Origin of the sequence: Trinickia sp. (genome assembly GCF_036503415.1) — a bacterium.
GTDB lineage: Bacteria > Pseudomonadota > Gammaproteobacteria > Burkholderiales > Burkholderiaceae > Trinickia.
In genome coordinates this window covers 1-57,330 of the sequence record NZ_DASXWY010000225.1, presented here as the reverse complement: position 1 = coordinate 57,330, position 57,330 = coordinate 1, and the positions used below count along the sequence as shown (strand labels likewise).

49 protein-coding genes and 2 pseudogenes (1 of these 51 only partly in view) are annotated in these 57,330 nt (G+C 64.8%); 32 read left to right on the top strand and 19 right to left on the bottom strand.

Annotated elements, in window-relative coordinates; all coding sequences use genetic code 11:
• On the bottom strand, positions 1–201 hold the 5' portion of the coding sequence (locus tag VGL01_RS25690) for a pyridoxal phosphate-dependent aminotransferase (RefSeq protein ID WP_331574442.1). Its footprint begins 957 nt before the window's first position; only the first 201 of its 1,158 coding nucleotides appear in the window; its start codon is at positions 199–201; its stop codon lies off the left edge, out of view.
• 32 nt (positions 202–233) lie between these two features.
• On the opposite strand from VGL01_RS25690, the gene VGL01_RS25685 reads away from it, so the two are divergent.
• The 4 genes from VGL01_RS25685 (at position 234) to VGL01_RS25670 (ending at position 4,453) form a co-directional block, all read left to right on the top strand.
• Positions 234–899: a GntR family transcriptional regulator gene (locus VGL01_RS25685; RefSeq protein WP_331574440.1), complete on the top strand. Its 666-nt coding sequence runs from the start codon at positions 234–236 to the stop codon at positions 897–899.
• A 34-nt stretch (positions 900–933) separates the two neighbouring features.
• A complete protein-coding gene (locus VGL01_RS25680; RefSeq protein WP_331574438.1) occupies positions 934–1,848 on the top strand; it encodes a LysR substrate-binding domain-containing protein in 915 nt (304 codons plus the stop codon).
• A gap of 245 nt (positions 1,849–2,093) precedes the next feature.
• On the top strand, positions 2,094–3,578 hold the full coding sequence (locus tag VGL01_RS25675) for a coproporphyrinogen-III oxidase family protein (RefSeq protein WP_331574436.1): 1,485 nt from the start codon (positions 2,094–2,096) through the stop codon (positions 3,576–3,578).
• Positions 3,575–4,453, top strand: a complete 879-nt coding sequence (locus tag VGL01_RS25670; protein WP_331574434.1) for an alpha/beta fold hydrolase — start codon at positions 3,575–3,577, stop codon at positions 4,451–4,453. Before VGL01_RS25675 ends, VGL01_RS25670 begins: the two co-directional genes overlap by 4 nt.
• A gap of 67 nt (positions 4,454–4,520) precedes the next feature.
• On the opposite strand, the gene VGL01_RS25665 is transcribed toward VGL01_RS25670, so the two are convergent.
• Entirely contained in the window at positions 4,521–5,669 is a 1,149-nt protein-coding gene (locus tag VGL01_RS25665) for a branched-chain amino acid ABC transporter substrate-binding protein (RefSeq protein WP_331574432.1), read from the bottom strand.
• Between the two features lie 353 nt (positions 5,670–6,022).
• Positions 6,023–6,874, bottom strand: a complete 852-nt coding sequence (gene pdxY / locus VGL01_RS25660) for a pyridoxal kinase PdxY (RefSeq protein ID WP_331574430.1) — start codon at positions 6,872–6,874, stop codon at positions 6,023–6,025.
• A gap of 488 nt (positions 6,875–7,362) precedes the next feature.
• On the opposite strand from pdxY, the gene hpnI reads away from it, so the two are divergent.
• The 14 genes from hpnI (at position 7,363) to astE (ending at position 23,195) form a co-directional block, all read left to right on the top strand.
• Positions 7,363–8,517, top strand: coding sequence for a bacteriohopanetetrol glucosamine biosynthesis glycosyltransferase HpnI (gene hpnI, locus VGL01_RS25655; protein WP_331574503.1), 1,155 nt, complete (start codon positions 7,363–7,365; stop codon positions 8,515–8,517).
• 39 nt (positions 8,518–8,556) lie between these two features.
• Positions 8,557–9,999, top strand: a complete 1,443-nt coding sequence (hpnJ, locus tag VGL01_RS25650) for a hopanoid biosynthesis associated radical SAM protein HpnJ (protein ID WP_331574428.1) — start codon at positions 8,557–8,559, stop codon at positions 9,997–9,999.
• 27 nt (positions 10,000–10,026) lie between these two features.
• A complete protein-coding gene (hpnK, locus tag VGL01_RS25645) occupies positions 10,027–10,905 on the top strand; it encodes a hopanoid biosynthesis-associated protein HpnK (RefSeq protein WP_331574426.1) in 879 nt (292 codons plus the stop codon).
• Positions 10,902–11,873, top strand: a complete 972-nt coding sequence (locus VGL01_RS25640) for a lysylphosphatidylglycerol synthase domain-containing protein (protein ID WP_331574424.1) — start codon at positions 10,902–10,904, stop codon at positions 11,871–11,873. Before hpnK ends, VGL01_RS25640 begins: the two co-directional genes overlap by 4 nt.
• A 228-nt stretch (positions 11,874–12,101) precedes the next feature.
• The gene (locus tag VGL01_RS25635; protein ID WP_331574501.1) at positions 12,102–12,791 is read left to right on the top strand and encodes a histidine ABC transporter permease HisQ; all 690 of its coding nucleotides are present in this window, start codon (positions 12,102–12,104) and stop codon (positions 12,789–12,791) included.
• Positions 12,788–13,501 carry an ABC transporter permease gene (locus VGL01_RS25630; RefSeq protein WP_331574422.1) on the top strand — a complete coding sequence of 238 codons (714 nt, stop codon included), beginning with the start codon at positions 12,788–12,790 and terminating at the stop codon, positions 13,499–13,501. Before VGL01_RS25635 ends, VGL01_RS25630 begins: the two co-directional genes overlap by 4 nt.
• 19 nt (positions 13,502–13,520) lie before the next feature.
• On the top strand, positions 13,521–14,315 hold the full coding sequence (locus VGL01_RS25625; protein ID WP_331574420.1) for an ABC transporter ATP-binding protein: 795 nt from the start codon (positions 13,521–13,523) through the stop codon (positions 14,313–14,315).
• A gap of 114 nt (positions 14,316–14,429) precedes the next feature.
• On the top strand, positions 14,430–15,524 hold the full coding sequence (locus tag VGL01_RS25620) for a GlxA family transcriptional regulator (protein ID WP_331574418.1): 1,095 nt from the start codon (positions 14,430–14,432) through the stop codon (positions 15,522–15,524).
• Between the two features lie 110 nt (positions 15,525–15,634).
• Positions 15,635–16,870: an aspartate aminotransferase family protein gene (locus tag VGL01_RS25615; RefSeq protein WP_331574416.1), complete on the top strand. Its 1,236-nt coding sequence runs from the start codon at positions 15,635–15,637 to the stop codon at positions 16,868–16,870.
• 79 nt (positions 16,871–16,949) lie between these two features.
• On the top strand, positions 16,950–18,152 hold the full coding sequence (locus VGL01_RS25610; RefSeq protein WP_331574499.1) for an arginine N-succinyltransferase: 1,203 nt from the start codon (positions 16,950–16,952) through the stop codon (positions 18,150–18,152).
• Entirely contained in the window at positions 18,149–19,234 is a 1,086-nt protein-coding gene (astA, locus tag VGL01_RS25605; protein WP_331574414.1) for an arginine N-succinyltransferase, read from the top strand. The genes VGL01_RS25610 and astA overlap by 4 nt, the downstream gene beginning before the upstream one ends.
• Positions 19,231–20,712: a succinylglutamate-semialdehyde dehydrogenase gene (astD, locus tag VGL01_RS25600; protein WP_331574412.1), complete on the top strand. Its 1,482-nt coding sequence runs from the start codon at positions 19,231–19,233 to the stop codon at positions 20,710–20,712. Before astA ends, astD begins: the two co-directional genes overlap by 4 nt.
• An 88-nt stretch (positions 20,713–20,800) precedes the next feature.
• Entirely contained in the window at positions 20,801–22,141 is a 1,341-nt protein-coding gene (astB, locus tag VGL01_RS25595; protein ID WP_331574410.1) for an N-succinylarginine dihydrolase, read from the top strand.
• On the top strand, positions 22,125–23,195 hold the full coding sequence (astE, locus tag VGL01_RS25590; RefSeq protein WP_331574408.1) for a succinylglutamate desuccinylase: 1,071 nt from the start codon (positions 22,125–22,127) through the stop codon (positions 23,193–23,195). The genes astB and astE overlap by 17 nt, the downstream gene beginning before the upstream one ends.
• A gap of 40 nt (positions 23,196–23,235) precedes the next feature.
• Here the strand turns inward: astE and VGL01_RS25585 are convergent, their stop codons facing one another.
• The gene (locus tag VGL01_RS25585; protein WP_331574406.1) at positions 23,236–24,135 is read right to left on the bottom strand and encodes a hypothetical protein; all 900 of its coding nucleotides are present in this window, start codon (positions 24,133–24,135) and stop codon (positions 23,236–23,238) included.
• Between the two features lie 118 nt (positions 24,136–24,253).
• A complete protein-coding gene (locus VGL01_RS25580; RefSeq protein ID WP_331574404.1) occupies positions 24,254–25,093 on the bottom strand; it encodes a LysR substrate-binding domain-containing protein in 840 nt (279 codons plus the stop codon).
• 125 nt (positions 25,094–25,218) lie between these two features.
• Here VGL01_RS25580 and VGL01_RS25575 point away from each other — a divergent pair, with 125 nt between their 5' ends.
• From VGL01_RS25575 to VGL01_RS25560, 4 genes are all read left to right on the top strand, one after another.
• On the top strand, positions 25,219–25,854 hold the full coding sequence (locus VGL01_RS25575) for an FMN-dependent NADH-azoreductase (RefSeq protein WP_331574402.1): 636 nt from the start codon (positions 25,219–25,221) through the stop codon (positions 25,852–25,854).
• Between the two features lie 55 nt (positions 25,855–25,909).
• A complete protein-coding gene (locus VGL01_RS25570; protein ID WP_331574400.1) occupies positions 25,910–26,848 on the top strand; it encodes a helix-turn-helix transcriptional regulator in 939 nt (312 codons plus the stop codon).
• 277 nt (positions 26,849–27,125) lie between these two features.
• Entirely contained in the window at positions 27,126–27,920 is a 795-nt protein-coding gene (locus VGL01_RS25565; RefSeq protein WP_331574398.1) for an ABC transporter substrate-binding protein, read from the top strand.
• Positions 27,921–28,062: 142 nt separating this feature from the next.
• A complete protein-coding gene (locus tag VGL01_RS25560) occupies positions 28,063–29,418 on the top strand; it encodes an EAL and HDOD domain-containing protein (protein ID WP_331574396.1) in 1,356 nt (451 codons plus the stop codon).
• A 14-nt stretch (positions 29,419–29,432) separates the two neighbouring features.
• Here the strand turns inward: VGL01_RS25560 and VGL01_RS25555 are convergent, their stop codons facing one another.
• Both VGL01_RS25555 and VGL01_RS25550 read right to left on the bottom strand, forming a co-directional pair.
• Positions 29,433–30,890 (bottom strand): HDOD domain-containing protein, encoded by a 1,458-nt coding sequence (locus VGL01_RS25555; RefSeq protein WP_331574394.1) that lies wholly within the window; start codon positions 30,888–30,890, stop codon positions 29,433–29,435.
• A gap of 68 nt (positions 30,891–30,958) precedes the next feature.
• Positions 30,959–32,806: a sensor domain-containing phosphodiesterase gene (locus VGL01_RS25550; RefSeq protein ID WP_331574392.1), complete on the bottom strand. Its 1,848-nt coding sequence runs from the start codon at positions 32,804–32,806 to the stop codon at positions 30,959–30,961.
• A gap of 272 nt (positions 32,807–33,078) precedes the next feature.
• Here VGL01_RS25550 and VGL01_RS25545 point away from each other — a divergent pair, with 272 nt between their 5' ends.
• Complete coding sequence (locus VGL01_RS25545) at positions 33,079–33,630, top strand: peroxiredoxin (RefSeq protein ID WP_414720360.1); 552 nt, start codon at positions 33,079–33,081, stop codon at positions 33,628–33,630.
• A 39-nt stretch (positions 33,631–33,669) separates the two neighbouring features.
• On the opposite strand, the gene VGL01_RS25540 is transcribed toward VGL01_RS25545, so the two are convergent.
• The 6 genes from VGL01_RS25540 to VGL01_RS25515 form a co-directional block, all read right to left on the bottom strand.
• Positions 33,670–34,224, bottom strand: a complete 555-nt coding sequence (locus tag VGL01_RS25540) for a YMGG-like glycine zipper-containing protein (protein ID WP_414720356.1) — start codon at positions 34,222–34,224, stop codon at positions 33,670–33,672.
• A gap of 13 nt (positions 34,225–34,237) precedes the next feature.
• Entirely contained in the window at positions 34,238–34,654 is a 417-nt protein-coding gene (locus tag VGL01_RS25535) for a hypothetical protein (RefSeq protein WP_331574388.1), read from the bottom strand.
• Positions 34,655–34,797: 143 nt separating this feature from the next.
• Positions 34,798–38,121, bottom strand: coding sequence for an efflux RND transporter permease subunit (locus VGL01_RS25530; RefSeq protein WP_331574386.1), 3,324 nt, complete (start codon positions 38,119–38,121; stop codon positions 34,798–34,800).
• 12 nt (positions 38,122–38,133) lie between these two features.
• Positions 38,134–41,277 (bottom strand): MdtB/MuxB family multidrug efflux RND transporter permease subunit, encoded by a 3,144-nt coding sequence (locus tag VGL01_RS25525; RefSeq protein ID WP_331574384.1) that lies wholly within the window; start codon positions 41,275–41,277, stop codon positions 38,134–38,136.
• Positions 41,278–41,314: 37 nt separating this feature from the next.
• Entirely contained in the window at positions 41,315–42,688 is a 1,374-nt protein-coding gene (locus tag VGL01_RS25520) for an MdtA/MuxA family multidrug efflux RND transporter periplasmic adaptor subunit (RefSeq protein ID WP_331574382.1), read from the bottom strand.
• 160 nt (positions 42,689–42,848) lie between these two features.
• Positions 42,849–43,655 carry an IclR family transcriptional regulator gene (locus VGL01_RS25515; protein WP_414720359.1) on the bottom strand — a complete coding sequence of 269 codons (807 nt, stop codon included), beginning with the start codon at positions 43,653–43,655 and terminating at the stop codon, positions 42,849–42,851.
• A 401-nt stretch (positions 43,656–44,056) separates the two neighbouring features.
• Between VGL01_RS25515 and VGL01_RS25510 the strand changes: the two genes are divergently transcribed.
• The 5 genes from VGL01_RS25510 to VGL01_RS25490 all read left to right on the top strand — a co-directional run bounded on the left by VGL01_RS25510 (position 44,057) and on the right by VGL01_RS25490 (position 49,596).
• The gene (locus VGL01_RS25510; protein WP_331574495.1) at positions 44,057–44,986 is read left to right on the top strand and encodes an ABC transporter ATP-binding protein; all 930 of its coding nucleotides are present in this window, start codon (positions 44,057–44,059) and stop codon (positions 44,984–44,986) included.
• Positions 44,986–45,747, top strand: a complete 762-nt coding sequence (locus tag VGL01_RS25505) for an ABC transporter permease (protein ID WP_331574378.1) — start codon at positions 44,986–44,988, stop codon at positions 45,745–45,747. Before VGL01_RS25510 ends, VGL01_RS25505 begins: the two co-directional genes overlap by 1 nt.
• A gap of 130 nt (positions 45,748–45,877) precedes the next feature.
• Positions 45,878–47,476, top strand: coding sequence for a sensor histidine kinase (locus VGL01_RS25500; protein WP_331574376.1), 1,599 nt, complete (start codon positions 45,878–45,880; stop codon positions 47,474–47,476).
• 18 nt (positions 47,477–47,494) lie between these two features.
• Entirely contained in the window at positions 47,495–47,953 is a 459-nt protein-coding gene (locus tag VGL01_RS25495) for a response regulator (protein WP_173259556.1), read from the top strand.
• Entirely contained in the window at positions 47,950–49,596 is a 1,647-nt protein-coding gene (locus VGL01_RS25490) for an ATP-binding response regulator (RefSeq protein ID WP_331574374.1), read from the top strand. The genes VGL01_RS25495 and VGL01_RS25490 overlap by 4 nt, the downstream gene beginning before the upstream one ends.
• Before the next feature lie 77 nt (positions 49,597–49,673).
• Here the strand turns inward: VGL01_RS25490 and VGL01_RS25485 are convergent, their stop codons facing one another.
• Both VGL01_RS25485 and VGL01_RS26180 read right to left on the bottom strand, forming a co-directional pair.
• The gene (locus tag VGL01_RS25485; protein WP_331574372.1) at positions 49,674–49,820 is read right to left on the bottom strand and encodes a hypothetical protein; all 147 of its coding nucleotides are present in this window, start codon (positions 49,818–49,820) and stop codon (positions 49,674–49,676) included.
• Positions 49,804–49,926: pseudogene (locus tag VGL01_RS26180) on the bottom strand (Rrf2 family transcriptional regulator); the annotation flags it as partial. The pseudogene VGL01_RS26180 and the gene VGL01_RS25485, both read right to left, overlap by 17 nt.
• 197 nt (positions 49,927–50,123) lie before the next feature.
• On the opposite strand from VGL01_RS26180, the gene hemN reads away from it, so the two are divergent.
• From hemN to VGL01_RS25465, 4 genes are all read left to right on the top strand, one after another.
• Positions 50,124–51,569, top strand: coding sequence for an oxygen-independent coproporphyrinogen III oxidase (gene hemN, locus VGL01_RS25480; RefSeq protein WP_331574370.1), 1,446 nt, complete (start codon positions 50,124–50,126; stop codon positions 51,567–51,569).
• A 17-nt stretch (positions 51,570–51,586) separates the two neighbouring features.
• A complete protein-coding gene (locus VGL01_RS25475; protein WP_331574368.1) occupies positions 51,587–52,288 on the top strand; it encodes a Crp/Fnr family transcriptional regulator in 702 nt (233 codons plus the stop codon).
• A gap of 163 nt (positions 52,289–52,451) precedes the next feature.
• Entirely contained in the window at positions 52,452–53,687 is a 1,236-nt protein-coding gene (locus tag VGL01_RS25470) for a nitronate monooxygenase family protein (protein WP_331574366.1), read from the top strand.
• Positions 53,684–54,109: a putative zinc-binding protein gene (locus VGL01_RS25465; RefSeq protein ID WP_331574364.1), complete on the top strand. Its 426-nt coding sequence runs from the start codon at positions 53,684–53,686 to the stop codon at positions 54,107–54,109. Before VGL01_RS25470 ends, VGL01_RS25465 begins: the two co-directional genes overlap by 4 nt.
• Here the strand turns inward: VGL01_RS25465 and VGL01_RS25460 are convergent.
• From VGL01_RS25460 to VGL01_RS25445, 4 genes and pseudogenes are all read right to left on the bottom strand, one after another.
• Positions 54,083–54,817, bottom strand: a complete 735-nt coding sequence (locus VGL01_RS25460; protein WP_414720358.1) for an anaerobic ribonucleoside-triphosphate reductase activating protein — start codon at positions 54,815–54,817, stop codon at positions 54,083–54,085. The two genes, VGL01_RS25465 and VGL01_RS25460, sit on opposite strands and share 27 nt — an antisense overlap.
• Before the next feature lies 1 nt (position 54,818).
• Positions 54,819–55,001 (bottom strand): anaerobic ribonucleoside-triphosphate reductase, encoded by a 183-nt coding sequence (nrdD, locus tag VGL01_RS25455; RefSeq protein ID WP_331574362.1) that lies wholly within the window; start codon positions 54,999–55,001, stop codon positions 54,819–54,821.
• A gap of 2 nt (positions 55,002–55,003) precedes the next feature.
• A complete protein-coding gene (locus tag VGL01_RS25450; protein ID WP_331574360.1) occupies positions 55,004–56,803 on the bottom strand; it encodes a ribonucleoside triphosphate reductase in 1,800 nt (599 codons plus the stop codon).
• Positions 56,804–57,050: 247 nt separating this feature from the next.
• Positions 57,051–57,293 (bottom strand): annotated as a pseudogene (locus VGL01_RS25445) (DUF2249 domain-containing protein); the annotation flags it as partial.
• Positions 57,294–57,330 lie beyond the last annotated feature (37 nt).

Genomic DNA, 57,330 nt, shown 5'->3' with positions numbered 1-57,330 from the left:
CAGGCCGAGAAACGGCAGGTAGCTGTTGGCCGCGTCGTCGTCGACGGCTTCGCGCGTGACCTTCAAGGCTGCCGCGGGCGGCCGGAGGTCAGTGTCGAGGTTTTCGAGCCGTAGAATGTCCGCGTCGTGCATCGAGTCCGCCGCGTCGCCGACCCGGTCGACACCGATGCCGGGGATATTTCGCAATCTGGATACCGTCATATCGACCTCCCAATGAGTTTTAATATATTAAAATGAAAAAGTCGGCCGATGCAAAAGTTTCTTCGGTGGCGCTTGCCGACCGTATCCGCGAACGCATCGCGAGCGGCGAGTTGCCGCCCGGCACGCAGTTGCGGCAGGACCGCCTCGCGGCCGAATTCGGAACGAGCCACATTCCCGTGCGCGAGGCGTTTGCGCAGTTGCAGGCGAGCGGGTTCGTCACGCTGGTGCCGAATCGCGGTGCGTTCGTTTCGGCGATGAGCGCATCGGAAGCCGAGGAACTCCAGGAAATGCGCGTGGCGCTGGAGCTCATCGCGCTCGACGCGGCGATCGATGCGTTCGGCCCGGACGACGCTCGGGCCGCGCGCGAGATTCTCGAACGCGATCGCAAGGCGCGCGACGTCGAGGCCTGGTCGAAGGACAACTGGGCATTTCACCGCGCCATCTACGCCGCGGGCGGTAAGCCGCATCTGCTCGAGACGCTCGAAGTACTCTGGCGCAAGGCCGACCGCTATTTGCGGCTGGTCTGGCAGATCGAGCCGTACCAGGAGACCTCGTGTGCGGAGCACGCGGCTATTCTCGAGGCCGTGATTGCGCGCGATCGCCGTAGGGCGAAAGGTCTGACGAAGGCGCATATCGCGGCCGCGGGCGCGGTGATGAAAGCGGCGTTGCGTGCGAAAAACCGCGAAGCGGGTGCATGATGCGCGAAACACTCACGCCACGACCTGCCGTACGATGACCGGTTCGCGTCTTCCCCCCATGCAGACGTTGCGCGCGTTCGAAGCTGCCGTGCGGCTCGGCAGCTTCACGCGCGCAGCGGACGAACTCGCGCTGACGCAAGGTGCGATCAGCCAGCACGTGCGCGCGCTCGAACTGCGCCTGGGCACCGCGCTGTTCGTGCGTGAGCGTTTTGGCGCTGTCGCGACGCCGGAGGCTCACGCGCTCGCGCTGCAGGTGCGTCAGGGACTCGAGGTGCTGCAGCGCGCATTCGAGCGCGTACCGCCACGCCAGCGTACCCGCGAAGCGCGCAAGCCTGAACCGACCAAGCTGACGGTGAGCGTGCTGCCGCCGTTCGCCGCGCGATGGCTCGCGCCCCGTCTTCCATCGTTTTTGCGCCGTCACCCCGATATCTCGCTGCAACTGCGTCCCGAGGCGGCGCTCGCGCGTTTCGACCGGCACGATGGCGTGGACGTGGCGTTGCGCTACGGGCCCGGCGCGTGGCCTGACCTCGAGGCCGAGCGGCTGATGGACGAGGAGGTATTCGTCGTGGCGAGCCCCGCTTATCGCGGGGGGCGGCTGCCTCGACGGTTCGCCGATCTCGCGCGCTGCACGTTGCTGCGTCATGCTTCGCAGCCCTGGGAGCCGTGGTTCCAGGCCGTCGGCCTCGATCTGACCGAGCCGCGCGGCGGGCCGCTTTTCACGGACGCCGGTGCGCTCATCGACGCCGCGGCGAACGGGCTCGGCATTGCGCTCGCGCGCGCGACGCTCGTCGAAGCGGAGCTTGCGAAGGGTGCCCTTGTCCGGCTCTGGCGGCGCAGTATCAAGGACATCTACGCGCACTTCATCGTCTGGCGCTCCGACAGCGCGAAACGCGATGCGATCGATGCGCTGCGCCGCTGGCTGCACGAAGAGGCCGCCGCGGCGCGCTAGCGCCACCGTGTTTTCGGTATTTGTCTTCCTCGCACAGTTGAAAACGAACAGCGGTTTTGCATAAGCGTGATATCGAATCCGATAATCGAAAAGAACTACGGATTGTGACGCCTGTGAGCAGTCGATGCCGACTTAAACTCGGTTCCGTCGAATTAATATGAATTCAACAAAGCAAGACGGCGAATCGGGGAAGAAGCTCGACAACGGCGCGCGCCGCCGCGAGCTCGTCGATCACGGAGAACGGCATGTCTACGACGGATATGACGCGTGCTGATGTAGCCGCGTTCATCGAGCGCGAGTTTTCGCGCCCACAGAGCAACAAGGTACTACATACGCATCCCAGTCCGATGTATTGGCGGGCGAACGATGGTAAGACCCGCGAACGCTGGGAGAAGCGGGCGCATTTGGCGAAGCAGCGCCGGTTTAAAGACAACCTTTACCTGGGCATTCCATTTTGTATTCCGACCGATCCGGCTCATTGCGGATTTTGTCTTTTTCCAACACAGGATTATCGAGGAAAGTCTCAAATTTCCGATTACCTCGATTATCTCGAGCGTGAAGCGGAGCTTTTTGGCGATATGCTGTCGGGCGATACGCTGGCATCGCTCTACGTCGGCGGTGGCACGCCGAACCTGTTGCGTGACGGCGAGTATGCGCGCCTCATGGCGATCGTTCGGAAACTCTATGGTGACGTGGCGCCCCGGATCGAGAAGACTCTCGAGGGAATCCCGCAGCTTTTCACGCGTGACAAGGTCGATGCCATTCGCAGCGCCGGCTTCACACGCGTAAGCATGGGCGTGCAGCAACTGAGCGACCGGCTGATCCGCTATAGCGGCCGCAAGCAGACGCGCCAGCAAGTGATGGACGCGCTTGCCTATTTCAACGAGGCCCAGCTCGCCTGCAACGTGGACCTCATTTACGGGTGGCCCGAGCAGACCGTCGACGACATGCTGTTCGACCTCGACGAACTGGTGCGCTCGGGCGTTCGCCATATCACGCACTATCAGCTCAATATCGCGGGGCGCAGCGACTTCAGCAAGGCGCAACGTGCGCAGTTGCCGCCGCTCGAGGAGACCATCGAGATGTATCGTGAATCCGTGCGATTTCTGACTGCCCGGGGGTTTCGTCAAGCGACCGTGTATGACTGGGAGCGGACCGACCCTGACGGTGACGGGCGCTTCGAATTTGCCGGCGCCGAGCGCTACGAATACGAGACGCACTTGCGCTGCCTCTTGAATATGGAGGGTAGCGAGCTCGTCACGCAGCACATGATCGGCATCGGCTATGCGGCGATCAGCATGCCCCCATCGTCGTGGAACCCGGACGACGGGCTCAACTGGTTGCAGATGAATCATCGCTCGCTCGAGGCGTACCATGCCGCGATCGATGCCGGGCAGTTTCCGGTCGACAGGCAGTTCGTGCAGGCCTTGCCGGACATGAAGCTTGCATGGCTCTTCCAGGAGATGCAGACGATGAATATCGATCTATGCGCCTACGAAATGGCGTTCGGGTGCGACGCCATCGGCGAGTTCGAGCCAATCTGGGAGGAGCTCGGCGCGCGCGGGTGGATTGAAATCGAAAACGACGCGATCCGTTTCGTCGATATCGGGGCTTTTCACATCCCCATGCTGCAAGCGCTGATGAGCCAGACGCGGCTACGCCAGTTGCGCGATGGTGTGGACCTCGGGGGCGGCACGCGGCGCGTCGTTCCGATTCACGCCGAGATATGACCACGCTCGCCGAATGCATTTCGACCCGTGACGGTGTGCGGCTCGCCCTCACGCGCGTGGGCAATGGCCGGGGCGCGCCCGTCGTCCTCACGCACGGTACGTTCTCGAACCACCGCTGCTGCATGGCGCTCGCCGAGTACCTGGCCCGCCGTGGGCTTGCATGCTGGGTCTTCGACTGGCGCGGGCACGGCCGCAGTGCAAAGGCGCCGACGCCTTACACATTCGACACGGTCGCGCGCGAAGATGTCGAGGCCGTCGTCGCTGCGCTCGGGACGAAAAGCGGCGGGCAACCGATTTACTGGGTCGGGCACAGTGGCGGCGGGCTCATTGCGGCGATGTGGATGGCCCGCAATCCGGCGCGCGCGGCACGTGAATTCGGCGGACTCGTGTTGTTGGCCAGCCAGGCGACGGCCGCGGCGCTGACTTGGCGCAACCGCGCGCGCGTGCGGGCGATGGCCGCGTGGATCGCCTGCGGTGGGCGCTTGCCGAGTTGGCTCTTGCGCGTCGGTCCGGAGGGCGAAGAGCCGCGGCTCATGCGCCAATGGTGCCGGTGGAGCCTTGCCCGGACGTTCGACGGCGAGGACGGCTTCGACTACCTGGGCGCGCTCGGCGCCGTCGAAGTACCGCTGCTTGCGCTCGCGGGCAGCGGCGACGCGTTCATCGCACCGGAGCAAGGGTGCGCGAGGCTGGCCAACGCCTTCGGCGGCGTGGATCGTACCTACCGGCTGTGCGGCCGCGATCGCGGTTTTAGCGAAGACTATACGCACGAGCGCTTGATCGTCTCGCGCAATGCCGCGCGCGAAACCTGGCCGCTCATCGGGCGCTGGCTCGCGGAGCACGGCGCGCATGGCGCGCACGACGAGCGGTTTGCCTGAGCCAAACGCAACACGGCGCCCGAAGGCGCCGTGTCATGCGGCACGACGGCGATGCCTGGGCGCTGTGTCAGAGCCCCGCTTTCGTGGCAACGGTCACCCACTGGCCGTTCTTGACCTCGTAGACGGTCGACGAGCCTTGCTTGAGCGAACCGTTCGAGTTGAATGCGATATGGCCGGTGATGCCGTCGAAGCTGATCGCCTTGAGCTTCGGACGGTAGTCCTCCGGCTTGATCGAATTCGCGGCCTGCATGGCTTTGATGGCCGTCCATGCGGCGTCGTAGCCGAACGGTGCGTACGACAGCACATCGACGCCGAACTTCGCCTTGAATTTGCTCGCGAACTCCTTACCCACCGGCGTGCTGTCGAGCGGGCGACCGTACTCCCAGGCCATGGCGCCCTCGGCGGAGTCGCCGGCGAGCTTGATGAAGTCGATGTCCTTCACGCCGCCGCCGCCCACGAACTGAGCCTTGATGCCAAGCTGGCGCATCTGCTTCATGATGCCCGCGGCTTGCGGGTTGAGCGCCGCGACGAAAATGAGGTCTGGGTTGACGCCTTTGAGCTTCGTGAGCTGAGTCTTGAAGTCGGTCGCGCTGTTCGTCGTATATTCGCGTCCCACGATATTGCCGCCAGCCTTCTTGACGGCCTTCTCGAACTCGTCGGCTTCGCCCTGACCGAATGCCGTCCGGTCGTCGATGATCGCGATGCGCTTGGCCTTGGTCGTCTGCACGGCATACGTGCCTGCCGTACCCGCGTTTTGCGCATCGCTCGAAATCACCATGAACACGTTCTCGTAGCCGCGCCCCGTGATGATCGGATTCGTGGCGGCCGGATCGATGTCGGGAATGCCCGCTTTCTGGTAGATCTCGGAGGCCGGAATCGTCGTGCCCGAATTGAAGTGGCCGACGATCACGTTCACGCCCTCATCGACGAGTTTCTGTGCCACTTGTGAACCGGTCTTGGGGTCCGCCTGATCGTCCTCTGCGACGAGTTGGAACGATGCGGGCTGTCCGTTGATCTTGATGCCTTGCGCCTTGGCATCGTCGAGCGCCAGCTGCACGCCGTCCTGGAGATCCTTGCCGTAGCTGGCGTTGGGGCCCGTGAGCGGGGCGGCAAAGCCGATCTTGACCGTCACATCGGCGGATGCGGAAAACGGCACGACTGCGAGAAGCGCTCCAACAGCAACTGCGATAGGGGTAATCGTCTTCGCGAAACGCATGTTCTTTCCTTTTGGCGACAACATGGAAAACGGCGGTGGTGTGCATCCCGGCATGCGCGCGAAGGTGCGCGACGCGCGGATCTCCTCCGCGCCGAAAACGCCGGTGCACGACTCTTGTTCGGTGAGAGGGCGTGTGGCGGAACCTCCTGGGATTCGTAGTTTTCGTCGATCTGTGCCGCCGGCGCGTCGGCCTGCCGCGGCACTCCCTTGACGCGAATATAGGAAGCCAATAAGAGGCCGTCTTGACCGTTCGCGTCGTCCAGTATGCGCATTTCGGCATAGCGATGCTGCGCCGGCAATCAGGGCAAACACGCTCGTCCTCGAAGGCACCGCCCGCGCGGCGGCGATGCGCGTCAGGCGGCCCCGACGAACCACGCGCCGAGCCACTCGCGCGGACGCGCGATATCGTCTTGCGCGGCGACGAGTTCGAGCTCGTAGCGACCGGCGTCGTAGGTCGCCTTCAGCACCGCGTGCACCGCGGCGGACGTATGCTCGAGCGCGGTTCGCACCGAATCCCCTGTGAGGCGCCGTGCGACGAATATGGCACTCGTGAGCTCCGAGACGCCCACGGGCTGGCGGGCGAACGGGTAGCGCGGATACTGGCTCATCCACGCCTCGCTCGCTGTCACCGCGAGCAGGTTGACGCGGTCGGCCGGACTGTTGCGATCCCGCAACTGCTTGACGAGCACGAGTTGCGGCCCGCGCGCGATGATCTCCCGACAGGACACGACGGCTTCGTCGACGGTCTCGATTGCGCGGCCGGCCAGCTTTTGCAATGTCTCGTGATTCGGAGCCAGGCCGTCGGCGGTCGCCGGCATCGCGGCGAGCAGGTATTCGTCGACGTGGGCGCCGGCGCCCGCGCCGATGACGGGCGTGGCGAAGTGCCACGCGCGGGGATTGGCCGCCTTCACCGCCTTTACGATGTCGACGACCGCCTGCACCTGCGCAGTCGAACTCAAGTAGCCGGAGAGCACGGCGTCGCAGCGCCGCAACACGCCGATGGTACCGATTCCTTCGACGAGTTCGCTCATCTGCGCGGCGTCGATCGCGCTCCCGGCCCAGTGTCCGTACTGCATGTGATTCGAAAACTGCATCGTCTCGAGCGGCCAGACGTTCACGCCGAGGCGTTGCATCGGGAACACCGCGGCACTGTTGCCTACATGGCCGAACACGACATGCGGCTGTATGCTGAGAACGTTTTTCATGGTGGCTTCGCTTCGCGCGGCGCGCGCGCTTCGAGGTCGACTGGCCCGCGGGCCGGCGCGAGTCGCTTCGACCGCGCGTGCGGGCGGCGGGAAAACAGCATCTACTTAAACACGATACATGACTTGCTGCGTCGCGTCATCGCTCGGGGCCGGATACCGCACGTTGTACGCCGGGCCGCCGTGCCCGATGCAGCGTCCACGCGACGGAATCCAGTAGTCGATACGCGTTGCGGCACTGCTTATGCCTCGCACTGCTACAATTACGGGTTTGCGGCTTCGACCTTCAGGCGCGCGGGCGGGGCTCGTTTTCCCGCCGGGACCTGCGGACGAGGCACGCGCTCGACTTCTACGAAGGAGCAACGACCCGTGCGAGCCAGCATCGTTTCATCGCGGTTGACCGTGGCGTACCGCAAGCCGGTCCGTTGCGTGCCGCCATTGGCGGGGCGCGCGCGGTGAACGCGGCGGTGGCCTCGGCATTGTCCGATTGGATGCTGGTGATGCTCGCGTGCGCCGCGGCGGCCTATGCGCTTGCGGCGGCGTTTGCCATGCCGTCGGCACGGGCGTTCAGCCGGGCCCGTCCCGCCCGGCCGCCCGCGAGAGCGTCGGGCGTAAGCGTGCTCAAGCCGCTGTGCGGTGCCGAGCCGCGGCTTTTCGAAAATCTCGCGACTTTCTGCGAGCAGCGCCATCCGTGCTACCAACTGCTTTTCGGCGTGTCATCGCCGAACGACGCGGCCATCGGTGTCGTGCGGCGGCTGCAGGCCGTCTACCCCGGGCGCGATATCGAACTCGTCGTCGATTCACGCGTGCACGGCAAGAACCTGAAGGTGAGCAATCTGATCAATCTTGCCGCGCGTGCGAAGCATCCGCTCATCGTCGTGGCGGACAGCGACATCGCGGTCGAGCCCGGCTATCTGGAAGCGGTCACCGCGCCGTTGGACGACCCCGAAGTGGGCATCGTCACGTGCCTTTACCACGCCGAAAGCGTCGGCGGTTTCTGGACGCGCGTGGGCGCGCTGTTCGTCAACGAATGGTTCGCGCCGTCGGTGCGGCTCGCGCATGCGGGCGGTTCCCGGCGTTTCGGGTTCGGCGCGACGCTCGCGCTGCGCGCCACGACGCTGGAATTGACGGGCGGCTTTGCCGCCCTCAAGGATTGCCTGGCCGACGATTACTGGTTGGCCGAGCATGCGCGCGTGCGGGGTCTCGAAACGGTGTTGTCGGAGGTCGTGGTGGCCACGGACGTCATCGAGCCCGATTTCGCGTCGCTGTGGCGGCGCGAGACGCGCTGGCTGCGCACGATCCGCTCGATCAACCCGGGCGGTTTCGCGTTTCTGTTCGTGACGTTCACGATGCCGTGGGTCGTACTGGCCGCACTGCTTGCCTACGGGCTCGCCGGCCATGGCGCACCCGTTCGCGCGGCGGTGCTGGCAGCGGCCGCGGTGCTCGGCTTGCTCGCGCGGCTCGCGGTACACGCGCGGGGTGCACGCCATATCAGCACGTTCTGGCGCGATCTGCCGCTCGTGCCGCTGCGCGATGGGTTGCTTGCGCTGCAGTGGCTTGCCGCGGCGTTCGGCTCTCACGTCACCTGGCGCGGCGCCCGGGTACCCGTCGTGGCGCGTGTGGCGGAGGGCTCCGATGGCTCCTGACGCCGCGTCCACTCAGTCTTCTTCTTTTCATCCGTATTCATGCAGGTTGCCGGAGCATCCATGAAATCCCTGTTCTTGCAGGCCCCGTCCTATGACGGCTTCGACGGCGGAGCCGGATCGCGCTATCAGGCCAAGCGCGAGATCCGCTCGTTCTGGTATCCGACCTGGCTCGCGCAGCCCGCGGCGCTCGTGCCCGGCAGCCGCGTGCTCGACGCGCCGGCCGACGGCCTCTCGGTCCAGGCATCGCTCGACATCGCCGTCGAATACGACGTCGTTTTCATCCATACGAGCACGCCGTCGTTTCCGACCGACGCGCTTTTTGCGCAGGACCTGAAAAAGCGCAAGCCGTCGGTCCTGATCGGCATGGTGGGCGCCAAGGTGGCGGTGGACCCTCATAACTCGCTCACGGCGAGCGACGCGATCGATTTCGTCTGCCGCGAGGAGTTCGACTTCACCTGCAAGGAAATCGCCGAAGGCAAGCCGTTCCCGGAAATCAAGGGTTTGAGCTGGCGCGCGAAGGACGGTGCGATCGAGCACAACGAAGCGCGTCCGATCCTCGAAAACATGGACGAGCTGCCGTTCGTCGCGCCCGTGTACAAGCGCGATCTCAAGATCGACAACTACTTCATCGGCTATCTGAACTACCCGTACGTGTCGATCTACACGGGGCGCGGCTGCAAGTCGCGCTGCACGTTCTGCTTGTGGCCGCAGACGGTCAGCGGCCACCGCTATCGCACGCGCTCGGTCGATAACGTGCTCGAGGAAGTGAAGTGGATTCGCGAAAACATGCCCGAAGTGAAGGAGATCATGTTCGACGATGACACTTTCACCGACGACACGCCGCGGGCTGAAGCGATCGCGCGCGGGCTCGGCAAGCTCGGCGTGACCTGGTCGTGCAACGCCAAGGCCAATGTGCCGTATTCGACGCTGAAGATCATGAAGGAAAACGGCCTGCGCTTGTTGCTGGTCGGCTACGAGTCGGGTGACGATCAGATTCTCGTCAACATCAAGAAGGGCGTGCGTACCGATTTCGCGCGGCGCTTCAATGCGGACTGCAAGAAGCTCGGCATCATGATTCACGGCACCTTCATTCTCGGCTTGCCCGGCGAGACGAAGGAGACGATCCGCAAGACGATCGAGTATGCGAAGGAAATCAATCCGCATACGATCCAGGTCTCGCTGGCCGCGCCTTATCCCGGTACGACACTCTATAAGCAAGCCGTCGAAAACGGCTGGCTCGAAGAGAACAAGGTCATCAATCTCGTCAGTAACGAAGGCGTGCAGCTCGCCGCGATCGGCTATCCGCATCTGTCGCGCGATGAGATCTATCACCACCTCGAGGCGTTCTACAAGGAGTTCTACTTCCGCCCCTCGAAGATCTGGGAGATCGTGCGCGAAATGCTGACGAGCTGGGACATGATGAAGCGGCGTCTGCGCGAAGGCGTCGAATTCTTCCGCTTCCTGCGCGCCCACGAGGCATGAGCTCAACCCTCGTACGGAAATAATCGGGTGTCTCGTTCTGCCGCGAGGGCACTAATCGTCACGGCCGACGATTTCGGCCTCGATGTGCGCGTGAACCGGGCCGTCGAACGCGCGCATCGCGATGGGGTGTTGACGAGCGCGAGCCTCATGGTGAGCGCACCGGCGGCGGGCGACGCCGTCGAGCGCGCACGTCGGCTGCCGGGCCTGCGCGTGGGCTTGCACCTCGTACTCGCGGATGGGCCGGCGATGTCGTCCGCGGCCGAGATTCCCGCGCTCGTCGGTGCCGACGGCCGGTTCGGCGATGCGATGGTGCGCGACGGTTTTCGCTTCTTTTTTCTGCCCGCCGTGCGCACCCAACTCGCGCGCGAGATCCGCGCGCAGTTCGAAGCGTTCGCCGCAACCGGTTTGACGCTCGACCACGTCAACGCCCATAAGCATTTCCATGTGCATCCAACGGTGCTGTCGCTCGTCCTGTCGATCGGTCGCGAGTATGGGCTCGAGGCGATCCGTCTGCCGTTCGAAGCGCACGCGCCCTGGTGGCTCGCGCCCTGGATCGCGCTGATGCGCGCGCGGCTTGCACGCGCTGGGATTGCGCACAACGATTACGTCGTCGGTATCGCAAACACGGGTGGCATGGACGAAGCCGTCGTGCTCGACGCGCTGGCCGCGTTGCCCGAAGGCATCGGCGAAATCTACTGTCACCCCGCGGAGCCCGGCGCACCGGGGCAGGGGCCGATCAGCTCCTCGATGCGCGAATATCGCCACGCAGACGAACTGGCTGCACTCCTCTCGCCGCGCGTCGCCGCGGCGATGGCGGGCATCCCCAGAGGCGGATTCGCCGATGTCTGCGGTGCAGGCGTCGCAGGGATATCGGGCCCAAGCGCCGCGCAAGGCCGTCGGCTATGACGAGGTGGTTCAAGTGGGCCGGCTGGCCCATCGGTATTGCCATCCTGATTGCGCTCGTCGTGCGCAACGGAGCGGGCGACGTCGTGCACATCATCGGCGAGGCCGGGTTCGCGCTGCTTTGGCTAGTGCCGTTTCACGCGCTGCCGCTCTTGCTCGATGCGCGCGCATGGCAGTTGCTGCTGCGAGGGCGTGCGCCGCTCGTCTTTCTGTGGTGGGTCGCGACGGTCCGCGAGGCGGTGGGGCGGCTCTTGCCCGTCGTGGGAGTGGGCGGCGAGATCGTCGGCATTCGCCTCGCGCGCTGGCACGTGAGCGATGCGTCTCGGGTCAGCGCCTCGGTGATCGTCGAGGTATTGATCACGATCGCCGTGCAGTACGCGTTTTCGGCGCTCGGGCTCGTGCTGATTTTTGCGTCGACGGGTGGGGCGGGCGCGAAGACGATCGCGCTGGCGCTCGCGATGTCGCTGCCGCTTCCCTTCGTGACGATCGCGCTGGTGCGCCGCGGGGGGCTATTTCATGCCATCGAACGCTTCGCCGTGCGCGCGCTCGGCAGCGAGCATCGGCTGCTGCAAGGAATCGACGGCAAGCGGCTCGATGAAGAAATCGACGCGCTCATGAGAAAGACGGGGATGCTCGTGAGGGCCTTCGCCTGGCAACTCGCCGGATATGTGCTCGGCGCGCTCGAGACTTATTGGGCGCTGGCGTTGCTGGGCCACCCGGTCTCGATTGGCGGCGCCATCGCCATCGAGGCGCTCACGCAGGCCGTGCGCCACGCCGCGTTCATGGTGCCCGCGGGACTCGGCGTTCAGGAAGCTGCCGTGGTGCTGCTTGCGCAGATGTTCGGGGTCGACCGCGAAGTCGCGCTGTCGCTTGCGCTCGTCAAACGCATGCGCGAGGTCGTCTTCGGCTGTGCGGCGCTTGCGTCCTGGCAATGGGCCGAGCTCTCGCGCGGGCGCAATCTCGTACGGTAGGCGTGAACAGGCCGGGCGCATTCCAAATATCGAAAATGCGACGGGAAGTTTTCGCAATTCACGCCGAGCCGCGCGGGCCGGCTCGCTGCAGCGACCGCGCACGAGCGGCAGGGCGGGACCTGCGCGCTCGATAACGCGGATGTTGCACTGCCGCAAAGAGCAGCGCGCCATTTGCGGAAACATTTTTCGCTTGCGACGATCCGCGCCATCCCTCTGACGGAGATGCGCGTGTTTCTCTACGGGTTTGGACCGGTGTTGCTCGCGGGCACGCTGAAGACGATCGAGTTGTCGGTGCTCTCGCTGGCCGTGGCGGTGCTGCTGGGCCTCGCCGGCGCGCTGGCCAAGCTCTCGCGCCGGCCGGCCGTGGCGGGCGCGGCCACGGCCTACACGACATTGATCCGTTCGGTGCCGGATCTCGTGCTGATGCTGCTGCTCTTTTACAGCATCCAGATCGCCGTGAATCAGCTGACCGACGCGCTCGGCATCGAACAGATCGATATCGATCCGTTCGTCGCCGGCGTGCTGACGCTCGGTTTCATCTATGGCGCCTACTTCACGGAAACGTTTCGGGGCGCGTTCATGGCCGTGCCCCGCGGGCAGCTGGAAGCCGGCATGGCCTACGGGATGAGCGGCGCGCGCGTCTTCGCACGCATCCTCTTTCCGCAGATGATGCGCTTCGCGCTGCCCGGTATCGGCAACAACTGGCAGGTGCTCGTCAAGGCGACCGCGCTCGTTTCGATCATCGGTCTTGCGGACGTCGTGAAGGCCGCGCAGGACGCCGGAAAGAGCACGTTCAACATGTTCTTTTTCGTCCTCGTTGCCGCGCTGATCTATCTGGCCATCACCACCGTGTCCAACATCGCGCTGATTTGGCTCGACCGCCGCTATTCCCTCGGCGTGCGCAAGGCGGAGCTATGATCGACATTCTTTCCCAGTTCGGCTGGGCGTTTCTCTATTGGGACGGGCAGGGCCTCTCGGGCCTGGCCATGACGCTCTGGCTGCTCGTCGCCTCGCTCGCGATCGGCTTTACGATGGCCGTGCCGCTTGCCGTTGCGCGCGTTTCGCAAAATCGCTGGTTGTCGGTGCCGGTGCGCTGCTATACCTACCTCTTTCGCGGCACGCCGCTTTATGTGCAGTTGCTGCTCATCTACTCGGGTCTTTACAGCCTCGAAGTCGTGCGCGCGCATCCCACGCTGAACGAATTTTTCCGCAGCGGCCTGAATTGCGCCATCCTCGCCTTCGGTCTCAATACGGGCGCCTACACGACGGAGATTTTCGCGGGCGCGATCCGCTCGATCTCGCATGGCGAAGTCGAAGCTGCGCGCGCCTACGGCATGCACCGCTTCACGATGTATCGGCGCATCGTCTTGCCCTCGGCGCTGCGACGCGCGTTGCCGCTTTACAGCAACGAGGTCATTCTCATGCTGCATGCGACGACGATCGCATTTACCGCCACGGTGCCCGACGTGCTCAAGGTCGCGCGCGACGCCAATTCGGCAACCTATATGTCGTTTCAGGCATTCGGCATCGCCGCATTGATCTATCTTGCGGTATCGTTTGCGCTCGTCGCGCTATTCAGACGGGCCGAACAGCACTGGCTGGCGTACCTCGCGGTCGGCCGCCGTTGAATTACTCGAGGAGAGCACGGTGCTTCAAGCGACATCCCCATCCACCGCCGTCAAGCTCGCGGCGCTCGATATCCACAAACGCTACGGCGACAACGAGGTTCTCAAGGGCGTGACGCTCGAAGCAAACGCCGGCGACGTCATCAGCATCATCGGCGCGAGCGGTTCGGGCAAGAGCACGTTCTTGCGTTGCATCAACTTTCTCGAACGGCCGAATGCCGGGCAGATCGTCGTCGACGGCGAGGCGGTGCGCACGCGCGCCGACCGCTCGGGCAACCTCGAGGTGGCCGACCACAAGCAGCTCCAACGCATGCGCACCAAGCTCGCGATGGTGTTTCAGCACTTCAATCTGTGGGCGCACATGACGGTGCTCGAAAACGTCGTCGAAGCGCCGATCCATGTGCTCGGGCTCTCGCGTCGCGAGGCCGAGGAACGCGCACGCGCGTACCTCGAGAAGGTCGGGCTCGCGCCCCGCCTCGAAAAGCAGTATCCGTCGCACCTGTCGGGCGGGCAGCAGCAACGCGTGGCGATCGCACGCGCGCTGGCCATGAACCCGGACGTGATGCTCTTCGACGAGCCCACTTCGGCGCTCGATCCGGAGCTTGTCGGCGAAGTGCTGAAAGTCATGCAGAAGCTCGCCGAAGAAGGCCGTACGATGATCGTCGTCACGCACGAGATGGGGTTTGCGCGCAACGTCTCCAACCATGTCATGTTTTTGCACCAGGGCCGGACCGAGGAAGAGGGCGATCCAGCGATCGTGCTCACCCAGCCACGAAGCGAGCGGCTGCGGCAGTTCCTGTCGGGTAGCCTCAAATAAGCCAGACATGCGGTTAGTCCTGTCGAGACCGGCTCATGGACCCACCGCCCGATCGGCGCCGGGCGCGCCCCGCCTATCCGAAGCAGGTCAGCCGTTCGACGTGGGGAGAACGTGATGGTACGCGCCGGCCAGGTCGTGCCGAGCACGTCAGGCGCGCCGCGCGCCACGGAGGTCGTCATCGTGGCGCTGCCGCCCGTTTCGATGTCCGGGCTCGGCCCGATCGTCGATACGCTGCGCCTCGCCAACGAAATCGACGGCCGCCTGCTTTACCGCTGGCGGATTTGCTCGTGGGATGGCCGGGCCGTGCCGCTCGAGGGTGGCGCCACGTTGGCGGCCGATGGCGCATTCGGCGACGGCATTGCCTGCGATTGGCTTATCGTCGTCACGGAGCGTTTTCAGCAGTTCGCCGATTACCGGCTCTTTCTCGCATCGCTCGCGCGCGTGGGCCAGCGCACGCCGCTCGTCACGGGTATTCATCATGGCGTCTGGTGGCTCGCCATGGCGGGCCAGCTCTCGGGCTACCGGGTGAGCGTGAATTGGGAAACTTATCAGCAGTTTGCGGAGCAGTTCGAGCGCTCGATCGTGACGCAGCAGCTCTTCGAGATCGACCGCGACCGGGCGAGCTGCGCGGGCGGTCAGGCCAGTGCCGACTTCATGCTTGCCATGGTCGCGCGCGAGCACGGCCCGGAGTTGGCCGAACGCATTGCCGACGCGTTGGGCCTCGGCGCGCTGCGCGCAGGCGAGGAGCGCCAGCGCATTCCGCACGTCACGGCGCCCGGCGAACGCCATCCGCGGCTCAACGACGCGTTACAGCTGATGGATGCGAATGTCGAAGATCCGCTGACGACGGACGAGATCGCGGAACTCGTCGGGATCTCGCGCCGTCAGCTCGAGCGGCTCTTCAAGCAGTATCTCGGCGCGATGCCGTCGAAGTACTACCTCGGTCTTCGGCTCACCAAGGCACGTTTGCAACTGCAGCGCTCGAGCAAATCGATCGTTCAGGTCAGCCTGGCATGCGGATTTTCGTCGGCCGCGCATTTTTCGAATGCGTACCGCGAACGGTTCGGCCTCACGCCGCGCGAAGAGCGCCGCAACTGGATTGCGCGACAGCATGGCGCGGGCGCGCCGTTTGCGGGCGAGCCCCGTGCGGGTGCGCTGATCGAGCCACCCGACACGGATGAGGGAGCGGCGCGCGGCGAACCCCGATAGATCGCGTCGCTCGTGCGCAAGACGGCGGCGCGAACGTTTTCTACACTAGCAGTATCCGCAGTACGAATACGAGCGGTTTCGAGCTGTTATTACCTCAACGAGGATCTGCCATGAACGATTTCGCTGTCAACCGCCAGACGTTCGACGACGTCATGGTGCCCGTCTTCTCGCCTGCGCCTTTCGTACCGGTGCGCGCAGCGGGCTCGCGTGTCTGGGACTCCGAAGGGCGCGAGTACATCGATTTTACGGGCGGCATCGCGGTGACGGCGCTGGGGCACACGCACCCTGAACTCGTGCGCGTGCTGCGCGAGCAGGGCGAGACGCTGTGGCACGTCAGCAACGCCTATACGAACCAGCCCGTGCTGAGGCTGGCCAGCCGGCTCGAGGCGCTGACGTTCGCCGAACGTGCATTCTTTGCGAACTCGGGCGCCGAAGCCAACGAAGCCGCGCTGAAACTGGCGCGCCGGGCCGCGCTCGAGCGTCACGGCCCCGAGAAGATCGAGATCGTCTCGTTTTCGCAGTCGTTTCATGGCCGCACGCTGTTCACTGTCAGCGTCGGCGGCCAACCGAAGTATGCGGAAGGCTTCGGCCCCGTGCCGGCCGGTATCGTTCATTTGCCGTACAACGATATCGAGGCGGCGCGCGGCGCAATCGGTACGAAAACGTGTGCGGTCATCGTCGAGCCCATTCAGGGCGAGGGTGGTGTGATTCCTGCGGATCCCGCGTTTCTGCGGACATTGCGCGAGGCGTGCGACACGCATGGGGCGCTGCTGATCTTCGACGAAGTCCAGACGGGCGTCGGCCGCACGGGCCATCTCTACGCTTACATGGATACCGGCGTGACGCCGGATATCCTCACGACCGCCAAAGCGCTCGGCAACGGTTTTCCGATCGGCGCGATGCTGACGACGAAAGCCATCGCGGCGCATTTCAAGGTGGGCGTGCACGGCACGACTTACGGCGGCAACCCGCTCGGTGCCGCGATTGCGGACAAGGTCATCGAGCTCGTCAGCGAGCCCGCTCTGCTCGATGGCGTGAAGCGTCGCGGGGCAGCTCTGACAGCGCGGCTCGATGCGATCGGCAAGCGGTTCGGACTCTTCAAGGAGATTCGCGGCAAGGGCCTCCTGATCGGTGCCGAACTCGTCGCGGCATTCGAGGGGCAGGCGAAGGACTTCGCGAACGCCGCCGCGCGGCATGGCGTGATGCTGCTGATCGCGGGGCCGAATGTGCTGCGTTTCGCGCCATCGCTGATCATCGACGATGCCGATCTCGAAGAAGGTCTCGCGCGGCTCGAAAAAGCGATCGAGGAGACCGTCGCGGCGGCTGCCGACGCATCGGCCCGTTGAACCCGGGTTCGTCCCGCCACTTATGTCGACGCCTGTGGCAGCGAATGTGCCACCGCATCTGCCACCGAATGGAACGATGATGCTCTTCGTACGCCCAGCAAGACTTTCCGATCTCGACGCGCTCGAACGGATGGCGCGCGCCGCGCGGCCCGTGCTGCATTCGCTGCCGCACGATCGCCATGCGCTCGAGGCACGCATTGCGCTGTCCGAGGATTCGTTTCGCGCCGAGGTCGATTTCCCGGGCGAGGAGTTCTATCTCTTCGTGCTCGAGGATGCGACGAGCGGCAAGCTGCTCGGCACGTCGAGCATCGTGGCCGCGGCCGGCTATGCCGAGCCGTTCTACGTTTTTCGCAACGATGCGCTCATTCATGCCTCGCGCGAGCTTCACGTGAACCGGAAAATCCACGCGTTGACGATGTCGCACGAGCTGACCGGCAAGAGCCGGCTCGCGGGCTTCTACCTCGATCCCGCGGTGACGGGCGACGCGAGCGCCCACCTGCTTTCGCGCGCGCGCATGATGTACGTTGCGGCGAACCGACGGCGCTTCACGCCGGAGGTATTCTCGCTCTTGCTCGGTGTCACCGACGAAGCGGGGACGTCGCCGTTCTGGGAGGCGGTGGGGCGCAAGTTCTTCGCGCGCGATTTCGCCGAAGTCGAAAAGATTTCGGGGGGACGCAGCCGTACGTTCATCGCCGAAGTGATGCCGAGCTATCCGCTTTATGTGCCCCTGTTGCCCGAGGCGGCGCAGCGTGTGCTCGGCGAGCCCAACGCCAAAAGTCTGCTTGCCTACGATATCCATCTCGAGGAAGGTTTCGAGCCCGATCGTTTCGTCGATATCTTCGATGCGGGCCCCGTGCTGACCGCGCAGGTGGACCGCAGTGCGTGCGTGGTGAGCAACGAGACGCGAATCGTACGTGAGAGGACCGAAGCGGCATCCGACGCCGATCCGTCGTCCGCAACCGCAGCCGCAACCGCAACCGCAGCCGCAACTGCAACCGCAACCGCAACCGCAACCGCAACCGCAGGCACGACCTATCTCGTCGCGAACAACCGGGCCGGCGAATTCCGCTGTGCGCTGGCGGAGCTGCCGCTTGCGCGCGAGGAGCAGGCGCCGCTGACGTCGTCGGTACGCTCGGTGCTCGGCGCCGTCGCGGGCGATGCGGTGCGTTGCGTGCCGTTGCATCGCGCGTCGGAAGACGAAGCCGCCACCGCCGAGTCGCAGGCCGATCTCGATGGCGAGACGGCTGCCTTGCGTGCCACTCATCCGGGAGTTCGTCGATGATCGTCGTTCGCGCTGTCAAGACCACCGACCTCGATGCGGTCGTGGCGCTCGCGCAGGAGACCGGGCCGGGTTTGACGACGTTCAAGCCCGACCCCGATGCGCTTGCCGCACGCATCGCGCGATCGAAACGGACGATGGAAGGGCAGGCCACGCCCCATGAGGCCGGCTACTTCTTCGTCATGGAAGATACGGCAACGAACGACGTTGCCGGTGTGTGCGGAATCGAGACGCAGGTCGGCCTCGAGCAGCCGTTCTACAACTATCGGGTGAGTACCGTGGTGCATGCGAGCCAGGAGCTTGGCGTCTGGACCAGGATGTCGCTGCTCAACATCTCGCACGACCTCACGGGCTATGCGGAAGTCTGCTCGCTGTTCCTGTCGCCGCGTTATCGCGCGCATGGTGTGGGCGGGTTGCTGTCGCGCTCGCGCTTCATGTTCATCGCGCAATTTCGCGACCGGTTTCCCGAGCGCCTATGCGCGGAGCTGCGCGGCCATTTCGACGCCGACGGTACCTCGCCGTTCTGGCGCGCGGTGGGCTCGCACTTCTATCAGATCGACTTCAACGCGGCCGATTACTTGAGCGCGCACGGGCGCAAGTCTTTTCTCGCCGAACTGATGCCGCGTTACCCCGTGTACGCCGATTTACTGCCCGAGGATGCCCGGCAGGTCATTGGCCTGACCCATCGCGACACGGCGCCCGCGCGCAAGATGCTCGAAGCCGAGGGGCTTCGCTATCAGGGGCACGTCGATATCTTCGATGCGGGCCCTGTACTCGAGTGCCACATCAACGATTTGCGAACCGTACGCGAGAGTGTGGTCGTCCCTGTCGTCATAGGCGAGGTCGATTCCGTCGATCCGCTTGCATCCGGTGCAGGCCCCGCCCAAGCGCCGCGCGAGCGTGCACCTCGTTCGCTGGTGGCGAATACGCGGCTGGCGGATTTCCGTGTCGGCTTCGCGCCGGGCGGCGTCGAAGACGGCGTCATGCATCTGTCCGCAGACGACGCGGCGGCGCTGCTCGTGCGCGAAGGCGATCCGGTGCGGGTGCTCGTCACCTCTCATACCCAGCAGAGTCAAAAGTCATGAGCGAACTATTCATCGAAGGCGAGTGGGCGCAGGCAAACGGACCCCGCTTCTCGTCGCATAACCCCGGTACGGGGGCCGTGGTATGGCAAGGGCACGGCGCGAGCGCGGTCGATGTCGATCGCGCCGTCGCAAGCGCACGCCGCGCATTTGCCGATTGGTCGGCCATGCCGTTCGACGCCCGTTGCGAAATCGTGCGCCGATTCGCGGTGCGCCTCGTCGAGCACAAGGAAACGCTCGCGCATGCGATCGGACGCGAGACGGGCAAGCCGCTGTGGGAGGCGCGTACCGAGGTCGCCGCGATGGCGGCCAAGGTCGACATCTCGGTGACGGCATATCAGGAACGCACAGGCGAAAAGCGCGTGCCGATGGCCGACGGCGTTGCCGTATTGCGGCACCGCCCGCACGGTGTCGTCGCGGTCTTCGGCCCTTATAACTTCCCCGGGCATCTGCCGAACGGCCATATCGTGCCGGCGCTCGTCGCGGGCAATACGGTCGTGTTCAAACCCTCCGAGCTCGCGCCGGCTGTGGCGCAGGCCACGGTCGAGCTCTGGCGCGAGGCCGGTTTGCCCGCGGGCGTGCTGAACCTCGTGCAAGGAGAAAAAGAGACGGGTGTCGCGCTGGCCAATCATCGGCAGATCGACGGCCTGTTCTTCACCGGCAGCTCCGATACCGGTACGTTGCTGCACAAGCAGTTCGGCGGACGGCCGGAAATCGTGCTGGCCCTCGAAATGGGCGGCAACAATCCGCTCGTCGTCGCCGAAGTGGAAGATATCGACGCGGCGGTGCATCTCACGATTCAATCCGCGTTTCTTTCGGCGGGGCAGCGCTGCACCTGTGCGCGCCGCATCTTCGTGCCCCAAGGATCGTTCGGCGAGCGCTTCGTCGCGCGCTTCGCCGAGGTGACTTCGCGCATCGTCTACGGCCTTTACGATGCCGAGCCGCAGCCCTTCATGGGAGCCGTCGTGTCGGCGCGCGCGGCCGCCAGACTCGTCGCGGCGCAGGAACGGCTCGTCAAGGCCGGGGCGCGGCCGCTCATCGCCATGACGCAACGCGATCCGGCGCTCGGCTTCGTGAATCCCGCGATTGTCGATGTCAGCGCAGTCTCGGCATTGCCCGACGAGGAGCACTTCGGTCCGCTCGCGCAGATCGTGCGTTATGCGAGCCTCGACGAAGCGATCGAGCGTGCGAACGATACGGCCTTCGGGCTCTCGGCGGGCCTCGTCGCGGACGACGCGAGCGCCTGGGAACGCTTCAGCCGCACGATCCGCGCAGGCATCGTGAACTGGAACCGGCCGACGAACGGTGCATCGTCGGCCGCGCCGTTCGGCGGTGTCGGCCGCTCGGGCAATCATCGTCCGAGCGCGTTCTATGCGGCCGACTACTGTGCCTATCCGATGGCGTCCGTCGAGAGCGCGCAGCTCTCGATGCCTTCGAGCGTATCGCCTGGGCTTCGCTTTCACGAAGTCTCGAACGATTGAGACGCTGCGCCATGGACGACGCGGTGGCGCGACGGCAAGACTGAAAGTTGAAAGTTTGAAACATTGAACGACCGACCAAGGATCGACGATGCAAGCACGGGAAGCCAACTTCGATGGACTCGTAGGTCCGACGCACAACTATGCGGGACTCTCGTTCGGCAACGTCGCGTCGCAAACGAACGAGAAATCGGTCGCGAATCCACTCGCCGCCGCCAAGCAGGGGCTGCGCAAGATGAAGCAGCTCGCGGACCTCGGATTCCTGCAAGGCGTGTTGCCGCCGCAGGAGCGTCCCTCGCTGCGTCTTTTGCGCGAGCTCGGGTTCTCAGGCTCGGATGCGCGCGTCATCGATCGCGCCGCAAAGGAAGCACCGGAGCTGCTGGCCGCGGCGAGCTCGGCCTCGGCGATGTGGACCGCGAACGCCGCGACGGTCAGCCCGTCCGCCGACACGGCCGATCGGCGCGTGCATTTCACACCGGCCAATCTGACGAGCAAACTGCATCGCGCGATCGAGCACGAGGCGACCCGCCGGACGCTGCAAGCCGTGTTTGCCGACGAGAGCCGCTTCGCCGTGCACGAGGCGCTGCCGGGCACCCCGGCGCTCGGCGATGAAGGCGCTGCCAACCATACGCGCTTTTGCGCCGCTTACGGCGAGCCCGGCGTCGAATTCTTCGTCTACGGACGCAGCGAATACCGGCGCGGCCCCGAGCCCGTGCGTTATCCGGCCCGTCAGACGTTCGAGGCGAGCCGGGCCGTTGCGCAGCGCCACGGTCTTGCCGAGGCATCCACGGTTTATGCACAGCAAAACCCCGAGGTCATCGACGCGGGCGTGTTCCATAACGACGTCATTGCCGTCGGTAACCGCGAGACGCTCTTTTGCCATGAACGGGCATTCGTCGATCAACGGGAAGTCTGCGACAGGTTGCGTGCGCAACTTTCCGGGCTCGGCGCCCAATTCAACGTCATCGAGGTGCCCGATGCGCGCGTGAGCGTGGAAGATGCGGTTTCGTCGTATCTGTTCAACTCTCAGTTGCTCACGCGTTCCGATGGACGCGATGTTCTCGTGGTGCCGCAGGAATGCCGTGAAAATCCGCGCGTGGCCGCCTATCTCGACGATCTGGCGAGCTCGGGCGGACCCATCTCGGAGGTGCTGGTTTTCGATTTGCGCGAAAGCATGAAAAACGGCGGCGGCCCGGCATGCCTGCGCCTGCGCGTCGTACTCGACGGCGCGGAGCAAGCGGCGGTCGCTCCCGGTGTCTGGATCGACGATGCGCTTTTCGCCCGGCTGGACGCCTGGATAGCCAAGCATTATCGCGACCGGCTCGCGAGCGCCGATCTCGCCGATCCGACGCTGCTCGACGAATCGCGTACGGCGCTCGACGAGCTCACCCAGATTCTCGGCCTCGGCTCCCTTTATGACTTCCAACGCTGACGGGACGAGAACCATGACCGGCGCGCCGGGTTTCCTGACCGACTTCCTGTCGTTCTCGCTCGCCGATGCGCGTCCCGTTGCCGATCGCGCGGGCGGTGAATGCGCGCATGGCGTGCGCTTCCAATGGCTTGGGCCCGGTTTGCTCCAGTTCGAGCCCGAAGCGAAGCCGGTCGCGAGCGTCGTCGTGTCCGCCGGTGTGCATGGCGACGAGACGGCGCCCATCGAGCTCGTCTCGCGCATGGTGGCGGACATCGCGCGCGGCGCGCTGCCGCTTGCGTGCCGGCTGCTCGTGGTGCTGGGCAATATCGAGGCGATGAGGGCGGCCCGCCGCTATCTCGACGACGATCTGAACCGGCTTTTTTGCGGCGCGCACGCCCGATTGCACGGGGGCAGCGAGAAGGCGCGCGCGGCAACCCTCGAGGCTGCGACGGCGCGGTTCTTCGCGCAAGCGGCACCGGCCGACGCCGCGCCGCGCTGGCATATCGACATGCATACCGCAATCCGTGCTTCGGTCTTCGAGCAGTTCGCGCTGTTGCCGCACACGGGCCGGGCGCTCCCGAGCGCGATGCTGGACTGGCTTAGCCACGCGCGTATCGCTGCGATTTTGCTGCACACGGCTGCGGGGACGACGTATACGCAGTTCACGGCACAGACCCATGGGGCAATCGCTTGCACGCTCGAGCTCGGCAAAGTGCGGCCGTTCGGGCAAAACGATTTGTCCCATTTCGACGCAGCCGATCGCGCCGTGCGTGCGCTGGTCGCGAACCTCGCACCCGAGTCCGCTGCGCCGATGCCGCGCGTGTTCACGGTTGTCGACCAGATCACGAAACGCACGGACGCATTCGAACTCGCGCTGGCGAGCGATGTACCGAACTTCACCGTGCTCGCCAAAGGACAGGTGCTGGCGCGCGACGGCGAGTATCGCTACATCGTCACGCGCGACGACGCGCGGATCGTGTTTCCGAACCCGAGCGTGAAGCCGGGCTTGCGAGCGGGGCTCATCGTCGTCGAAACGACGGCCGAAACGCTGGCGCGCACACCCCGCGGTGCTTGATATCGATGCACCCCCGAGGCACGACGCGCCGTGGTACCGATCACTGCTCGGCCGGCACCGGCTGCCATCCGCCCGGGCAGGTCGCGACATACGGATAGTATTGGTCCCAATAAGGACAGTAGTACCAATAGCCCGTGTCGTCCGGGGGCGCGTCGGCGAATCCGGGGACAAACGGGTCGGGATAGGGATAGCTCGGCGCGGGATAGAAGTACCAGGCGCCGCCGACGACCCACCACCAGCCGTGCCGGCCGTCATGGGGCCCGTGATGCCAGTGTCCCGACCGCCAGACACGGACATCGTGCTCCTGGAAGCGGCCTATATCGCCATGCCACGGCGCGCGCGTGCGGGCCGGAGGAACAGCGGCGCGCGGTGCCATGCCCGGTTGCGGCGCGGTGGCGCGCGGTGCCATGCCCGGTTGGGGCGCGGTGGCGCGCGGTGCTACGCCCGGTTGGGGCGCCGTGACGCTCGGCGCCACGCCGGGCTGCGGATGCGGCTCACGGGGCGCGGGCTCTCGCTCGGGCGGTCGGGGCGCGGCGTTCGCACCCGGGCCGGCGCCGCCGGCCGCGCCCATTTGCGGTGTCGGCACATGCGGTGCCGGCATGATGCGGGGCCCCACCGCTGGTGGGGTGTGTGGACCGATCGCGCGCTGCTGCATCGGTGGCGCCGCCCCTGGCATCGGTGGCGCTGCCCTCGGCATGGGCGGTGCCGCGCGGTTTTGGGCCGGCATCGGCGCATTCGGTGCAATGCCGCCGTGCTGCGGGGCCGGCATTGCGGGTGCGGCGTGGCTCGGCGCTGGCGCCTGCCGGAGTTCCTGGGACTGAGCGCCGGGCGCATGGCCGGGGCCTTGCATCTGCGCGCGAACCGCGCCGCTGCCCGCGAGCGCTGCCGCAACGAGCGCTGCCGCGCGCAACGCGCTCCGTGTTCCGTTTCGCATCGACATGGCGCACCTCCTCGCGACGCGTCGTCTCCCCCGTCAGCATAGGCCTGTCGAGCGCCGCGCGCTCGGGCGGCCGGTGCGCCATTGGTCTGATCACGGCGCGAGCGCGCGTGAACCGGCCCTAGCGCAGATCGCGCTGCGCTGCGCCGCAGAGTTCCTCGACGAGTGCGGTAATCGGGCTGCCACCGAACAGCGTGAACTCGACGCTCGGCAACGCGGGCAACCGCGAATCGGCCCCGAGCGCCTGCAAGCCGCTATCGAGACGGCTCTCCAGCATCGGCGCAATGGCGAGGCCTGCGCGCACCGCGGCGAGCACGCCGCCGCTGCTCGGACAGACGAGCGCGATGCGACTGTCGATGCCGGCATGCGCGAGCGCGGCGAGTGCCGCTTCACGGTAAGGGCAAGGCTCCGGAAACACCGCCAGCGGCAAAGGCAACGACACGTCGACATTCATCCATTCCGCCGCTGCCCACACGAGCGGCTCGCGCCAGAGAGGGCGGCCCGGCCGGTCGTCATGACAGCGCCCGCCGAGCACGAAGTCGAGTTCTCCGCGATCCATCGCCTGCAATAGCGTGCCCGGCACGCCGATCGTGATGTCGAGCGCCACTTCCGGGTTGCGCAGCCCGAACGTATGCAGCCGCTCCATGATGCGGGCGTGGGCGAAATCCTCGGACATGCCCATACGCACCGTGCCATCGCTCGAACTGCGACGCAAACGCGCACGTGCGTCGCGATTCAGGGCCAGGATCGCGCGTGCATAACCCAGTAGCAGTTCGCCGTCCGGCGTGAGGGCGGTCGAGCGCGTCGTGCGCACGAACAGCGTTTTGCCCGCCTGATCCTCCAGCCGCCGCAAATGCGCACTGATGGCCGATTGCGTCAAATGCAGCCGCGCCGCGGCGCGCGTGAAGCTGCTTTCCTGGGCGACCGTCACGAACGAGCGCAACAGCACGGTATCGAACATGGAATTTAGTGAGATTCGTGTTGAATGATTGAAGAATACTTCGTTTTCAATCGAATTCGCAATGTGATTAGATGAAGCTCGAGCACACCCACCAGGCTTCACGCCCGCATTCTTCGGAGAACCCTATGACAAGGCTGTTGCACATCGAGTCCTCGCCGCGCAAATCCCGCTCCGCTTCGCGGGAGGTGGCGCACGCGTTCATCGAGGCTTACCGGAGCGCGCACGCCGATGCGTCCGTCGAGACGCTCGATCTGTGGCACACACCGTTGCCTGAGTTCGACGGCGCTGCGATGCAGGCGAAATACGCGGGGCTTGCCGGCACGCCGCTCACCGACGAGCAGCGCGACGCGTGGAGGGCGATCCACGACCTCGCGAGGCCGCTTCACGATGCGCATACGCTGCTGCTCTCGGTGCCGCTCTGGAATTTCTCGATTCCTTACAAGCTGAAGCATTTCATCGATGCGGTCTCGCAAAAGGACGTGCTGTTCTCGTTCGACGAGCGGGGATTCGGCGGACTGTTGCGCGACAAGCGGGCCGTCGTCGTCTATGCGCGGGGACTCGATTATTCGAGGGAATCAATTACGCCCGCCGAGTGTTTTGATTTCCAGAAGCCCTATGTCGAAGCCTGGTTGCGATTCGTAGGCATCGAGGATATCGAAACGGTCGTCATCGAAAAGACGCTGTTCGGGCCTGAAGTCGATATCGCCGCGCGCCGCGACGCCTGCGCGAGCGCCGAGGCGCTTGCGCGCGCTCGGCCATGAGCGCGTTTTGCCCGGGCGTTGCCGCGGCCGCCCGTTTCATCCGCCGGGAGATGTCATGTCGGAATCGTTGCACACCGATGCAGGTCAGCGTTCCTATCGCATCCTCAGGGACCCCGAGGTCGGCCTCGGGCCTGGCCCTGTCGTACTGCCGCGAGAGGAGGGCGAACCCGCCCGTTCATCGGCTGCGCGTCTTGCTGCGTTGGCGGACGTGCTCACGGCGCAGTCCGACGGCGCGCTGCGCCGTACGCTGATTCGCAGCTGCCTCGTCGATGCCGGCTTCGATTGGCTTTGCTATTACCGCATCATGTGCCTCGATGGCCGGGTGAGCCGAGCGGCCTGGTATGCACAGTATTCGCCGCCGGGCTGGGCCGAGGCCTATTGCGGTGCGCACTGCTTCGACACCGACGTGCGGGTCGTCAAGGCGTGCACGGCCGGCTGGCCGTTTGCATGGGTGCTCGACGACCTGACACGCGATGCGGCCGGCGCGGGCAGGGCGGGCGCTGCCGCACGGAGTCTCGCGGCGCTGGCGGCTCGCGCCGGCATCGGTTCGGGCGTGACCGTGGGCTTCGAGACGGCGCGTCCGTTCGAGTACTGCATGGTGACGCTGTCGAGCACGCTCGCCACGCGTGCCTGGATTTCCGACGCGACGATGGGCGCGGCGCTGGTTTTGGCGGGCGAGATACACGCGTTCATCGAGCCGCGTATCGGCCCGCTGCTGGCGACAACGGGCTCAGATGGGCTCTCGGGGCTGCAAAAGCGCATGCTCGATCTGATGACCCAGGGTTCGTCCGATCGCGAAATAGGCGCACTGCTGTCGCTCTCGGCCGATCAGGTGGCCTATCAGCTCGGCGGCATCGAGCGGCGCTTCGGAACGCGCAACCGCGCGCAATTGGCTTACGTGGCGGGCGTGTTGTCCCGGCAACCCGCCGAACGTGCCGCGCAGCCGCCGATGGAACCCGTTGAGGACGAGGGACGGCGCGTGCGGTACGCATGAGCGGCGCCCGGCTCGGCGGGGGGGCGCGGCGTGGGTCTCGGCGTTTGCCGCTGAGCGACATCGAATTGCATCTTTGGGCATGCCATTGCGGCGGCCCGGTCCGTCCGATTTTCTTCCCCTTTCTCGAACGAGCGCGCGGGCGCCGCCTACAATGCGGCGCCCGCGCGCTTTGTGCGACGCACAAGACTAGCGCCGGGCATTTGAACGCTGATTTTGGCGCGGCGACGATGCGCCGGCTGCGCCCATCGTTGCAACTCTTTCTCGTTTAGGAATCCTGATGAAACTGAACTTCCGAAAGCACACAGCGCTTGCACTCATCGCTGCGGCGTCGCTGATCGCGAGCGGCGCATCGGCCGCCGAGCTCAAGCAGATCCGCTTCGGCGTCGAGGCGTCGTATGCGCCGTTCGAATTCAAATCGCCGACGGGCGAGCTGCAAGGCTTCGACATCGAAGTCGGCCATGCGGTTTGCGCGAGGCTCAAGGTCAAATGCGTCTGGGTCGAGAACGACTTCGACGGCCTCATTCCGGCGTTGTCCGCGCGCAAGTTCGACGCGATCAATTCGGACATGACGATCACGGAGCAACGTAAAAAGGCCATCGACTTCACCGAGCCGATCTATTCGATCCCGAATCAGCTGATCGCCAGGAAGGGCAGCGGCCTGCTGCCGAGCGCCGCTTCCCTCAAGGGCAAGCGCGTGGGCGTGCTCCAAGGCACGATTCAGGAATCGTATGCGAAGGCGAAGTGGGCGGGCGCAGGCGTCGACGTGGTGCCGTACCAGACGCAGGACCAGATATATGCCGACCTCGTCGCCGGACGGCTCGACGCCGCGTTCCAGGATTCGGAGGCGGCGTCCAAGGGGTTCCTCAAGCGTGCGCAGGGCGCGGCGTTCGAGTTCGCGGGGCCGACGGTCACTGACTCCCAATTGCTCGGCTCGGGCGTGGGCTTCGGCGTGCGCAAGGGCGATGCGGCGTTGAAGGCGGCGCTCGACGAGACGTTGCGTGCGCTGAAGGCCGACGGGACGATCGAGCGGATCGCGGCCAAGTATTTCGACGTGAAGGTCGTGCTCAAATAAGACCGCTTCGCCGGCGTTTGCTCCGGCCCGCCTTCGGCTATCGCTTCGCTGCGGCCCCGTCGTATAATCCCGCCCAGATTGGCCACGGGGCCGGTACGTGTAGTACCGGGCGGCGATAAAAGCAGACAAAGAAGAGGGGCTGATGGAGACGACCAACGTGACGGCGGCACACCCGGCGGTGGCCAGCGAGCCTGCCCAGGCGGGACATCCGCCCGGCGCGGTGACCCATCCCGCGCGTCAGCCGCTCGTCGACGCCGAGGGGCTTTTGTGCGGATTCGAGTTGGTTACGCGCGAGCCGCTCGCCGGCGACGGTGCCGCGGACGCTGACCCCGCGAGCCGCCGTGCCGCATCCGACGCGGCGCTGACGCAAACGTTGGCGTTGCTCGGAGCGAGCGGCGTGCACGCGGCGCTGGGTGGCCATCGAGGTTATCTGAGCGTGAATCGCGCATTGCTCATGGCCGACGATCTCGCTCGCATCTCCCCGGAACGCTACTTCTTCCAGTTGCCGCCCGATATCGCTATCGATGGCGAGTTGACGGCCCGTCTCGTGGCGCTGCACGGCAAGCGTTATCGCTTCGTGCTCGACCGCGTGAGTGCTCCCGACGCGACGTTCGCCAAGCTGCTGCCTTACGTCTATGCCGTCAAGATCGACGTCGCGAAGGTGGCGCCCGATCTGCTTGCGAAGCTGGCGGACGCGCTCAAATCGGCCGGCAAGATTCTCATTGCGCTCGGTGTCGATTCGCACGAAACCTTCGAGCGCGCGAAGGCCGCGCGCTTCGATGTCTTCCAGGGGTATTTCTTCGCGCGCGCGGACAGGCAGGCCTCGCGGCGCGCCAGTGCACCGCGCCAGGCGCTGCTGAACCTGTTGCGGCTGCTTTCGGCGGATCCGAGCGTCGCGCAGCTCGAAGCCGAGCTCAAGCTGAACCCGGTGCTCGTCATGCACATCATGCGGCTCGCCAATTCGGGCGAGGCGAGCATCGGGCGCAAGGTGGCGACACTGCGCGATGCGATCAATGCGACGGGCACCAACCGTATCGCGCGCTGGACGCAATTGCTGCTTTATGCGGACGGCCGCAAAGTCCGGCTCGAGGACGATCCGCTCGTGCAGCTCGCGGCCACGCGCGCGCGTTTCATGGAAATGGCGGCGGCCCGTCTGACTCAGGCGAACCGGAAGGTCGTCGATGCGGCGTTTTTGACCGGCGTGTTTTCGCTTGTCGACGCTGTGTTTGGCGACACGCTCGAAGCCACGCTGGACGCGCTGATGCTGGCGGGTCACATCCGCGCGGCCATTCTTCGGCACGAGGGATTGCTCGGCACACTGCTGGCCGCCGTGCAGGCGCTCGAGCGCGCCGACTGGGCCGCGCTCGAGCAGGTGAGCGAAGCACTGGCGCCGTTCACGCCGCCCGAACTCGCCGAATTGGCCATCGCTTCAGCGGCATGGGCCAGCGCGGCGGATCAACACGGCGACAACGCGGGGCTCGAGCGCGTACAGGAATAGCGCGCTCGCGCGCCTCAGAGCGTTTCGACTTCCTGTGCCGGCGCGTGTGCGAAGAAGCGGCCGAGCTCGCGGGCGAGCTCGTTTAGCGCACTCATTTCGTCTTGCGAGATCTTGCGGGGCTCTTGCGCGTGCGACCAATCGCCGTACAGGAGCGCGACCGTCGCTTGGTCGACGGTCACGGGCAGCAGGACGAACGAGCGGGCGTCGGAAAACGCATCGCGGAACCAGGCCGGCAGCCGTGCCACCATCTTCGGATCGTGCGCGTTCTCGATGAAAATGCCGATCGAGTTGGCAATCGCAAGATGAAATACGTCGGGCTCGAATGCTTCATTGAACGAAAGCGCCGGCAGCAGTTTCTCCACATCGCGTCCAAAGCCCAGCCGCGACTTGAACAGCCCCGGTGCCTGTCGCACGAAGACGATCGTGCGGGCAAAGCCGAGACCGGCCAGCACGGTCTCCGAGGCAAGCGCCAGGACCGGCGCCAGCGCATTCTCGGACGGCAGCGCGCGCAGATCCTCGAGGCCCGCGGCGATGCGCGCCTCCGGCGCGACGCCCGCGCGAGCAATGGCATCGGCGCTTGCTCGCAGCTCCACGATTTCCCGCATGACCCCCATGCCGGCTTCCTCGCGCGCGAGCGCCGTGCTCATCGACACGAGGGTCTCCGGCTCTATCGCCAGCGCCTCGCCGTAGCGTTGCGCCAACGCCGCGAGTTCCATTTCGGCGGGTTGCGCGTGTGCATCGGACGCGCTCAGCACGTCGGCCACATCGGTCGAGAAATTGGTTACCGCGCGTAGCCATTGGACGTGCTGCAGCTCGTTTGCCTCGGGTTCATAACGGCCCATGCCCGCACGGATCTGCTCCGGCAGACGCCAGCGCGAGGCTGCTTCGAGGCCGATTTCGTCGAAGGTGACGCCGAGCACGGCGTTGCAGGCAGCGGCTTCGTCGAGCCCATCGTTTTCGACCTTGTGCCGGATCGTGTTCCACTCCGCTTCGAGATAGCAGACGACGAGCAGCTTGCCGACTTGCCGCATCAGCGTGCAAACGACGGCTTCCTCGCCCGCGCCCAAATCCGCTGTGTCCGAAGTCAGCTTGCGCGCCACGCTGCCGGACAGCAGTGTACGGTTGAGCTCGAGCTTCGCGTCGATGCGGTGCGGCGCGCTTTGGTGGAAGTGATCGACGAGCTTGAGTCCGACGACGAGGTGGCCGACGGCATCCATGCCGAGCACCATCAGCGCGCGCGTGACCGTCGTGATGTTGCCGCCGAATGCCATGTACATGGCCGAGTTGGCGAGCCGCAGGACCTTTTGCGTCAGCGCAAAGTCCGACAAGACGACCTGTACCAGCGCCGAAAAGTCGAGATCGTCGTTTTTCATTGCGGCCACTGTGGTCCGCAGCGATTGGGAGAGCATCGGAAAGTCGCCGCGCTCGCTCATTTGCGCCCAGAGCTTATCGAGCAGCGCCGCCTTTACCATGTGAATTCCGTCAAAACCATATACGTGTCGATTGATGGAGCCGTCCTGCGCACCTTTTTTCGCGTGCTTCAAGCGAAAGACTCGTCTTCGTGCAGGCGTAAAACGCGGGCCGCGAAGCGTTGCGCGAGCTCTTCCGAGGGCAGCGCCTGGCAGACCAGCCACCCCTGGATGTGCCCGCAACCCATCTCAGTCAGGAGCCGCCGTTGCGCCTCCGTTTCCACGCCTTCCGCGACGAGTTCCAGCTCGAGCGTGCGCGCGAGTCCGACCACGGCGGATACGATGGCCTGGTCGTTGCGAGAGGTTAGCAGGTTCTCGACGAAACTGCGGTCGATCTTGAGCTTGGCGAGCGGAAAACGTTGCAAGTACGCAAGGCTCGAGTAGCCCGTACCGAAATCGTCGATCGCGAACCGGATGCCGAGCGCCGTCAGCTCCTCGAGGAGCGCCTTCGCATGGGCCGGGTCCTGCATCAGCAGACTCTCCGTGATCTCGAGCACGAGGCGGCTCGCGTCGAGCCCGGTGAGCGTGAGCGCGTCGCGCACGTTCTGAGTGAAGCGCGGGTCGCGAAACTGCTGCGGCGAGACGTTGACCGCGACGTATTGCAGCGCGATGCCCTGGATGTCCCACTGCACGAGCTGCATGCAGGCCACTTTGAGCACCCAGTTGCCGAGGTAGTTGATGAGCCCGATCGATTCGGCCAGCGGGACGAACGTCGAAGGCGGCACGAGGCCATGGACCGGATGGTGCCAGCGCATGAGCGCCTCCACGCCAACGACGCCGCCCATCCGGCTCTCGGTGATCGGCTGGAAATGCAGCGCGAACTCGCCGTTGCGCACGCCGTCGTAGAGATCGGCTTCGAGTTTCAGGCGCTCGGCGTCGGCCGGATCGGCGTTGGGCGTATGAAACGCGATGGTATTGCTGCCCGAGGCCTTCGCCTGAGCGAGCGCGTGATCCGCGCGCCGCAAAAACTGCTGGTGCTGTCCGGCCCGGCCGCCGCCCGGCTCGGCCGGATCGGGATAGAGCGCGATGCCGACGCTCGCCGAGAGATGGACAGCCTGGCCGCTGAACGAGTAGGGCTGTTGTATGGCGGTCATGAAGCGGCGCGCGAGCGCTTCGGCGGCAGCGGCCGCGTGCTCGCGCGTGCCTGCGCGCACGAGCACGGCGAACTCGTCGCTCGTCACGCGCGCCAGCGTTTCCTCGGGTGAGACGAGACTCGCGAGCCGCGCGGCCGTCTCGCGCATCAAGGCGTCGCCCGCTTCGTAGCCGAGCGCCCGGTTCACGCGTTGATAGTCGTCGAGATCGACGAGCAGCAGCGCCGCGCCGGTACTTTGGGTGTCCACCGTTTCCAGCGCGCTCTCGAGCGCCGCGGCGAGTGCCGTGCCGTTGGCGAGGCCCGTCATGCGGTCGCTGTGCAGCTCGTAGGTGAGGCGTTCTTCGGTGGCGCGCCAGTCTGAAATGTCGAACGCGGAGATCGCGAAGCCGGGGGTGCCTTCATGAATACCCGCCACGGCGCGCAGTTCGACCGGAATCGGGTAGGTCAGAGATTTCATCAAGTGCACGGTGGCGCGCTCGACGCTGCCCGACGCACTCGCACGTGCAAGGAGGCCGTCCAGGGCGGCTGTGTCGCCGGCCGCGACCAATTCGTGCAGCGTGACCGCACGCAGGTATTCATGGCGATAGCCGACGAAACGCAGGCTCGCTTCGGAGACGTAGAGAAAGTGCAAGCCGGCGTCGACAAAAGCCAGGAAGTCCACGCCGCGAACGAGCCGATCCAATTCGGCGGCCAGCACATTGCGCCCCTGCGGCGCCGGGACGGTCGCGGCGGCCGCGGGCGGGGCCGCGGCTTTTCGCCGCCACAGCCGGTCGATCGTCTCGCGCCAGGTGCGCCGGCGCGGCACGTTGCTTCTTTTTGCTTCCATTGAATCTCGCTGACGACGGTCCCGACATTGCGGCTAATGTGCTTTCGATGAGGCCCGCGCCGCGCGGGCGCGCCTCCCGCGCACGCTCCATCAGGCGAATTATCGGCTCCGATCCGAAATTCTTTAGCGGTTTTCGCGAATTGTTACCCGCTGTTACCGCTGCCTACCGATTCAGCCGGGACTCGCGGTCTTTTTGAGACAATGTCGGTAGCCCGCGCTGGCGGCTCTCCGCAGAGGTTGAACCGATTCGAGGAAGCGAGATGAAACGATGGATGGGACGTATCGCGCTATGCACGGCGCTGGTGACCGGCCTGGGCGCCTGGTCGTTCGACGCGGTTGCCGTGCTCAAGGCGGGCGACAAGGCGCCCGATTTCACGACGCAGGCCTCGCTCGGCGGCAAGACGTTCTCCTACGCTCTGGCCGACGCGCTCAAGCGCGGCCCCGTCGTGCTTTACTTCTATCCGGCGGCATTCACGAAAGGCTGCACCATCGAAGCACACGAATTCGCCGATGCCGTCGACGAATACAAACGATATGGCGCGACGGTGATCGGCGTGTCGCACGACGATATCGCCACGCTCGCGCGTTTTTCGGTCAGCGAGTGCCGCAGCAAGTTCCCCGTGGCTGCCGATGAAAGCGGCCGCATCATCGAGTCGTACGATGCCGCGTTGCCGCTCGTGACCAAGCGAGCGAACCGGGTGTCCTATGTGATTGCCCCGGATGGCCGCATCGTCTACGAGTACACGTCGCTATCGCCGGACGAGCATGTCAAGAACACGCTTGCCGCCGTGAAGCAATGGGCGGCCGAACACCCGCACCGATGAGGCGTGGCACGGCGCGCGTCGGATGAAGGCTGCGCCGTCTCATTGACGCGGCGGCGGGGGCGGCGGTATTTCCGGCACCCCCCTGTCACGCTGCCCTTCGGCATCGAACTGTTGCCGATAGCTTCGCACCATGCCGGCAGGCACCGGCACGCGCTCGCCCGCTGCGTACATGCATTGGATATACGCGTAGTCATAGCGGCGTTGTATCCCGTATCCGGAGGCCTGTGCGGTGCCCGCACCGATGGCGCCGCCCCCGAGAAGCCCCGCGCCCGCGCCGATCGCCGCACCGCGGCCGCCGCCGAACGCAGCGCCGGCCGCGGCGCCCACCGCCGTGCCGAGCGCCGCCGAGCCGACGGCGCTCGTGGTTGCCGCTTGTCCGGCGCTGACACCGCCCACTTGCGCAAGCGCATATTGGCGGCACGACGCATCGTCCCCGCGAAACTGATCGAAAGACTTTCCGGTTCCGGGCAATGCCAACACGCTGGGGCCACTCGGCATCACCGTGCAGCCGGCGAGTACGGCCGCAAGCGCCGCCGCGGGAGCGGCGAGGAGCCGCCGTTTGGCCTGCTGGCCGTCATGATAGGAGGAAAGCATCGGCGACCTCACTTCAGCGATTTCGCTCGGGCGTGGCCGGGACGTCCTGCCAGCCGCCCGCGCAGTCCTTGACGTAGGGGTAATACCTTTTAGACGCCGCGCAGTACCAATAGGTTTTGCCCGAAGACGAAGGTTGCGTCGCCGAGGGCGCCGCTTGCGAGCGTTCGATGTAGACATCGGGCTCGGGTGGCTGGACGACGACCGGCGGCGATACGATGACGGGCGGGCCGTAATACGCCGGCGGGTACGGCGCATAAGGGACGTAAGGCGGCGGATAGGGTCCGTAGTAGTACGGCGCCGGGACGACCGGGTAGTAGGGCGCGGGGGCCCCGACAAACACGCCCACGTTCCAGCGTGCCGCGTGGGCCGTACCGCTTATGCAGGCCGCGGCGGCCGCGAGCAGCGCGAGGGAAGCGTTTCGCCATCGCACGATGAATCTCCTTCAGAGGGGCAGCGCCGCAACCGGTCGGCGCACGAATCAAAGGTAGGCCAATCGCGCCGCGAGTGCCATAACAGCGCGTCTCACAATTATTCCGATCCTTTACGGCCCACGAAGCGGGATTTTTCTGATCTTCAGTGGGATTCGCCGGACGCGAGCCCGGGTGCATGGCGGCGCGCCCAGCGAACGCGCAGCCGGTCCAGGCAGAGGTAGACGACCGGCGTCGTGTAAAGCGTGAGCACCTGGCTCACGATGAGGCCGCCGACGATGGAAATCCCGAGCGGCGAGCGCAGTTCGGCGCCCTCGCCGGTGCCGAAGGCGAGCGGCAGCGCGCCGAGCAACGCGGCACAGGTCGTCATGAGAATCGGTCGGAAACGCAGCAGACAGGCACGCCGAATGGCATCGAGCGACGACATACCCTGCCTCGATGCTTCGATGGCGAAGTCGATCATCATGATCGCGTTCTTCTTCACGATGCCGATCAGCAGAATGACGCCGATGAACGACATGATGCTGAACTCGGTCTTGAAGGCCAGCAGCGCGAGCAGCGCGCCGACGCCGGCCGACGGCAGTGTCGAGAGAATCGTGATCGGATGGATGTAGCTCTCGTAGAGCACGCCCAGCACGATATAGACCGCCGCGAGCGCCGCGAGGGTCAAGATGGGCAGCGTCGAGACCGACGACTGGAACGCTTGCGCCGTGCCCGAAAAGCTGCCGTGAATCGTTCCCGGCATGCCAATCTCGGCCATCGTCTGCTCGATCGCTTTTGTCGCGCTCGACAGGGACTGGCCGGGCGGCAGGTTGAACGAGATCGTGGAGGCGACGAACGAACCCTGGTGACTGACCGACAGCGGTGTATTGCCGGGCCCGAACGAGGCGATGGCCGATAGCGGAATCATCGTCTCGCGCGAGGTCGAGACGGCGGAGCCCGTGGAGGCGCTCGACTTGCCGCTCGCCGCGATTGCGTTCGTCGCGAGGTTGCGCGCCGCGTCGGCCGCCGCCGAGCCGCCCGACGTACCCGCGGTTCCCGCTGCGGCGCCCGTGCCCGCACTCCCCGTGCGGCTGGCGCTGCCGCTCGTCGACGCGCTCACGGTTCCGGCGACCGCATTCGTCGATTGCGAGCCGCTCGCGTTGCCGCCCGACGTGCTGATGTAGATCTGCTTGAGCATTTCCGGATCCTGCCAATAGCGCGGCGCGACTTCCATTACCACGTGATATTGGTTCAGCGGGTTGTAGATCGTCGAGACCTGGCGTTGGCCGAACGCATCGTAAAGCGTATTGTCGACTTGCGACGGCGTGATCTTGAAGCGGGCGGCACTGGCGCGATCGATCGTCACCATCGATTGAAGCCCGCCTTGCTGCTGATCCGAATTCACATCGACCAGCTCCGGGCGACGCTTGAGCGCTTCGGTGAGCTTCGGTCCCCACTCATACAGCTCGGCCGTCGAATCGCCGAGCAGCGTGAATTGATACTGTGCGTTCGATTGGCGCCCGCCGACGCGGATATCCTGCACCGCTTGTAAAAAGGTCTGCGCGCCGGCAACGTGCGAGAGCGGGCCGCGCAACTGGGCGATGACCTGATCGGCCGACAGTTTGCGCTCGCTCTTCGGCTTGAGCGAGATGAACATGAAGCCCGCGTTCGTCGCGCGGCCGCCGGTGAAACCCGTTGCGGTATCGACGGCCGGGTTGTTCTTGACGATCTGCATCATCTCGGCGAACTTGGTCTTCATGAGCTGGAAAGACGTGCTCTGGTCGGCCATGATGCCGCCGACGAGGCGTCCGGTGTCCTGCTGCGGGAAGAACCCTTTCGGCACCGCTATATAGAGATAGACGTTGAGTGCGACGGTCGCGGCGAGCGTCGCAAGCACGAGCGCAGGATGCGCGAGCGCCCAGCCGAGCGTGCGTTCGTAGCCGGCCGCGAGCCTGTCGAAGCCGCGCTCGAGCGTGCGCGCGAAACGGCCCTGCGCTTTTTGTTCGTGGATCGGAAGCAAGAGGCGCGAGCACATCATCGGTGTCACGGTCAGCGAAATCGCCAGCGAAACGCCGATCGCCACCGACAGCGTGACCGCAAACTCGCGAAAGAGGCGGCCGATGATGCCGCCCATCAGCAAGATGGGCAGGAATACCGCGACGAGCGAGAGGCTGATCGACAGCACCGTGAAGCCCACTTCACGCGCACCGAGGTAAGCCGCGCGCATCGGCGGTACGCCTTCTTCGATATGCCGCGAGATGTTCTCGAGCACGACGATCGCATCGTCGACGACGAAGCCGGTCGCCACGATGAGCGCCATCAGCGAAAGGTTATCGATCGAGTAGCCGAGCAGATACATCGCGCCGAAGGTACCGATGATCGATATCGGTACGGCGACGCTTGGAATCAGCGTTGCGCGCCAGTTGCGCAGAAACAGAAATACGACGGACACGACGAGCGTGACGGCGATCAGCAGCGTGTGCTCCGTGTCCTTGAGCGAGGCGCGGATCGTCGTCGAGCGATCGATCACCGGCGTGACGTCGATGGCGGCCGGAAGCGATGCCCTCAGCTGCGGAATCATGCCGATCACGCGATCGACGGTCTGAACGATGTTTGCACCGGGCTGCCGGTAGAGGATGACGAGCACCGCCCGCTTGCCGTTCGATAACGCCAGGTTGCGCAAATCCTCGACCGAATCGACGACTTCGGCCACATCGGACAGCTTGACCGCCGCGCCGTTGCGGTACGCGATGATCAGATCCTTGTATTGCGAGGCCCGCGTAGCCTGATCGTTGGTATAGATCTGCACGGTGTGCGGGCCGAAATCGATCGAGCCTTTCGGGCTGTGCGCATTGGCCGCGGCGAGCGCGGCGCGTACGTCCTCCAGCCCGATGCCGTAGTGAAAGAGCGCCTGCGGTTCGAGTTCGACGCGCACGGCGGGGTTCGCCGCGCCGCTGACGTCCACCTCGCCGACGCCGTCCACTTGCGAGAGCGCTTGCTGCAGTACCGTCGAGGCCGCATCGTAGAGCTGCCCGGCCGACATCGTGGGGGAAGTCAGCGAGAGAACGAGAATCGGTGCATCCGACGGGTTGTACTTGTGATAGGTCGGATTACTGCGCAGGCTGGTCGGCAAGTCGGCGCGCGCCGCATTGATGGCCGCTTGTACGTCGCGCGCGGCGCCGTCGATATCGCGGTTCAATCCGAATTGCAGCGTAATGCGCGTGGAGCCGACGGAGCTTTGCGAGGTCATCTCCGTGACATCCGCGATCTGCCCCAAATGCCGTTCCAGCGGACTCGCGACGCTCGTCGCCATCGTATCGGGGCTTGCGCCGGCCATTTGCGCCATGACCACGATCGTCGGGAAATCGATCTGCGGCAGCGGCGCGACGGGCAGCTTCATGAATGCGAAGAGGCCCGACAAGGCAATGCCGATCGCGAGCAGTGTCGTCGCGACGGGGCGCGAAATGAACGGGCCCGAGAGATTCATGCGCTCATGCCCTCATACGCCGGCGTCGCCCGCGTGTGGCCGTCCGGCCGCCGGACCGAAGCGTTCGCGCAGCTTGCGCGCGAGCGAATCGAAACCGAGGTAGATCACCGGCGTCGTGAACAGCGTGAGCAACTGGCTGACGAGCAGGCCGCCTGCGATCGCGATGCCGAGCGGGTGACGCAGCTCGGAGCCGACGCCCGTGCCGAGCATCAGCGGCAGCGCACCGAGGAGCGCCGCCATCGTCGTCATCAGGATCGGCCTGAAACGCAACAGGCACGCTTGATAAATCGCCTCGCGGGGCGATTTGCCTTCTTCGCGCTCGGCTTCGAGCGCGAAGTCGATCATCATGATCGCGTTTTTCTTGACGATACCGATCAACAGGACGATACCGATGATGCCGATGACATCGAGATCGTGCCCCGAGATCATCAGCGCGAGCAGCGCGCCCACCCCCGCGGACGGCAGTGTCGAGAGGATCGTGATCGGGTGGATGAAACTCTCGTAGAGCACGCCGAGCACGATGTACATCGTGACGACGGCCGCGAGAATCAGGAACAGTTCGTTCGCGAGCGAGGCCTGGAAGGCGAGTGCGGCGCCCTGAAAGTGCGTTTGGAACGACGCGGGCAGGCCGATCTCGGCCTCGGCCGCGCGAATCGCTTTCACGGCCTGGCCGAGCGAGGCACCCGGGGCGAGGTTGAACGAGACGGTCGTGGCGGGGAACTGGCCGAGATGGGTGACGAGCAGCGGCGCGGGCCGTTCGGAAAACGTCGCAACGGCGGCGAGCGGCACCTGCCCGCTCGAGGCGATCGACGAGGGCAGATAGATCCCCTTGAGCGCGTCGATGTAGTGCTGCATTTGCGGCTCGACTTCCAGAATCACGCGGTACTGGTTCGATTGCGTGAAGATCGTCGACACGATGCGCTGTCCGAACGCGTCGTAAAGCGCATTGTCGACCGTGGCGGGCGTGATGCCGAAGCGCGCGGCGCTCGCGCGGTCGATTTCGACGTAGACCGAGCGGCCGCTTTCCTGCAGATCGGTGGCGACGTCGGCCAGCTCCGGCGCCGTTTTGAGCCGCTCGACGAGCTTCGGCACCCACGCCGAGAACTCGTCCGGATTGGGGTCCGTCAGCATGAACTGATATTGCGTGGGGCTGACGGTCGAGTCGATCGTGAGATCCTGCACGGGCTGCATATAAAGCGAGATCCCGGGTACGTCTGCGACCGATGCGGTGATCTCGCGAATGACGCTGCTCGCGTTTTCGCTGCGCTCGCTCGCCGGCTTAAGATTGATCAGCATGCGGCCGCTGTTGAGCGTCACGTTGGTCCCGTCCACCCCGATGAACGAGGTCAGGCTCTGGACATTGGGATTGCGCAGGATCTCGGCGGCGAGTGCGCTTTGGCGCTCGGCCATCGTCCGATAGGAGACCGACTGGGGCGCTTGCGTGATGGCCTGGATCACGCCCGTGTCCTGTACCGGGAAAAAGCCCTTGGGGATGAAGACGTAGAGCACGCCTGTCAGTACTAGCGTGAGCACGGCCACGACAAGCGTCGAGCGCCGCCGCTCGAGCACCCATTCGAGCGCGATGCCGTAGCGCGCGATGATCGCGTCGATGGCCGCATGAGCCTTGGCTTCGAAGCGGTGGCTTTCGAGCGGCGGCGTGTGGCGCAGCAGCTTGGCACACATCATCGGCACGAGCGTCAGCGAGACCACCGCCGAGATCACGATCGTCACGGCGAGCGTGATCGCGAACTCGTGAAAGAGCCGTCCCACTACATCGCCCATGAACAGCAGCGGGATCAGCACGGCGATCAGCGAGACCGTCAGCGAGATGATCGTGAAGCCGATCTGTCTCGAGCCCTTGAGCGCCGCCTCGAGCGGCGATTCGCCGGCCTCGACGTAGCGGGCGATGTTCTCGATCATGACGATCGCGTCGTCGACGACGAAGCCCGTCGCGATCGTCAGCGCCATCAACGACAGGTTGTCCAGCGAGAATCCGCAGAGGTACATGACGGCCAGCGTGCCGATCAGCGAAAGCGGTACCGAGAGGCTCGGGATGACGGTCGCGTAGACGTTGGCGAGAAAGAGGTACATGACGAGCACGACGAGTACGACCGAGGCCGCGAGCTCGAATTGCACGTCGCGCACGGAGGCGCGGATGGTCGTCGTGCGGTCCGTGACCACGGCCACATCGAGCGCCGCGGGCAACGATGCGCGAAGCTGCGGCAAGATTTTCTTCACGCTGTCCACCACCTGGATCACGTTCGCGCCGGGCTGGCGCTGCACGTTCAGCAAGATGGCGGGCGTCACGGGCTGCGAGCCCTGTTGCATGCCGACCCAGGCGCCGAGCCGCGTGTTCTCCGCGCCGTCGACGATTTTCGCCACGTCGGTCAGCATGACCGGCCGGCCATTCTTGTAGGCGACCACCGCGCTTTGGTAGGCATTGGCGTCGGTCAGCTGGTCGTTGGCGTTGATCGCGTAGTTGCGCGTCGGTCCGTCGAAGTTGCCCTTCGGCGTGTTGACGTTGAGGTTGGCAATCGTCGTGCGCAGGTCGTCCAGATTGAGACCGTAGGAGGCGAGCGCCAGTGGATTCGCCTGGATCCGTACGGCGGGGCGCTGGCCGCCCGACAGGCTCACGAGGCCGACGCCGGCCACTTGCGAAATCTTCTGGGCAAGGCGCGTGTCGGCGAGGTTTTGCACGTCGGTGAGCGGCATCGTCTTCGACGTGATCGCCAGCGTCAGGATCGGCGCGTCCGCCGGATTCACCTTCGCATAGATGGGCGGTGCGGGCAGGTCCGACGGCAGCAGGTTGCCCGCCGCGTTGATCGCGGCCTGTACTTCCTGCTCGGCCACATCGAGCGGCAGATCGAGGCTGAACTGCAGCGTGATGATCGACGAGCCCGCGGAGCTTTGCGAGGCCATCTGATTCAGCGAAGGCATTTGCCCGAACTGGCGCTCGAGCGGCGCCGTCACCGACGATGTCATGACGTCGGGGCTCGCGCCGGGATAAAACGTCTGCACCTGGATGGTCGGGTAGTCGACCTCGGGCAGTGCCGAGATCGGCAGGTAGCGCAGCGCCACGAGGCCGACCAGCATGATTGCCGCCATCAGCAGTGCGGTGCCGACCGGGCGCAGGATAAAGGCGCGGGAAGGATTCATGCGTTCGATGCCTCGGTCCGGTGCCTCATTGCGATCGTCATTGCGCGCCGGCAGCCGATGCGGAGCGTGCGCCGCTCGCCCCGTGGCCGTGGGCACGGGCGTGCCCGTGCCCGGCCGCCGCGCTGGCGGCGTTGCCGTGCGAGGCGCCCGAAGCTGCGTCTGCCGGAATCGTGATCTTGGCGCCTTCGCGCAGGCGGTCGGAACCGTCTATGACGACGCGCTCGCCGAGCGCGAGCCCCGATGCGATGCTCGTGCGTTCGCGGTCGACGGGGCCGACTGTCACGGGCCGCACGGTGACGGTGTTGTCGGGCTTCACGACATAGACGAAGCGGCCGGACGCGCCGTTGAGCACAGCCGATGTCGGGACGATCACCGCATCGTGAAGCGTGTCGATGAGCAGCCGCGCGTTCACGAACTGATTCGGAAACAGCAGTTGCCCGTCGTTTTTGAACAGCGCCCGCAGCTTGACGGTGCCCGTTGCGGTATCGATCTGGTTATCGATGGTGTCGAGGTATCCCGTTTCGAGCGGTGTCGTGTTGTTGCGATCGTAAGCCGTCGTCGAAAGCTTCGCGCCCGCGTGCATGCTTTTCACGATGGCCGGCAGATTGTCTTCGGAGGTCGTGAAGACGACGCTGATCGGCTGCAATTGAGTGATGACGACGATGCCGTTCGTGTCCGAAGGCGTCACGTAATTGCCAGGATCGACCTGACGCAGGCCGACGCGCCCGGAGACCGGCGCGGTGATGCGCGCGTAGACGAGATCGAGCTTGTAGGTGTCGACGCTCGCTTGATCCGAGCGCACCTGCCCTTCGTATTGCTTCACGAGCGATGCCTGCGTGTCCACCTGCTGGCGGGCGATCGAATCCTGCGCGAGCAGCGCGCGATAGCGCTCGAGGTCGAGCTTCGCCGTTTGCAGCAGCGCCATGTCTTTCGCGAGCGTGCCTTGCGCGTTGTCGAGCGAGATCTGGTAGGGGCGTGGATCGATCTGGGCGAGCAGATCGCCTTGCTTGACCATTTGCCCTTCGCGGAACGCGACGCTTTGCAGGGTGCCGGCCAGTTGGGTTTTGACCGTCACGGAGGCCAGCGGCGTCACTGTGCCGAGCGCCGTCAACACGATGGGCATTTCTCCGCGCGCGGCTGTCGCGACGTGCACGGGCTGCGGCATGTTCCCCGACCGGCCCGCGCCGCGGCCGGCGTGTGCGCCGCTTGCGCCGGTCGGCACCGCGCCGGAGGGACTCGTGCGGCTCCACGGCCGCCACCAGGCCAGCACGAGCGCGGCTACCAGGACTGCGGCGACGAGCACACCGAGTCGGCGCCCCGTGGAGCGGGGGGCGACAGGTTTCGGCGCTTCGCCTGGACCGGGGTCATGGGAGGGGCGGTGAGGATCGGGGCGGTTTTCCTGTTCGGCCATCTGTAAGGGTCAAGAGTTGCGAGGCTGATGCGCTGTGTGCGGGCGCTCGGTTGGGATAAAAAGCGCCCATGAGGGACAAATGTTCGCGATGCATGATGCTACGTCGTGCGCTCAGCCGGAGTCCACCCAAGTATTTTTCAGCCGGTTACCGCTGTTACTGTTACTCGGACAGCCTCAGCCGCGGTGCGCCGCCGATCTCTCGCACGATCTTGGCGACGCATCCGACGAGTGCCGGCGCGGCGTGTTCGAGCAGCCACTCGTGCGTGCACAGATGCGCGGCGCCGCCGCAGTTCACCGCGTAGCGCTCGCCCGAGGGGCCGACGAATCCGGCCGCGATCGCGTTCAGGCCCGCGGACCACGCGCCGGTCTCGATCGCAAAGCCGTTCTTGTCCGTTTGCGCGAGCGCGTGCGCCACGCGGGCGTGAACATGGGGCCAGTCGTCGCCGGCGGCGGCTTGCACCCCGGTCATCAAGGCCTCGCGTTGCGGCGCCGTGAGTGCGGCAAGATAGGCGTGCCCCGCCGCGGTGCGAGTCAGATCCATGCGCGAGCCGATCTCGAGCCGCGAGACGAGCAGCGCCGAGGAGGGCCGGACAGCCTCGATCACGACCATGTCGAGCCGGTCACGCGTGACGAGGTGAACGGAGAGCGCCGTACGATCGGCCAGATCGACGAGAAACGGACGGGCGCGCGCCCGGATGTCGAAGTTGCGCAAAAAGCCGTTCGAGAGTTCGAGCACCGATGCCGTCAGCACGAATCGCTCGCTGTCGGGCAACTGAAAGAGAAATCCCGCCTTGACGAGCGTTGCGGTCAGGCGGGAGACGGTCGGTTTCGGGATACCCGTCAGCTCGGCCAGTTCCCGATTGCTGATCGGGGCATCGGCGCTTGCGACGCGGCGCAGCACCGTGAGCCCCCGTGCCAGCGCGGCGACCTCCTCGGGGGCGCCGTCTTTCTCGACGGGTTTGCTGATGGGAACGGATTTGCGCGTCGTTGCAGGCACGATTGTCTTCCGGTGATTTTTTCGAAACTTTATTTCATGTTCGCCTTTCATCGCTTGCAAGTGCGCAAATCTGCTTGGTTAGAATCGGTAATAAATACGTCACATGGTCGATGTAATCGTTTTCCATGAGAGGGTACCTGTCAACAATTCGGCAAAAATTATCTTGACTTCGTCGGCTGAAAGAGAAAAAATGGAATCTCATTTCGGAGCGAGGAGTTCCGGAATACCGTCTCTCAGGTTCTAGCACGGCCCTCGGAATGGCTAGAACTTCTTTAAGGCGCCACGGTCACGTGGCGCCTTTTTTTTCGTCGGTTGGGCGGCGCGGGCAGGATCCCGGCGGTTTCGCCGCGGTTCTGATATCGTCCGTGTCCATGCAACCTATCCTGACCATTGCCGGCCTGTCGAAGACCTATGCCTCGGGCTTCACAGCGCTCAAGAACATCAACCTCGAGGTGCGCCGCGGCGAAGTCTTCGCGCTGCTCGGACCGAACGGCGCCGGCAAGACGACGCTGATCGGCATCGTCTGCGGCATCGTCAACGCAACGTCGGGCCGCGTCGCCGTCGACGGTCACGACATCGTGCGCGACTATCGCCGGGCCCGCGCGATGATCGGGCTCGTGCCGCAGGAGTTGACGACGAACGCGTTCGAGACGGTCTGGGCCACCGTCTCGTTCACACGCGGGCTTTTCGGCAAGCCGGCCGATCCGGCGCATATCGAGAAAGTGCTGCGTGCGCTGTCGCTCTGGGACAAGAAGGACAACCGCATCATGATGCTCTCGGGCGGGATGAAGCGGCGCGTGCTGATCGCCAAGGCGCTTGCGCACGAACCGGCGCTGCTCTTTCTCGACGAGCCGACGGCGGGTGTCGATGTCGAGCTGCGGCGCGACATGTGGAATCTGATGCGCACGCTCAAGGAAAGCGGCGTGACGATCATCCTGACGACGCACTACATCGATGAGGCCGAGGAAATGGCCGACCGCATAGGCGTCATCAATCGCGGCGAAATCATTCTCGTCGAAGAGAAGGCGCAACTGCTGCGCAAGCTCGGCAAGAAGCAGCTGACGCTCGATCTGGAGGCGCCGCTCGAAACCTTGCCGCCGTCGCTTGCGGGCTATGGGCTCGAGCTTTCGGCGAATGGCAGCGCGCTCACCTACACCTATGACGACACTCAGTCCGAGCGGGCCGGCATCGTGCGCCTGCTCAAGGACTTGGCCGATGCTCAGATCCGCTTCAAGGATCTGCAGACCTCGCAGAGTTCGCTCGAAGATATTTTTGTCGACTTGGTCAGGGAGACGTCCTGATGAATCTGTACGCGGTGCGGGCGATCTACCTGTTCGAAATGGCGCGGACCTGGCGCACGCTGATGCAAAGCGTCATCTCGCCGGTCATTTCCACTTCCCTCTACTTCGTGGTCTTCGGCGCGGCCATCGGCTCGCGCATCCGCGAGATCGACGGCATCAGCTATGGCGCGTTCATCGTGCCGGGGCTCGTGATGTTGTCGTTGCTCACGCAAAGCATTACGAATGCCTCGTTCGGCATCTACTTCCCGAAATTCACCGGCACCGTCTACGAATTGCTCTCGGCGCCCGTGTCCTATCTCGAGCTGGTGGTGAGCTTCGTGGGCGCGGCCGCGACCAAATCGATCATGCTCGGCCTCATCATCATGGCGACCGCGGCGTGCTTCGTGCCGCTCAGGATCGAGCATCCATTCTGGATGCTGCTCTTTCTCGTGCTGACCTCGATCACGTTCAGCCTGTTCGGCTTCATCATCGGCATCTGGGCCGACGGCTTCGAAAAACTGCAGGTCATTCCACTTCTGATCATCACGCCGCTCACGTTTCTCGGCGGCAGCTTCTATTCGATCGGGATCCTGCCGCCGGTATGGCGCACGATTGCGCTCGCGAATCCCGTCGTCTATCTGATCAGCGGCTTTCGTTGGAGTTTTTATGGCGTGGCCGACGTGCATGTCGGCGTGAGCCTGGCCATGACGGGCGTATTCCTGTTGGTTTTCATGGCCATCGTCGCCTGGATCTTCAAGACGGGATATCGGCTCAAGACCTGAGGGCCGCCGGCAGCGGCGCGAGCAGACGGCATGCGCGCATGACAGCGCGCTTTGTCATTCCGCGCAAACGTCGACATAATGCTCGGACCGACAGGCGCATCGCCAGGTTCGTGACCCCACTCCTTCGAGCATGAGACTGACGACCAAAGGGCTGCTGCTGATTGCGATTCCGACGTTGTTCGAACTCGCGCTGCTTTCCGGGCTCGTGAAGGCGCAGGCAAATGCCGAGCAGGCGGAGCAATGGGCGCTGCATAGCAAGGACGTGCTGCGCCAGACCAACGCGATTCTCGAACCCGTATTGCTCGAGACGGTACGCATGCGCGGCGCGGTGCTCACTGACGACCGGACAACGGCGACGCCCGTTTCACTCTGGATCGATCTCGATCGCAATATAGACAGACTGGTCGATCTGGTTGCGAACAACCCCACCCAGGTCGAGCGCGCCGCGCAAATTCGTCAGTCGGTGCAAGCGTACCGGCAATGGTCCGACCGCGTACAAGACCTGCTGCGCAACGGCCGTCACGACGACGTGCTGGAACGCTTTCGCAATCAGGCCAATATCGACGTGATCGATCGTTTCCGCTCGCAGGTGGCGGCCTTCCAGGCCGAGGAATTGCGCATCGATTCACTGCGCACGGAGGAGGCCGCCTCCGCGCTCGCGCAGCAGCAGCGGCTGACCACCGCGGCCGTCGTCGGCTCGCTCGTGCTTGCGGCACTGGCGGTATTCCTGTTTACGCGCGGACTGCGCGGCCGGCTGCGGCAACTGTCCGATAACGCGGCGCGGCTCGCCGAGAACGCGCCGCTTGGACTGCCGTCGCCCGGCGATGACGAGATCGCGCATCTCGATTCGATCCTGCACGAGACGAGCCGCCGCCTGCGCGAATCCGAACGGATGCAGGCGCGCTTCCAGAACGACCTTGCGCGCCGGGCCGACGAACTGGCTCGGACGAACGAGACGCTGCATCAGCAAACGCAGGAAAACGAGATGTTCATCTACAGCGTCTCGCACGATCTGCGTTCGCCGCTCGTCAATTTGCAAGGGTTTTCCAAAGAGCTGACGCATGCCTGCGACGATCTGCGCGCGGCGGTGCGCGAATCGTCGCTCTCGCCCGAGGACCGCGAGCATGTCGAGCGGCTCATCGACGAGGATATCGGCGAGGCGTTGCGCTTTTTGCAAAGCGCGGTCTTGCGTGCCGCCCATATCATCGATTCGTTGCTGCGGCTATCGCGAGTGGGCCGCGTCGAGTATCGCCGCCAGGCCGTCGATGTCGCGGCGCTCGTGCGCCACGTGCTCGATGCGATGCAAGGCTCGATCCGCTCGCGCAACGCCGAGATCGTCGTGGTCGACCTGCCGCCCGTCTGGGGCGATCCGACGGCGCTCGAGCAGATATTCGCGAATCTGATCGGCAACGCGGTGAACTACCTCGATCCCGAGCGGCCCGGTCGCATCGAAATCGGGGCCATGCCCGCGCCCGCCGGAACGCACTCACTACGCATCTTCTATGTGAAGGATAATGGTCTCGGTATTCCGGCCGTGGCGATGCCGCGCCTTTTCCATGCGTTCCAGAGGCTGCACGGCGCCGTGGCGACCGGCGAAGGCATTGGGCTCGCCCTCGTGCGCCGCATGGTGGAACGGCATGGCGGACGCGTGTGGGCCGAATCGACCGAGGGCGTTGGCACGACCTTCTATTTGTCGCTACCGGAGGCGGCCGAGCAGGTCGCCGCCTGATTGAGGGAAATCGATATCATGCATACCGGACCCGCAGACGGCCAGTCCGTCAACATCATCCTGATCGAGGACGACGACGGCCACGCAACGCTCATCGAGCGCAATCTGCGTCGCGCCGGTCTCACGAATGGCTTCACGCGTCTTTCCGACGGCCAGAAAGCGCTCGACTTCTTCTTCGGCGAGGACGCGCCTTTCCTGCGCGACCCCGCCCCCGCATCGGTCATCCTGCTCGATCTGAAGATGCCGCGTATCGACGGCCTCGAGGTATTGCGGCGCCTGAAGGCCGACAAGCGTACGGCGTCGCTGCCGGTCATCGTGCTGACGACCACCGACGACCCGCGCGAGATCGAGCGCTGCTACGAGCTGGGCTGCAACGTCTACGTGACGAAGCCCGTGGAGTACGACGCCTTCATCGAGGCCGTGCGCCGACTCGGCTTCTTTTTGCAGGTGGTGAAGCTGCCCGCGTGCGGCCGATGACGGCTCACGTCCTGTTCATCGACGACGACGAGGGGCTGTTGCGCCTTGCGTCGCGTGCGCTGGGGCGCGCAGGCTACCAGGTGAGCCAGGCGTCCACGACCGACGCCGCGCGCGCGGCGATGACGCAGGAAACGCCCGATGTGCTCATCGTCGATTACACGTTGGGCGGTCGCGAGACGGGGCTCGAGTTTCTGCGCGCGCTGCGTCGCAACGGGTTTGCGTTGCCGGCGATCCTCTGCACGGGTTTTGCGGACGAGGCGCGCGTCATCGAGGCGCTGCGCTCGGGCGTGGCCGATGTCGTGCCGAAGAGCGAGCATTACCTCGAGTACTTGCCGGAGGCGATCGAGCGCGTGCTGCGCGAGCGACGCATCGAGCGCGAGCTGGCCGAGGCGCAACACGCGCAGGAGCGCGAGGCCCATTTTCGGGCGCTGGCTGAAGAACGCGAAGCGCTGCTTGCCTCCGAGCGGGCCGCGCGCGCCGAGGCCGAACGCGTTTCGCGCATGAAGGACGAATTCGTCGCGATGCTCTCGCACGAATTGCGTACACCCTTGAATGCGATCATCGGTTGGACGCAGGTCCTGCTGCGCGACGCAAGCGCGTCCGAATCCGTTCGCAAGGGGCTCGAGGTGGTCGACCGCAATGCGCGCGCCCAGGCGCGGATGGTCGACGATCTGCTCGACTTTTCGCGGATTCTCGCCGGCAAGCTGCGTCTCGATGTCGAGCGCGTCGATCTCGTCGATCTCGTCGAATATGTCATTCGCTCGCTCGGTCCCGGCGCGCTCGCGAAAGAGATTGTCATCGTGCCTGCGCTCGAACCCGACGCCGCGATGCTTGGCGATCCCGCGAGGCTGCAGCAGATCGTCTGGAATCTGCTGTCGAATGCGGTGAAGTTCACGGGCAAGGGCGGCAGCGTCGAGGTCGCGCTACGCCGTATCGACGATGAGGTCGAACTGACGGTGGCCGATAACGGTCAGGGCATCACGCCCGAGTTTCTACCGCATGTGTTCGAGCGTTTTTGCCAGGAGGACTCGAGCATCGCGCGGCAGCACGGGGGGCTCGGGCTCGGACTCTCGATTGCCCGGCAGCTCGTCGAAATGCATGGCGGGCGCATCGAGGCGCGCAGCGATGGCGCAGGCATGGGTGCGGCGTTTGTCGTGCGCTTGCCGGCGAGCGTCGCCAAGCTTGCTCATACCCCGCTCGACGAACCGTTGCCGGATGTGACGCCGCCCGCGCTGGCGGGCTTGCAGGTGGTCATCGTGGAGGACGAGCCCGACGCACGCGACCTCGTGTGCCGTGTGCTCGAGGAGCGCGGCGCCAAGACGCGCGCGTTCGGGCATGCGCTCGACGCGCTCGAAGCCTGTATCGAGGCGCCGCCCGATGTGATCGTGAGCGACATCGGCATGCCGGGTGTGGACGGCTATGAATTCATTCGCCGCTTGCGGACGTGGGAAGCGCCGCGCGGGCGCGTGACGCCGGCCGCCGCGCTGACGGCATTCGCACGCAGCGAGGACCGCAGGCGAACGTTGCTCGCGGGATTCCAGACGCACTTGGCGAAACCCATCGATCCGCTGGAACTCGTCGTGGTCGTCGCCGCGCTGGCGGGGCGGGCGGCATCGTTTTCGGGTGGGGAAGCGGGCATGTAAAACGGGGGCCTGCCTTGGCAAGGGGGGCGAGCGCTACTACGCGCGCCATGCGCCGCTGCGGTCGGGCCGCACGTATCTCACGCATGCGATTTACGTGCAAGCCGCACGAGCGGCTGCTCCCGCGCCGCCAACCCCAGCACGCGCGACAGCTTGGCCTGCTCCGCGGCGATGTCCGCGAGCGTGTATTGGTCCAGCACGCTCTTGACGAAGGTGCCCGCGTGCAATGCCGAGCACCTCGGAAAGCTCAGCGATCGTGACAAGCTCGTCCGAGCGAACGGCCGCATACATCAGTACGCGCAAACTGTAATCGGTGAAGTCCGTCAGTCTCATAGCCAAGCCTATAAAGGCGATTCATTGTATGTCTTTTGTGGCGGCATTCGGGCGTGAAGTCATACCCACGTTGGGTTGCGCGAGCGAGGGAGAAACCGAAGATTGATGACATACATCAAGTTTGCCGTGACGGGCGATTCGATAATGGTCGAAGGTCGGCATTGCCGCCGGGCCATGCACTTCGACGGGAAAGGGATATGTCAGCTCATTCGGCGCAAAGCCACGCAGCATCAGCGAGCGTTGCCGAGCCGGACTTCGGCCGCTTCGCCGGCCTCGAAATATCGGAAGCGTTGATCCGTCGTTTCGACAACGCCGGTCCGCGATATACCTCTTATCCGACGGCCGACCGCTTCGTGCCGGGGTTCGACGAGGCGACGTATCGCCGCCATCTGGCCGAGCGCGCCGACACCGCCGCCGCCGCGCCGCTATCGATCTATGCCCATCTGCCGTTTTGCGAGTCGCTGTGCTATTTCTGCGCCTGCAACAAGGTCATTACACGCGAACACGGTCGCGCAGCGGAGTACCTCGACTACCTGCTACGCGAGATCGCGATGGTTGCGCCGCAGCTCGGCGGTAATCGATCTACTGCGCAACTGCATCTGGGCGGCGGCACGCCGACGTTTTTCAGCATGACGGAGCTGGGGCGCCTCGTCGATGCGTTGCATCGCCACTTCGCCTTCGAGCCCGACGCCGAAATGGGCATCGAAATCGATCCGCGCACCGTCACGGCAGACACGCTTTCGTCGCTCGCATCCCTGGGTTTCAATCGCACGAGCTTCGGCGTGCAGGATTTCGATCCCGCCGTGCAGCATGCCGTCAATCGCATCCAGCCGCTCGACATGGTCGAACGCGCGTTGGCGGCGAGCCGCGATGCGGGGTTCGAATCGATCAATGTCGATCTCATCTACGGGCTGCCGCGGCAATCCGTCGCAAGCTTCGATCGCACGCTCGACGAGGTCATCCGTCTCGCGCCCGACCGGATCGCGCTTTATAACTACGCACACCTGCCGAACCGTTTCAAGGCGCAGCGGCTGATCGACGCGAGCGAGCTCCCGCTTGCCGAAGACAGGCTGCATATCTTCATGCACGCGACTCGTCGGCTGCTCGATGCGGGCTACGTCTATGTCGGCCTCGATCACTTCGCGAAGCCCGGCGACGAACTGAGCCGCGCGTTGCGCGACGGGACGTTGCACCGCAATTTCCAGGGCTATACGACGAAGGCCGAATGCGACCTCGTCGGCTTCGGCGTCTCGGCAATCGGCAAGATCGGTCGCGCCTATAGCCAATCGACGCGCTCGGTGAAGTCGTATTACGGGCATTTGGACGCGCAGCGTTTGCCCGTCGAGCGCGGGCTGACGCTGAGTCCCGACGACCTGCTGCGTCGCGACGTCATCATGACGCTGATGTGCAGCATGCCGCTCTCGTTTCGCGCGATAGAGGCGCGCCACGGGATCGAATTCGCGCGCTACTTCGCAGATGAGATCGCCGCGCTCGCCCCGCTCGGCGAGGCCCAGCTCATCGATGTGGGCGACGACGCGATTCGCGTGCTGCCGAAAGGGCGCTTGTTCGTGCGCGCCATTGCGATGACCTTCGACAAATACCTTGGGCGGCCCGGCGCGGCCTCGTATTCGAAACTGATCTAGGTCGATGGAGCATGCGAATGCAAAGAGCAAAGATTCGCGTCCAGGATTTCCTGGCGAGAATGCCGCTCTTCAACGAGCTGTCGCGCAACGAGCTCGATCGGATTGCGCTCGGCACGACACAGCAGCAGCTCGCGCGCAAGGAGATGGCGTTTCATTGCGGCGATGTGTGCTCGGGCTTGCATGCCGTGGTCTACGGGCAGATCAAGCTCAGCGTGGTCTCGCCGCTCGGCGAAGAGAAAGTCGTGCGGCTCGTCGGCCCCGGCGATAGCTTCGGCGAGGCCCTGATGTTTCTTGGCAAGCCGTACTTCGTGTCGGCACAGGCGATCAGCGATTCGCTGCTGCTGCATGTCGCGAAAGCCCCAATCATCGACGAATTGCGCGGTAATCCCGATTTCGCCTGCAAGATGCTCGCGGGCTTGAGCGCACGTCTGCACGCGTTGATGCGCGACGTGGAGGCGTACTCGCTTCGATCGGGCACGCATCGTCTCATCAGCTACCTGCTTGCGCTAAAAGGCGAGGCCGAACCCGGCGAGCAACGAGCGGGGCTGCGCGTGCGACTCGAAGCGGGCAAGAAGATGGTGGCGTCCAGACTCAACCTGACGCCCGAACATTTTTCGCGCATTCTCCACGAACTGGGAGTGCGGGGGCTCCTCACGGTCCACGGACGCGAGATCGTCATTCCGGATGTCGCGAAGCTGCAGGCGGCATGCGCTTACTAAGTCCTGACTTGCGCATCGCGTGCCGATAGCCGGCACACAGGCAAGTGTTCAAGGAGCGATCAATTGCCGCACCGCAGGCCGACGGGTCCTTGACCCAGATTAAGGTCCGCCCTGCGCACGCACCTCACACTTGCCGTTACTGCGATTTTCGTGAGGTCGTCCTGTGTCAGTGCCGAAGGCTGTGTTCGAACCCCTGCGCATCAAGGGCAAGACGTTGTTGCCCATCGTCCAGGGGGGAATGGGAGTGGGGGTGTCCGCGCATCGCCTCGCGGGTACCGTTGCCTCGCTGGGCGCAATGGGAACCATCTCCAGCGTCGATCTGCGCCGTCATCACCTCGATCTGATGGCCGAGACTGCGCGCTCGCGCGACCGTGCACTGATCGATGCCGTGAATCTGCAAGCCCTCGATCGAGAAGTGCGCTCAGCGCTGCGCCTCGCGCGCGGCGAGGGAGCCGTGGCCGTCAATGTCATGCGTGCGGTGTCGGCGTATGCGCAATATGTGCGGCGCGCGTGCGAAAGCGGAGCCCATGCCGTCGTCGTCGGCGCGGGATTGCCGCTCGATTTGCCCGAGCTTACGGTGGATTTTCCGGATGTCGCGCTGATACCGATCTTGTCGGATGCGCGCGGCATCGGGCTCTTGCTGAAGAAATGGATGCGCAAGCAGCGCTTGCCCGATGCCATCGTGATCGAAAACCCGCGGTATGCGGCAGGGCATCTTGGCGCGCCCTCACTCGACAGCGTCACAAACCCGCATTTCGCGTATCGCGAAGTCATCGAAGGCACGCTCGCGCTGTTCAAGGACCTCGGGCTCGAGCGCGAGAAGATTCCGCTCATTGCCGCGGGCGGCATCCATACGCACGAGCAGATGCGCGAGATCGTGTCGCTCGGCGCGACAGCCGTTCAGCTCGGTACGCCGTTCGCGGTGAGCAAGGAGGGCGATGCGCATCCGAACTTCAAGAAAGTGCTCGCCGAAGCCCCGCTCGATGAGATCGTGACGTTCATGAGCGTCGCCGGGTTGCCCGCGCGTGCCGTGCTGACGCCGTGGCTTGCCGAGTACCTGGAAAAGGAAGCGAAGCTGCAGCGCGTCGCCAAGCCGCGCAAGTGTACGGTCGGCTTCGATTGCCTGCAGCAATGCGGCCTGCGCGATGGCATCGCGAAACACGGGCAATTTTGCATCGATAAGCGGCTCGCCTATGCGCTCGCCGGCGACGTCAAGCGCGGGCTTTTCTTTCGCGGCTCCGAGCCGCTGCCGTTCGGCAGTCGGATTCGTCCCGCGCGCGAGCTCATCGAGTACATGTTGACGGGGCGCAGCCCTGCCGACGACCCCGCGGACCCCGCGGATAACGTTGCTCTTCCTGTCACGAGGCGGCTTGACGCTGGATTGCCGATTCCACTATGACGAATGATCGTTTCCCACCGAGCGGCGAACGCCGCGTGCTACCGCTCGTTTATTCGTGCTCGGGCTGTTCGAGCGCGGCGCAAATGGCGAACTACGTAGCCGTACAACTGGATCGGCGCGGTGCGGCCGAGATGTCGTGTATCGCCGGTGTCGGAGGCGATGTGCCGGCGCTACTGAAGCTCGCGCACTCGGGCAGGCCCATCATCGCCATAGACGGATGTCCGCTTGCGTGCGTGAAGCACTCTCTCGGGCGGCATGAGCTTGCGGCGGACGAATATGTGCAATTGGCCGAGCACGGCGTGCGCAAGCGGTTTCACGCCGACTTCGATATGCAGCAGGCCGACGAAGTGGTGAACGAAGTCGAAGGGCTCGCCCGCGAATTGCGGGAGCGCGCATCAGCCTCGTCTGACGTCGAAGGATAGAAACCGTCCGCGCATTTCGTCGAGTACGCTTTCGCTCGGATAGCCCGCCAGCGAGATGGCGTTCAGCTGCGCGTCGCGCGAACCCTGCTTTCGAAAAAGTTGCAGGGCGTACTTTTTCACGCCCAGATTCGCAAGCGTGCGCGCCAGAACGAGCAGGTCCGTCTCCGACAGCAACGCCGGGTGCGCCGTCGTGCGGCATTCGTAATCGACATCGCTGGCCAGTAATGCTTCGAGGCTGCGTCTGGCGGACGTTCCGCTATCGCGCACGCGCGTCACGCGTTCGTAGTCGGTGAATGGCGCCTTGATGTCGAGCCCCACCCAATCGAGCAAAGGCAGCAGCTGCGCGAATCGGCGCGGATGCGTGCCCGCGCTGTGCAGCCCGACTTTGAAGCCGAGCGCACGGACATCGCCGATCGCAGGGCCAAGCGCCGGGTCCGCGGTGGGCTCGCCTCCGCTGAATACGACAGCATCGATCAGGCCGGTCCTGCGCGCCAGCAAGCGCATGACGTCGGTCCAGGGTACCGCGCCTGCCCGAGTGCGCGGTTGCAAATGCGTGTTGTGACAATAGCCGCAGCGCCATGGGCATCCTTGCACGAAGACGACGGCCGCGAGCGCACCCGGAAAATCCGTGGCAGTAAACGGCGCCACGCCGCCGACCTTGATGGGCCGCAGCGACGCGGCCGCGCAAACGACCGGCGTGCTCGGGATGTTACGTTGCAAGAGAAACCTCCTCGGTGAAATAGGTGCGCTCGTAGAATTCGCCTTTCTTGCCCGTATTGAACGAAGAAACGGGCCGGTGGTACCCCATGACGCGCGTCCAGATCTCGCACGGTTGGCGTTCTTCGTCGCGAAGCTCGACGGGGCCGGCGTGTGTCGCGTGATTGTGATTCATGTTCAAGGCTCCATTGGTTCAGGGGTTGCGGGTCGATTGCATTTGCGATGAAGCAGCGCCTCGTCGCATTTGGGACAGAACTCGTGGCGGCCCGGCAAATAGCCGTGCTTGGGGCAAATCGAGAACGTTGGCGTGACGGTGATGTACGGGAGCGAGAAGCGGCTCAGCGTACGCTTGACGAGTTCGCGGCAGGCGTCGGCCGACGACAGCGGCTCCGTCATATAAAGATGCAGGACCGTGCCGCCCGTGTATTTGCGCTGCAAGTCGTCCTGATGCTCGAGCGCCTCGAACGGATCTTCGGTAAAGCCGACCGGCAACTGCGACGAGTTCGTGTAGTACGGCATGTCGGCGGTGCCTGCTTGCAGGATGCCGGGATAGCGTTTGCGGTCTTCCCTGGCGAAGCGGTATGTCGTACCCTCGGCCGGCGTGGCCTCGAGGTTGTACATATGCCCGGTCTCTTCCTGGAACGCGAGCATCTTCGCGCGGACCCGATCGAGCAGGCGGACAGCGAAGGTATGTCCCCAGTCGGTCGTCAGATCGTGCGCGTCGGCCGAGAAGTTGCGGATCATCTCGTTGATGCCGTTGACCCCGAGCGTGGAGAAGTGATTGCGCAGCGTGCCGAGGTAACGCTTCGTGTACGGAAAGAGGCCGTTATCCATCAGTTGCTGAATCACGCGTCGTTTGATTTCCAAACTCTCCTTGCCGAGTTCGAGCAACGCGTCGACGCGAGCCATGAGCGCACCTTCGTTGCAGGCATAAAGATGGCCGAGCCGCGCGCAGTTCAATGTCACGACGCCGATCGATCCGGTCTGCTCGGCCGAGCCGAACAGGCCGTTGCCGCGCTTGAGCAACTCGCGCAGATCGAGCTGCAGCCGGCAACACATCGACCGGATCATGTTCGGTTTCAATTCCGAGTTGATGAAGTTCTGGAAATACGGCAGGCCGTAGCGCGCGGTCATCTCGAACAATCGCGTGGCGTTCGGACTGTCCCAATCGAAGTCGGCCGTGATGTTGTAAGTCGGAATCGGAAACGTGAAGACGCGGCCTTTCGCGTCGCCCGCTTGCATCACTTCGATGTAGGCACGATTGATCATGTCCATCTCGGCCTGCAGATCGCCGTAGCGGAAGTCCATTTCCTTCCCGCCGACGACCGGCACTTGCTCGCGTAGATCTTCGGGGCACACCCAATCGAACGTGAGATTCGTGAACGGCGTTTGCGTGCCCCAGCGCGAGGGCACGTTCAGGTTGTAGATGAGTTCCTGAACGTATTGGCGCACTTCCTCGTAGCTCAACCGATCCTTGCGCACGAACGGCGCCATGTAGGTGTCGAACGAGCTGAACGCTTGGGCGCCGGCCCATTCGTTTTGCAGCGTGCCCAGAAAGTTGACGATTTGCCCGACTGCGCTCGACATGTGTTTGGGCGGTGCCGCTTCCACCTTGCCGGGCACCCCGTTGAGCCCCTCGGTGAGCAGCGTGCGCAGCGACCAACCCGCGCAATAGCCCGAAAGCATGTCGAGGTCATGGATGTGCAAGTCGGCGTCGCGATGGGCCTGGCCGACGGCGGGCGGATAGACGTGGCTCAGCCAGTAGTTCGCGACGAGCTTGCCCGAGATGTTGAGGATCAGGCCGCCGAGCGAATAGCCTTGATTTGCGTTGGCATTGACGCGCCAATCGCGGCGTTCGAGATACTCCTCGATGGCGGAGGCCACGTCGACTTGCGGTTTGGCATGCCGTTGCGCCTGCGCGGCGTGTGCGTGGCGGCCGGCTTGAAGAAGGTGAGCGGGTATCGGTCCGTGGTCCATGTGAGCCTCGATGAGCACAATATATTGTGATGTTGCTCATCGTATGCACTACATATAGCGTGGTCAACGCCGCTCGCCTACATTCTTGCGTCTACTTGACCTGCGTTAAGTTATGAGCCGGCCGCGAGCATGGCGCGCGGCCGATGGCCCTTCGCCATTAGCCGCTGCAACCGCACGTGCCGGTTCCACCGCCTGCGCATCCGGCAGCCGACGCTTGCGCGGGCGCCTCGCTTTCGTTCGCCGTGAGCCGGATGCCGAAGTCGATCACGACACGCTCCGGCGTGCGCTCCACGTATTCGATGCGGACTTGATCGCCGTACCGCTGTTGCATTTGATTCAGCAGCGGCAGAGGATCATGGTCGTTGATGAAGCGCATGGTCTCCCCGTGGTCGAGCGTTTCGAGCGCCCCGAAAATGGCGGCGTGGCGCAAGCGCTTCGCAATGCCGCGCACATCGAAGGCATAGGTCGTATTGGGATTGGCATTGGTCATTGCGGACTCCTGAGTGGAAGTGACATCGACGAGAACA

What these genes read in the sequence shown, in the direction of transcription:
- VGL01_RS25520 (WP_331574382.1), bottom strand. Translation starts at nt 42,688, where the DNA reads ATGGCCGAACAGGAAAACCGCCCCGATCCTCACCGCCCCTCCCATGAC.
- astA (WP_331574414.1), top strand. Translation starts at nt 18,149, where the DNA reads ATGATCGTCGTTCGCGCTGTCAAGACCACCGACCTCGATGCGGTCGTG.
- hemN (WP_331574370.1), top strand. Translation starts at nt 50,124, where the DNA reads ATGTCAGCTCATTCGGCGCAAAGCCACGCAGCATCAGCGAGCGTTGCC.
- hpnJ (WP_331574428.1), top strand. Translation starts at nt 8,557, where the DNA reads ATGCAGGTTGCCGGAGCATCCATGAAATCCCTGTTCTTGCAGGCCCCG.
- VGL01_RS25640 (WP_331574424.1), top strand. Translation starts at nt 10,902, where the DNA reads ATGACGAGGTGGTTCAAGTGGGCCGGCTGGCCCATCGGTATTGCCATC.
- VGL01_RS25680 (WP_331574438.1), top strand. Translation starts at nt 934, where the DNA reads ATGACCGGTTCGCGTCTTCCCCCCATGCAGACGTTGCGCGCGTTCGAA.
- VGL01_RS25615 (WP_331574416.1), top strand. Translation starts at nt 15,635, where the DNA reads ATGAACGATTTCGCTGTCAACCGCCAGACGTTCGACGACGTCATGGTG.
- VGL01_RS25560 (WP_331574396.1), top strand. Translation starts at nt 28,063, where the DNA reads ATGGAGACGACCAACGTGACGGCGGCACACCCGGCGGTGGCCAGCGAG.
- nrdD (WP_331574362.1), bottom strand. Translation starts at nt 55,001, where the DNA reads ATGAATCACAATCACGCGACACACGCCGGCCCCGTCGAGCTTCGCGAC.
- VGL01_RS25475 (WP_331574368.1), top strand. Translation starts at nt 51,587, where the DNA reads ATGCAAAGAGCAAAGATTCGCGTCCAGGATTTCCTGGCGAGAATGCCG.
- VGL01_RS25465 (WP_331574364.1), top strand. Translation starts at nt 53,684, where the DNA reads ATGACGAATGATCGTTTCCCACCGAGCGGCGAACGCCGCGTGCTACCG.
- VGL01_RS25670 (WP_331574434.1), top strand. Translation starts at nt 3,575, where the DNA reads ATGACCACGCTCGCCGAATGCATTTCGACCCGTGACGGTGTGCGGCTC.
- pdxY (WP_331574430.1), bottom strand. Translation starts at nt 6,874, where the DNA reads ATGAAAAACGTTCTCAGCATACAGCCGCATGTCGTGTTCGGCCATGTA.
- VGL01_RS25540 (WP_414720356.1), bottom strand. Translation starts at nt 34,224, where the DNA reads ATGCTTTCCTCCTATCATGACGGCCAGCAGGCCAAACGGCGGCTCCTC.
- VGL01_RS25525 (WP_331574384.1), bottom strand. Translation starts at nt 41,277, where the DNA reads ATGAATCCTTCCCGCGCCTTTATCCTGCGCCCGGTCGGCACCGCACTG.
- VGL01_RS25665 (WP_331574432.1), bottom strand. Translation starts at nt 5,669, where the DNA reads ATGCGTTTCGCGAAGACGATTACCCCTATCGCAGTTGCTGTTGGAGCG.
- VGL01_RS25610 (WP_331574499.1), top strand. Translation starts at nt 16,950, where the DNA reads ATGCTCTTCGTACGCCCAGCAAGACTTTCCGATCTCGACGCGCTCGAA.
- VGL01_RS25620 (WP_331574418.1), top strand. Translation starts at nt 14,430, where the DNA reads ATGGTACGCGCCGGCCAGGTCGTGCCGAGCACGTCAGGCGCGCCGCGC.
- VGL01_RS25495 (WP_173259556.1), top strand. Translation starts at nt 47,495, where the DNA reads ATGCATACCGGACCCGCAGACGGCCAGTCCGTCAACATCATCCTGATC.
- VGL01_RS25545 (WP_414720360.1), top strand. Translation starts at nt 33,079, where the DNA reads ATGGGACGTATCGCGCTATGCACGGCGCTGGTGACCGGCCTGGGCGCC.
- VGL01_RS25575 (WP_331574402.1), top strand. Translation starts at nt 25,219, where the DNA reads ATGACAAGGCTGTTGCACATCGAGTCCTCGCCGCGCAAATCCCGCTCC.
- VGL01_RS25505 (WP_331574378.1), top strand. Translation starts at nt 44,986, where the DNA reads ATGAATCTGTACGCGGTGCGGGCGATCTACCTGTTCGAAATGGCGCGG.
- astB (WP_331574410.1), top strand. Translation starts at nt 20,801, where the DNA reads ATGCAAGCACGGGAAGCCAACTTCGATGGACTCGTAGGTCCGACGCAC.
- hpnI (WP_331574503.1), top strand. Translation starts at nt 7,363, where the DNA reads ATGCTGGTGATGCTCGCGTGCGCCGCGGCGGCCTATGCGCTTGCGGCG.
- VGL01_RS25580 (WP_331574404.1), bottom strand. Translation starts at nt 25,093, where the DNA reads ATGTTCGATACCGTGCTGTTGCGCTCGTTCGTGACGGTCGCCCAGGAA.
- VGL01_RS25570 (WP_331574400.1), top strand. Translation starts at nt 25,910, where the DNA reads ATGTCGGAATCGTTGCACACCGATGCAGGTCAGCGTTCCTATCGCATC.
- VGL01_RS25565 (WP_331574398.1), top strand. Translation starts at nt 27,126, where the DNA reads ATGAAACTGAACTTCCGAAAGCACACAGCGCTTGCACTCATCGCTGCG.
- VGL01_RS25510 (WP_331574495.1), top strand. Translation starts at nt 44,057, where the DNA reads ATGCAACCTATCCTGACCATTGCCGGCCTGTCGAAGACCTATGCCTCG.
- VGL01_RS25630 (WP_331574422.1), top strand. Translation starts at nt 12,788, where the DNA reads ATGATCGACATTCTTTCCCAGTTCGGCTGGGCGTTTCTCTATTGGGAC.
- VGL01_RS25530 (WP_331574386.1), bottom strand. Translation starts at nt 38,121, where the DNA reads ATGAATCTCTCGGGCCCGTTCATTTCGCGCCCCGTCGCGACGACACTG.
- astD (WP_331574412.1), top strand. Translation starts at nt 19,231, where the DNA reads ATGAGCGAACTATTCATCGAAGGCGAGTGGGCGCAGGCAAACGGACCC.
- VGL01_RS25500 (WP_331574376.1), top strand. Translation starts at nt 45,878, where the DNA reads ATGAGACTGACGACCAAAGGGCTGCTGCTGATTGCGATTCCGACGTTG.
- VGL01_RS25585 (WP_331574406.1), bottom strand. Translation starts at nt 24,135, where the DNA reads ATGTCGATGCGAAACGGAACACGGAGCGCGTTGCGCGCGGCAGCGCTC.
- astE (WP_331574408.1), top strand. Translation starts at nt 22,125, where the DNA reads ATGACTTCCAACGCTGACGGGACGAGAACCATGACCGGCGCGCCGGGT.
- VGL01_RS25555 (WP_331574394.1), bottom strand. Translation starts at nt 30,890, where the DNA reads ATGGTAAAGGCGGCGCTGCTCGATAAGCTCTGGGCGCAAATGAGCGAG.
- VGL01_RS25675 (WP_331574436.1), top strand. Translation starts at nt 2,094, where the DNA reads ATGTCTACGACGGATATGACGCGTGCTGATGTAGCCGCGTTCATCGAG.
- VGL01_RS25550 (WP_331574392.1), bottom strand. Translation starts at nt 32,806, where the DNA reads ATGGAAGCAAAAAGAAGCAACGTGCCGCGCCGGCGCACCTGGCGCGAG.
- VGL01_RS25450 (WP_331574360.1), bottom strand. Translation starts at nt 56,803, where the DNA reads ATGGACCACGGACCGATACCCGCTCACCTTCTTCAAGCCGGCCGCCAC.
- VGL01_RS25685 (WP_331574440.1), top strand. Translation starts at nt 234, where the DNA reads ATGAAAAAGTCGGCCGATGCAAAAGTTTCTTCGGTGGCGCTTGCCGAC.
- VGL01_RS25490 (WP_331574374.1), top strand. Translation starts at nt 47,950, where the DNA reads ATGACGGCTCACGTCCTGTTCATCGACGACGACGAGGGGCTGTTGCGC.